Source organism: Streptomyces sp. NPDC097640 (assembly GCF_040302705.1).
Classification (GTDB): domain Bacteria; phylum Actinomycetota; class Actinomycetes; order Streptomycetales; family Streptomycetaceae; genus Streptomyces.
The window spans coordinates 109,632-167,302 of the sequence record NZ_JBEOSB010000010.1 but is presented as its reverse complement, the minus strand read 5'-3'; the positions used below and the strand labels follow the sequence as shown (position 1 = coordinate 167,302).

49 protein-coding genes and 1 pseudogene (1 of these 50 only partly in view) are annotated in these 57,671 nt (G+C 68.5%); 29 read left to right on the top strand and 21 right to left on the bottom strand.

Annotated features, from left to right (window positions below):
- The 3 genes from ABTY62_RS18005 to ABTY62_RS17995 form a co-directional block, all read right to left on the bottom strand.
- Positions 1–1,133, bottom strand: partial view of a succinic semialdehyde dehydrogenase gene (locus ABTY62_RS18005; RefSeq protein WP_352130391.1) — the 5' portion only. The gene continues 580 nt to the left of window position 1, outside the view; only the first 1,133 of its 1,713 coding nucleotides appear in the window; its start codon is at positions 1,131–1,133; its stop codon lies beyond the left edge, outside the window.
- Positions 1,134–1,258: 125 nt separating this feature from the next.
- Positions 1,259–3,124, bottom strand: a complete 1,866-nt coding sequence (locus tag ABTY62_RS18000; protein ID WP_352130390.1) for a serine/threonine-protein kinase — start codon at positions 3,122–3,124, stop codon at positions 1,259–1,261.
- An 87-nt stretch (positions 3,125–3,211) separates the two neighbouring features.
- Complete coding sequence (locus ABTY62_RS17995; RefSeq protein WP_352130389.1) at positions 3,212–4,852, bottom strand: serine/threonine-protein kinase; 1,641 nt, start codon at positions 4,850–4,852, stop codon at positions 3,212–3,214.
- 63 nt (positions 4,853–4,915) lie between these two features.
- Between ABTY62_RS17995 and kilB the strand changes: the two genes are divergently transcribed.
- The 3 genes from kilB (at position 4,916) to ABTY62_RS17980 (ending at position 7,246) form a co-directional block, all read left to right on the top strand.
- Complete coding sequence (gene kilB / locus ABTY62_RS17990) at positions 4,916–5,383, top strand: plasmid transfer protein KilB (RefSeq protein ID WP_352130388.1); 468 nt, start codon at positions 4,916–4,918, stop codon at positions 5,381–5,383.
- A gap of 100 nt (positions 5,384–5,483) precedes the next feature.
- Positions 5,484–6,008: a hypothetical protein gene (locus ABTY62_RS17985; protein WP_352130387.1), complete on the top strand. Its 525-nt coding sequence runs from the start codon at positions 5,484–5,486 to the stop codon at positions 6,006–6,008.
- Between the two features lie 62 nt (positions 6,009–6,070).
- A complete protein-coding gene (locus ABTY62_RS17980) occupies positions 6,071–7,246 on the top strand; it encodes a winged helix DNA-binding domain-containing protein (RefSeq protein ID WP_352130386.1) in 1,176 nt (391 codons plus the stop codon).
- A 16-nt stretch (positions 7,247–7,262) separates the two neighbouring features.
- Here the strand turns inward: ABTY62_RS17980 and ABTY62_RS17975 are convergent, their stop codons facing one another.
- Positions 7,263–8,168 (bottom strand): LysR family transcriptional regulator, encoded by a 906-nt coding sequence (locus ABTY62_RS17975; RefSeq protein WP_352130385.1) that lies wholly within the window; start codon positions 8,166–8,168, stop codon positions 7,263–7,265.
- Between the two features lie 104 nt (positions 8,169–8,272).
- Here ABTY62_RS17975 and ABTY62_RS17970 point away from each other — a divergent pair, with 104 nt between their 5' ends.
- The 6 genes from ABTY62_RS17970 to ABTY62_RS17945 all read left to right on the top strand — a co-directional run bounded on the left by ABTY62_RS17970 (position 8,273) and on the right by ABTY62_RS17945 (position 17,095).
- On the top strand, positions 8,273–9,118 hold the full coding sequence (locus ABTY62_RS17970; protein ID WP_352130384.1) for an oxidoreductase: 846 nt from the start codon (positions 8,273–8,275) through the stop codon (positions 9,116–9,118).
- 220 nt (positions 9,119–9,338) lie between these two features.
- Positions 9,339–11,600, top strand: coding sequence for an MMPL family transporter (locus tag ABTY62_RS17965; RefSeq protein ID WP_352130383.1), 2,262 nt, complete (start codon positions 9,339–9,341; stop codon positions 11,598–11,600).
- 5 nt (positions 11,601–11,605) lie between these two features.
- Complete coding sequence (locus ABTY62_RS17960; protein ID WP_352130382.1) at positions 11,606–12,826, top strand: sensor histidine kinase; 1,221 nt, start codon at positions 11,606–11,608, stop codon at positions 12,824–12,826.
- On the top strand, positions 12,823–13,461 hold the full coding sequence (locus tag ABTY62_RS17955) for a response regulator (RefSeq protein WP_352130381.1): 639 nt from the start codon (positions 12,823–12,825) through the stop codon (positions 13,459–13,461). The genes ABTY62_RS17960 and ABTY62_RS17955 overlap by 4 nt, the downstream gene beginning before the upstream one ends.
- A 173-nt stretch (positions 13,462–13,634) precedes the next feature.
- On the top strand, positions 13,635–15,995 hold the full coding sequence (locus ABTY62_RS17950) for a WD40 repeat domain-containing protein (protein ID WP_352130380.1): 2,361 nt from the start codon (positions 13,635–13,637) through the stop codon (positions 15,993–15,995).
- A 113-nt stretch (positions 15,996–16,108) separates the two neighbouring features.
- Positions 16,109–17,095 (top strand): esterase/lipase family protein, encoded by a 987-nt coding sequence (locus tag ABTY62_RS17945; protein ID WP_352130379.1) that lies wholly within the window; start codon positions 16,109–16,111, stop codon positions 17,093–17,095.
- A 92-nt stretch (positions 17,096–17,187) separates the two neighbouring features.
- Here the strand turns inward: ABTY62_RS17945 and ABTY62_RS17940 are convergent, their stop codons facing one another.
- Positions 17,188–18,552 (bottom strand): M64 family metallopeptidase, encoded by a 1,365-nt coding sequence (locus ABTY62_RS17940; protein WP_352130378.1) that lies wholly within the window; start codon positions 18,550–18,552, stop codon positions 17,188–17,190.
- Positions 18,553–19,091: 539 nt separating this feature from the next.
- Here ABTY62_RS17940 and ABTY62_RS17935 point away from each other — a divergent pair.
- The 11 genes from ABTY62_RS17935 to ABTY62_RS17885 all read left to right on the top strand — a co-directional run bounded on the left by ABTY62_RS17935 (position 19,092) and on the right by ABTY62_RS17885 (position 32,460).
- Positions 19,092–20,498: a helix-turn-helix domain-containing protein gene (locus tag ABTY62_RS17935; RefSeq protein ID WP_352130377.1), complete on the top strand. Its 1,407-nt coding sequence runs from the start codon at positions 19,092–19,094 to the stop codon at positions 20,496–20,498.
- A 301-nt stretch (positions 20,499–20,799) separates the two neighbouring features.
- A complete protein-coding gene (locus tag ABTY62_RS17930; protein WP_352130376.1) occupies positions 20,800–21,486 on the top strand; it encodes a response regulator in 687 nt (228 codons plus the stop codon).
- Positions 21,483–22,694, top strand: coding sequence for a sensor histidine kinase (locus tag ABTY62_RS17925; RefSeq protein ID WP_352130375.1), 1,212 nt, complete (start codon positions 21,483–21,485; stop codon positions 22,692–22,694). Before ABTY62_RS17930 ends, ABTY62_RS17925 begins: the two co-directional genes overlap by 4 nt.
- Positions 22,695–23,057: 363 nt before the next feature.
- Positions 23,058–24,959 carry a type IV secretory system conjugative DNA transfer family protein gene (locus tag ABTY62_RS17920; protein ID WP_352130374.1) on the top strand — a complete coding sequence of 634 codons (1,902 nt, stop codon included), beginning with the start codon at positions 23,058–23,060 and terminating at the stop codon, positions 24,957–24,959.
- Between the two features lie 603 nt (positions 24,960–25,562).
- Positions 25,563–26,510 carry a phosphotransferase family protein gene (locus tag ABTY62_RS17915; protein ID WP_352130373.1) on the top strand — a complete coding sequence of 316 codons (948 nt, stop codon included), beginning with the start codon at positions 25,563–25,565 and terminating at the stop codon, positions 26,508–26,510.
- Positions 26,511–26,570: 60 nt separating this feature from the next.
- Positions 26,571–27,650: a hypothetical protein gene (locus ABTY62_RS17910; protein ID WP_352130372.1), complete on the top strand. Its 1,080-nt coding sequence runs from the start codon at positions 26,571–26,573 to the stop codon at positions 27,648–27,650.
- Complete coding sequence (locus ABTY62_RS17905; protein ID WP_352130371.1) at positions 27,647–28,921, top strand: glycosyltransferase; 1,275 nt, start codon at positions 27,647–27,649, stop codon at positions 28,919–28,921. Before ABTY62_RS17910 ends, ABTY62_RS17905 begins: the two co-directional genes overlap by 4 nt.
- Positions 28,918–29,793, top strand: a complete 876-nt coding sequence (locus tag ABTY62_RS17900; protein WP_352130370.1) for a cupin-like domain-containing protein — start codon at positions 28,918–28,920, stop codon at positions 29,791–29,793. Before ABTY62_RS17905 ends, ABTY62_RS17900 begins: the two co-directional genes overlap by 4 nt.
- Complete coding sequence (locus ABTY62_RS17895; protein ID WP_352130369.1) at positions 29,790–31,043, top strand: 8-amino-7-oxononanoate synthase family protein; 1,254 nt, start codon at positions 29,790–29,792, stop codon at positions 31,041–31,043. The genes ABTY62_RS17900 and ABTY62_RS17895 overlap by 4 nt, the downstream gene beginning before the upstream one ends.
- On the top strand, positions 31,040–31,954 hold the full coding sequence (locus ABTY62_RS17890) for an HpcH/HpaI aldolase/citrate lyase family protein (protein WP_352130368.1): 915 nt from the start codon (positions 31,040–31,042) through the stop codon (positions 31,952–31,954). Before ABTY62_RS17895 ends, ABTY62_RS17890 begins: the two co-directional genes overlap by 4 nt.
- Positions 31,951–32,460, top strand: coding sequence for a MaoC family dehydratase (locus ABTY62_RS17885; protein ID WP_352130367.1), 510 nt, complete (start codon positions 31,951–31,953; stop codon positions 32,458–32,460). Before ABTY62_RS17890 ends, ABTY62_RS17885 begins: the two co-directional genes overlap by 4 nt.
- A 32-nt stretch (positions 32,461–32,492) precedes the next feature.
- On the opposite strand, the gene ABTY62_RS17880 is transcribed toward ABTY62_RS17885, so the two are convergent.
- The 8 genes and pseudogenes from ABTY62_RS17880 to ABTY62_RS17845 form a co-directional block, all read right to left on the bottom strand.
- Entirely contained in the window at positions 32,493–33,473 is a 981-nt protein-coding gene (locus ABTY62_RS17880; protein WP_352130366.1) for an ornithine cyclodeaminase family protein, read from the bottom strand.
- A complete protein-coding gene (locus ABTY62_RS17875) occupies positions 33,470–34,231 on the bottom strand; it encodes an SDR family NAD(P)-dependent oxidoreductase (protein ID WP_352130365.1) in 762 nt (253 codons plus the stop codon). Before ABTY62_RS17875 ends, ABTY62_RS17880 begins: the two co-directional genes overlap by 4 nt.
- A 19-nt stretch (positions 34,232–34,250) precedes the next feature.
- A complete protein-coding gene (argS, locus tag ABTY62_RS17870) occupies positions 34,251–36,296 on the bottom strand; it encodes an arginine--tRNA ligase domain-containing protein (protein WP_352130364.1) in 2,046 nt (681 codons plus the stop codon).
- A 77-nt stretch (positions 36,297–36,373) separates the two neighbouring features.
- The gene (gene dmpG / locus ABTY62_RS17865) at positions 36,374–37,453 is read right to left on the bottom strand and encodes a 4-hydroxy-2-oxovalerate aldolase (protein ID WP_352130363.1); all 1,080 of its coding nucleotides are present in this window, start codon (positions 37,451–37,453) and stop codon (positions 36,374–36,376) included.
- Positions 37,450–38,346 (bottom strand): acetaldehyde dehydrogenase (acetylating), encoded by an 897-nt coding sequence (locus tag ABTY62_RS17860; RefSeq protein ID WP_502997476.1) that lies wholly within the window; start codon positions 38,344–38,346, stop codon positions 37,450–37,452. Before ABTY62_RS17860 ends, dmpG begins: the two co-directional genes overlap by 4 nt.
- Positions 38,333–40,348, bottom strand: coding sequence for a carbamoyltransferase family protein (locus ABTY62_RS17855; protein ID WP_352130362.1), 2,016 nt, complete (start codon positions 40,346–40,348; stop codon positions 38,333–38,335). Before ABTY62_RS17855 ends, ABTY62_RS17860 begins: the two co-directional genes overlap by 14 nt.
- A gap of 251 nt (positions 40,349–40,599) precedes the next feature.
- A pseudogene (locus ABTY62_RS17850) lies at positions 40,600–40,771 on the bottom strand (IS630 family transposase); the annotation flags it as partial.
- A gap of 101 nt (positions 40,772–40,872) precedes the next feature.
- Positions 40,873–41,613 (bottom strand): phytanoyl-CoA dioxygenase family protein, encoded by a 741-nt coding sequence (locus ABTY62_RS17845; protein ID WP_352130361.1) that lies wholly within the window; start codon positions 41,611–41,613, stop codon positions 40,873–40,875.
- A 261-nt stretch (positions 41,614–41,874) separates the two neighbouring features.
- Between ABTY62_RS17845 and ABTY62_RS17840 the strand changes: the two genes are divergently transcribed.
- Positions 41,875–42,231 (top strand): hypothetical protein, encoded by a 357-nt coding sequence (locus ABTY62_RS17840; protein WP_352130360.1) that lies wholly within the window; start codon positions 41,875–41,877, stop codon positions 42,229–42,231.
- Here the strand turns inward: ABTY62_RS17840 and ABTY62_RS17835 are convergent.
- The 4 genes from ABTY62_RS17835 to ABTY62_RS17820 all read right to left on the bottom strand — a co-directional run bounded on the left by ABTY62_RS17835 (position 42,198) and on the right by ABTY62_RS17820 (position 45,776).
- Positions 42,198–42,428 carry an acyl carrier protein gene (locus tag ABTY62_RS17835; protein WP_352130359.1) on the bottom strand — a complete coding sequence of 77 codons (231 nt, stop codon included), beginning with the start codon at positions 42,426–42,428 and terminating at the stop codon, positions 42,198–42,200. The genes ABTY62_RS17840 and ABTY62_RS17835 overlap by 34 nt on opposite strands.
- Positions 42,429–42,482: 54 nt before the next feature.
- A complete protein-coding gene (locus tag ABTY62_RS17830; RefSeq protein ID WP_352130358.1) occupies positions 42,483–43,520 on the bottom strand; it encodes a beta-ketoacyl-ACP synthase III in 1,038 nt (345 codons plus the stop codon).
- Positions 43,521–43,978: 458 nt separating this feature from the next.
- Complete coding sequence (locus ABTY62_RS17825) at positions 43,979–44,398, bottom strand: hypothetical protein (RefSeq protein ID WP_352130357.1); 420 nt, start codon at positions 44,396–44,398, stop codon at positions 43,979–43,981.
- Positions 44,399–44,714: 316 nt separating this feature from the next.
- Complete coding sequence (locus tag ABTY62_RS17820) at positions 44,715–45,776, bottom strand: peptidoglycan DD-metalloendopeptidase family protein (RefSeq protein WP_352130356.1); 1,062 nt, start codon at positions 45,774–45,776, stop codon at positions 44,715–44,717.
- 455 nt (positions 45,777–46,231) lie between these two features.
- Here ABTY62_RS17820 and ABTY62_RS17815 point away from each other — a divergent pair, with 455 nt between their 5' ends.
- The 6 genes from ABTY62_RS17815 (at position 46,232) to ABTY62_RS17790 (ending at position 53,233) form a co-directional block, all read left to right on the top strand.
- Entirely contained in the window at positions 46,232–47,095 is an 864-nt protein-coding gene (locus ABTY62_RS17815; protein ID WP_352130355.1) for a P-loop NTPase family protein, read from the top strand.
- Positions 47,092–47,442, top strand: coding sequence for a hypothetical protein (locus ABTY62_RS17810; RefSeq protein ID WP_311724380.1), 351 nt, complete (start codon positions 47,092–47,094; stop codon positions 47,440–47,442). The genes ABTY62_RS17815 and ABTY62_RS17810 overlap by 4 nt, the downstream gene beginning before the upstream one ends.
- Positions 47,443–47,449: 7 nt before the next feature.
- A complete protein-coding gene (locus ABTY62_RS17805; protein ID WP_352130354.1) occupies positions 47,450–48,214 on the top strand; it encodes a hypothetical protein in 765 nt (254 codons plus the stop codon).
- Positions 48,204–50,147: a TrbL/VirB6 family protein gene (locus tag ABTY62_RS17800; protein ID WP_352130353.1), complete on the top strand. Its 1,944-nt coding sequence runs from the start codon at positions 48,204–48,206 to the stop codon at positions 50,145–50,147. Before ABTY62_RS17805 ends, ABTY62_RS17800 begins: the two co-directional genes overlap by 11 nt.
- A 3-nt stretch (positions 50,148–50,150) precedes the next feature.
- On the top strand, positions 50,151–51,677 hold the full coding sequence (locus tag ABTY62_RS17795) for an SCO6880 family protein (protein ID WP_352130352.1): 1,527 nt from the start codon (positions 50,151–50,153) through the stop codon (positions 51,675–51,677).
- A 161-nt stretch (positions 51,678–51,838) separates the two neighbouring features.
- A complete protein-coding gene (locus ABTY62_RS17790) occupies positions 51,839–53,233 on the top strand; it encodes a putative type IV secretion/conjugal transfer ATPase (protein WP_502997475.1) in 1,395 nt (464 codons plus the stop codon).
- 137 nt (positions 53,234–53,370) lie between these two features.
- On the opposite strand, the gene ABTY62_RS17785 is transcribed toward ABTY62_RS17790, so the two are convergent.
- Both ABTY62_RS17785 and ABTY62_RS17780 read right to left on the bottom strand, forming a co-directional pair.
- A complete protein-coding gene (locus tag ABTY62_RS17785) occupies positions 53,371–53,493 on the bottom strand; it encodes a hypothetical protein (protein WP_352130350.1) in 123 nt (40 codons plus the stop codon).
- Positions 53,494–53,588: 95 nt separating this feature from the next.
- Entirely contained in the window at positions 53,589–53,948 is a 360-nt protein-coding gene (locus tag ABTY62_RS17780; RefSeq protein ID WP_311724385.1) for an STAS domain-containing protein, read from the bottom strand.
- 303 nt (positions 53,949–54,251) lie between these two features.
- Here ABTY62_RS17780 and ABTY62_RS17775 point away from each other — a divergent pair, with 303 nt between their 5' ends.
- Together ABTY62_RS17775 and ABTY62_RS17770 are read left to right on the top strand one after the other, a co-directional pair.
- Complete coding sequence (locus ABTY62_RS17775) at positions 54,252–54,830, top strand: sigma-70 family RNA polymerase sigma factor (RefSeq protein WP_352130349.1); 579 nt, start codon at positions 54,252–54,254, stop codon at positions 54,828–54,830.
- A complete protein-coding gene (locus tag ABTY62_RS17770) occupies positions 54,827–56,128 on the top strand; it encodes a zf-HC2 domain-containing protein (protein WP_352130348.1) in 1,302 nt (433 codons plus the stop codon). The genes ABTY62_RS17775 and ABTY62_RS17770 overlap by 4 nt, the downstream gene beginning before the upstream one ends.
- A gap of 30 nt (positions 56,129–56,158) precedes the next feature.
- Here the strand turns inward: ABTY62_RS17770 and purU are convergent, their stop codons facing one another.
- Positions 56,159–57,031 (bottom strand): formyltetrahydrofolate deformylase, encoded by an 873-nt coding sequence (gene purU, locus ABTY62_RS17765; RefSeq protein ID WP_352130347.1) that lies wholly within the window; start codon positions 57,029–57,031, stop codon positions 56,159–56,161.
- A gap of 29 nt (positions 57,032–57,060) precedes the next feature.
- Positions 57,061–57,507: an SCO4402 family protein gene (locus ABTY62_RS17760; RefSeq protein ID WP_352130346.1), complete on the bottom strand. Its 447-nt coding sequence runs from the start codon at positions 57,505–57,507 to the stop codon at positions 57,061–57,063.
- Between the last annotated feature and the right edge of the window lie 164 nt (positions 57,508–57,671).

The following is a 57,671-nucleotide window of genomic DNA, read 5'->3' as shown; positions in this document are numbered from 1 at the left end:
GCCCCGTACGCGAGGGCCGTGCCCAGGCGCATCGCCTTCGTCCGGGCGACGAACCGCTCCAGGAAGGCGTCGGCGATCGACGTGTGGACGTAGAGCCGCTCGATCGACTCGCACAGCTGCCCGGCGGACGAGAAGCAGGCGCGCACCGAGCCCTCGGCGGCCTTGTCGAGGTCGGCGTCTCTCAGCACCAGCATGGCGTTCTTGCCGCCCAGCTCCAGCGAGCAGCCGATCAGCCGCGCCGCCGCGCGCTGGGCGACCTCGCGGCCGGTGCGGGTGGAGCCGGTGAACGACGCGTAGTCGGCGTGCTGGACGACGGCGGGGCCGACGACCGGGCCCTCGCCGAGGACGATCTGCCACACGTCCTTGGGCAGCCCGGCCTCGATCAGCAGCTCGCGCGCCCACAGGGCGGTCAGCGCCGTCTCCGTGTCCGGCTTCATCACCAGGGCGTTGCCCGCGGCGAAGGCGGGGAGCGAGTCGCCGACGGAGAGGGAGAGGGGGTAGTTCCAGGGGGATATCAGACCTATGACGCCCTTGGGCTGACGCAGCTCGGTGACCTTGGTGAGCACCGGCACGGCCCCGGTGTGGCGGCGCGCGCCCAGGTAGCCGGGGGCCTTGCGCCCGTAGTGGCGGGCGGTGAGGCAGACCTCCTGCACCTCCTCGTGGGCGTGCAGCCGGGTCTTGCCGGTCTCCACCTGGATCAGGTCGAGCACCTCGGACTGGTGGCGCATGAGCAGGTCGTGGAAGCGCAGCAGTACGGCGGCGCGCCGCCGCACGGGGGTACGGGCCCACGCGAGCTGCGCCTTGCGCGCCCGCTCGAATGCCTCGGCGACGTCCTCGGGGGTGGACTCGGGCAGCTCGGCCAGGACCTCCCCGGTGAAGGGGGTGTGGCTGGTGGTCCTGCCACTGCCCACCACGCCCCGCGAGAGCCGGGCGACCAGCTCGGGCGTGACGACCTGCGCGGCGGTGCGGGCGCCCGCGGGAGCGACCGGGTTGCCGTCGGCGGGGGCGGGCGCGGGTGCGGTTCCCTGTCCGGCGTCGGGTCCGGCGTCGGGCGTGGCGTCGGGTCCGGCGTCAGGTACGGCGTCCTGCGGGGCGTCCTGCGTGGGCTGTGCGCTGTCCTGCGAGTCCGTCATGGGGGCGAGGGTAGGCCCGCCGGGCCGGTTTGGGTACCCGACGGTAACCTGCTTTCACCGGCCAGGCACACAATCACACCGGCGACCGCCGGTGTGACGGGGTGGACCGGTCCGTGCCCCGGCCGTCAGAGGCCCTCGATCTTGAGGCTGTCCACGACGTTCTCGTACAGCTCGTCGCCGGTCGGGCGGGCGTCGCCGTCGGCGGGCATGGTCACGGTCAACTGCCAGCCGGTATGCGTCTTGTCCACGTAGATGTGGTCGCGCTTCACATAGCGGATGGGGTTGTCGTCCCTGCTGCTGCCGGAGGGGACGTAGGTGGTGGTGAGGTCCACCGCGCCCTCCTCGCCCTGCTGCGTCGCCTGCTTCGTCGAGCTCTCGATGTCCTCCATGGACGACGAGGGGTTCTTGTAGGCGCTGACGACCTGCCCGGCCATGTCGCGGGCGTCCTTGATCTCCCGCTCCTCGGTGGTCTTCTGCCGGGTCAGGAGAACGGTGTAGACGCCGCTGGGGTCCGTGAAGGTGACGGCCGTGAAGTCCTCGTTGCTGTCGTTCTGCACGCGCCGGTACTCGCTGGGCACGGCCAGGGACGCGCCCACGACATCGCGCTCCTCCCGGACCATCCACCCCTTGGGAAGATCGCTCTCGGTCGCGAACGGCTTCGCCAGGGTCAGCACCAGCACGGCGGCCACCACCAGCACCACGCCGCCCAGGCCGAGCTGCGCCTTGCGGTTCTTGTGCAGGATGGGCGGTACGAAGCGGCTGCCCCCGCTCTGCGCCTGCGCCTCCCCGGCCGCTCCCTCGGACCCGGTCCCGGGCCCGGTCCCGGCCGGGGCCTGGGGCTGGGGCTGGGGCTGGGGCTGGGCGTACAGGCTGGTCGCGAGCACAGTAGGCACCGGCTGCGGCGGCCGGACCACCTCCTCCAGCGCCCTCCGCGCCTCGGCCGCCGTCGGCCGCGCCGACGCCTCCTTGCGCAGCAGCTGCATGATGAGCGTGCCGAGCGCGCCCGAGCCGCGCGCGGGCGTCTGGGGCTCGGCGGAGAGGATGGCCTGGAGCGTCGCGGGGGCGTGCGAGCGGCGGAACGGGGACATGCCCTCCACCGCCGCGTACAGCACGACGCCCAGCGACCACAGGTCCGACTCGGGGCCGGGCCGCTGGCCCAGCACCCGCTCGGGCGCGATGAATTCGGGGGAGCCGACGAACGCGCCGGTCTCCGTCAGCCCCTGCTCGCCCTCGACCTGCGCGATGCCGAAGTCGGTCAGCACCACCCGGTCGTTCCGGCCGAGCAGGACGTTGTCCGGCTTGACGTCGCGGTGCAGTACCCCGGCGTCGTGCGCGGCCGTCAGCGCGCCCAGCACCGCGACGCCGATCCGGGCCGCCTCGCGCGGGTCCAGCGTGCCCTCGGCCAGCCGGTCGCCGAGCGAGTCGCCGCGCACCAGCTCCATCACCAGCCAGGGCCGGCCGTCCTCGACGGCCACGTCGTACACCGAGACCACCGAGGGGTGGTCGATCCGGGCCGCGGCGCGCGCCTCGCGCTGCATCCGCTGGTAGATCTTCTGCCGCTCGCCCTCCGGCAGGGTCTCGGGCACCCGTGGCTCCTTGACCGCGACATCGCGGTCGACGACCTGGTCGTGCGCCCGCCAGACCGTCCCCATGCCGCCGTGTCCCAGGCGGGAGACGAGGCGGTAGCGGCCGCCGATGACGCGGCCGATGTTGGGGTCCTGGGTGGCCGGCGCGGGCGCCGACGTACGGGGGTCGGACTGCCCGGCGGCCGCCCGGCCGTCGAGCTGCGTCGGCTCGTACGGGCTGTCGGGCTGCCGGTCCTGGGAAGCCGCCGAGGACTCCGCCTCGAACTCCGCCTTGGGCTCCGCCGAGGACTCCGCCTTGGACTCCCCGCCGGGCTCCCCCTGGGACGGCACCGGCGCGGCCAGGGCTTGCGGCGGTTGCAGCTCGTAGCTGGTGGGCTCGTTCGCCCGTCCCCCGTCGTTCGTCATGGCACCATCATTACCTGCTCGGGCGCGCGGCCCGCCAGCGGCCCCGGGCGGCTGTGGCCGCTCGTGACAAAGCCGTTGCGGTGCCGTTCAATTCTGTTTGGCGGAAACGGAGAATGTGTCGACAGCCGTGTCGAAATACTGCTTTCCCTCGGTTTTGCTGACGACCGGCGCGGACACCCACACGTCGTACATCTTTCCCGCTTCGTTCCAGGTCAGGTCGTACGTCTGGCGCGAGCCGCCGTCGTCGGCCGAGCCGTTCCAGACGAACGCCCACAGCGCGGCGGGCAGCCCCTGGCGCTCGGTCTGGATGACCTGGCCGCTGCGGTAGCCCGGGTAGTCCTGCGGCCCCCTGGCGTCCGCCTCCTGGCTCAGCTGCAACGGGCCCTTGGGGTCCAGCTCCTGGACGTGGATCCCGATGCGGAACTCCTTCCCCGGCGAGTTGTAGTAGACGCGCGGGGCCTTGACTTCGCGGGAGAAGCCCTTGGGCACGGCGATCGTGAAGCCGGCCGGGTCGTTGACCAGCTCGTAGCCGTCCGGGACGGCGGTCTTGGAGGCGGTGGGCGACGCCTTGCCCGACGGCGGCGTCTTCGACGGCTCCTTGGCGGGAGCGCTCGTGGCGTTGGCCTTGCCGTCGCTGTCGCCGTCGCCGTCGCCCCGGTCGAGGGCCAGCGCCGCGACCCCGGCGCCGAGACCGGCCAGCGCGACCACCGCGACGGCCGCGATCAGCGCCGTACGGCGGCGAGGGGCGCGGCGGGAGGGGACGGGGGCGCCGGGGGTGGGGGCCCCGTACCCGGGACCGTGGCCGGCCCCGTGGCCGGTCGTCACCGGCACGGCGGGCTGCGTCGGCGTGTACTCCAGAGGGATCTCGGGGGTGTCCCCCGGCTCCAGACACATCCGCAGCATCCGGGCCGCCCCGTCCCCGTTCAGCCGCAGCGCGGGATCGCGCTGCAACAGCCCCTCGATGGCGGGGGTCAGGGCACCGGCGGCCGCGGGCGGCCGTATCTCGTCGAACACGACCGCGTGCAGCACCCCGCCCAACGAGTCGCGGCGGAACGGCGATTCGCCGCTGACCAGCGTGCACAGCAGCACACCGAGCGACCACAGGTCCGACTCCGGGCCGGTGCGCTGCCCCGACATCCGCTCGGGCGCGGTGTATTCGGGCGAGCCCACGAACGTCCCGGTCTCCGTGATCGTCGTGCTTCCCGTCACCTGCGCGATCCCGAAGTCCGTCAGCACCACGCGCCCGGTGCCCGCCTCCACCAGCACATTGGCGGGCTTGATGTCCCGGTGCAGCACCCCGCGCTCATGCGCGACCCGCAGCGCGTCCAGCAGCGCGAGCCCCATCCGCGCCGCCTCACCCGGCCCGACGGGCCCCTCGGCGGCCAGCCGGTCCGCGAGCGAGCTGCCGTCGACCAACTCCATGACGATCCACGGGCGTCCGTCCTCCTCCACCACGTCATGGAGGACGATCACATTCGGATGCTTGATCTGCGCCACGGTGCGGGCCTCGCGCAGCGTGCGCTCGTGCTGCTGCTGGAGGTCGAGGGCCGACATCCCGTCCAGCCCCTCGTCGACGTGCAGTTCCTTGACCGCCACATCCCGGCCCAGCAATGTATCCACGGCCCGCCACACCGTACCCATGCCGCCGCGCCCCAGCCGTGACACCAACTGGTAGCGCCCGGCCAGCAGGCGGCCACCGCTTCCCCCGAAGCTATCCATGGGCCTCATCTTGCCGCACGACCCCGACGGACTCCGCCTTGGTCCCCGGCCGCGTTGTGGTCAACTTCCCCCATGGAGGCAGTCCTGGCGAGTTTCATAGCCGTGCTCGGCACGGTGTTGGGTTCCGGTGTCACCTACGTCTTCCAGCGGCGAAACACCGACCGCAGCGAGCACTTCGCCCGCGCGGAGAGGCTGCGGCAGGAGCGGATCGACGCGTACTGCGCGTACGCGGGGGCGCTGCTCAACTACCGCCGGATGCTGGTCCAACGGTGGTTCGTCCAGCACGAGAACCGGCCCGACGAGGACACCCCGGAGCTGCGGGAGCACGTCTACGAGTTGCGCTACGCCGCGCAGGAGGCGATGTTCCGCGTGCAGATGCTGTCGGACGACCCCGCGCTCGTGGAACTCTCCGAGCGGATCCTCGAGCACGTGACCGAGCTGCACCGGGCCGAGGACCGCGACCGGCTGAACCACATCCGCGAGCGGTCCCGGCAGGGCATCCGCGACTTCATCGCCGCCGCCACGCCGCACACTCGCTGAGCCTCGAGATCGACGGCCGGTCCACCAGGGTCGCGGGAGAGGTGAACCGCGTGCGCCGGCGCGCAGTGAAGATGAGCGCAACTGCTTTAAGGGGGCATCCGTGGATCTTGGTTCGGTGATCATCGCGGTGGCAGGTGTAGCCGGAACGCTAGGAGGGTCGCTCCTCACCCAGCGCGCCTCCGAACGGGCGAAACGTCGCGAGATAGACCTGCTTCGCGGTCACGAGGAGCTTCGCGAGAACCTGCTCAGCCGACGCACCTGCTACGTGGAGCTCAACCGGGACGCACGTCAGTTCACCACGGCGCTCAACCGTCATCTGCATGTCATGCGGGAACGCGGTGTCGAGGAGGCGGACAGGGAGGCACTCGAAGAAGCCAAAAGTGCCCACCGCGATCGATACTCCGAAGCGCAGATGATCGCCCCGGACGAGGTGCTCGCATGTGCGCGTACGGTCAATCAAGCCCTGAACAGGGTCTATGGCCAGGTCAAACGTCTGGAGCGAGGAGAGCCCCAGGAAGGGGAAACCATGGCTACCGCGGTCCGGGGCCAGAGGGAGATCTGGGACCTGATCCGGGCCATGAGGACCGCCATGCGCCGCGACCTCGGGGTGTCACCCACAGAGTGACCGCGCCCCGCGAGGTCATACCTGCCAGAAGGTGACAGGTACGGCCCCTACGGTCGGCCACCATGAGCGACTCCCTCCCCCGTATCACCCCCGCCCAGCGCCGCGCCCGCCTCGGGCCGCGGCATCTGCTGGCGCCGTCCGCCCGGGCGGCAGTCGTCGAGGCCGTGGCGGACGCGGTTGTCGGGCTGCATGCGACCGATCCGGCCACCGTGTATCTGTCCGCGTGCGCGCGGCTGCGGGAGCCGGGGGCCGGGGAGGTGGAGCGGGCGCTGTACGAGGACGTTTCGCTGGTCAAGCTGTTGAGCATGCGCCGCACGATCTTCGCGGTGACGACGGAGCTCGCGCCGGTCGTCGGCTCGTCGACCGCGCGGGTGATCGCGGCCCGGGAGCGGGCCACGCTGCTGAAGCATCTGCGGGAGCGCGCCGAGGAGCACTGGGACGAGGCGCGGCTGGCCGAGGTGGAGAAGGCCGTGCTGGCGGCCGTGGCCGGGCGGGGCGAGGCGACGACCGCCGAGGTGGCGGAGGACGTGCCCGCGCTGCGCGAGCGGATCGTGATGGCTCCCGGCAAGCCGTACGCGGCCCGGCCGACGGTCGGCAGCCGGGTGCTGCGCCTGCTCGCCTCCGACGGCCATCTGCGCCGCTGCCGCCCGCGCGGCTCCTGGACCAGCAGCCTCTACCCCTGGGCCCTCGTCCCGCCGCTCCCCGACCTCCCCGTCCGCGAGGCGAAGGCCGAACTGGCCCGCCGCTGGCTGGCCGCGTACGGCCCCGCGACCGAGGCCGACCTGAAGTGGTGGACGGGGTGGACGGTGACCGACACCCGGCGGGCGCTGGCCGACATCGGCGCGGAGGGTGTGGCGCTGGCGGAGGGGCCGGGGTACGTGGTGGCCGGGGACGGTGAGCCGGTGGCGGACGGCGAGCCCTGGGCCGCGCTGCTGCCCGGCCTCGACCCGACCGCCATGGGCTGGCAGGCCCGCGACTGGTACCTCGACCCGGACCATGTGAAGCCGCTCTTCGACGGCAGCGGCAACATCGGCCCCACGGTGTGGTGGAACGGCCGCGTCGTCGGCGGCTGGGCCCAGCGCGCAAGCGGCGAGGTGGTCTGGCGCCCGCTGACCGACGTGGGCCGGGAGGCGGCGGCCGCCGTGGAGGCGGAGGCTGCGCGGCTGAGCGGGTGGCTGGGGGAGGTCCGGGTCACGCCCCGGTTCCGTACGCCGCTGGAGCGGGAGTTGGCGGCATAGCCGCGTGCGCCCCGCCTCAGTCCGCTGTCCCGGTCGCCAGCTCGCACGCGCGCACGTACTCCCGCACCAGCGGGCGGCGGTCGTCGGCGCGCCAGGCCAGGGCGAAGCGGCTGGGCGAGATGCCCCTCACCACGCGGGTGACGACTCCGCCGAGGGTGATCAGCGGGGTGTTCCCGGCCGCCAGCAGGACCACGCCGAGACCCGCGACGAGCGCCTCGTACGTCTCCTCGGTGCTGGCCACCTCCGCGCCGATGCGTGCCGGCTTCCCGCCGCGGGCGTCGGTGGCGAGCCAGTAGTCCCGGAGCGGCCCCGCGCTGTCGGGCAGCGCGAGGAACGGCTCGTCCAGCAGGTCGGTGAAGTCGATGACCTCCCTGTCGGCGAGCGGGTGAGTATCGGCCATGGCGACCAGGCGGGGTTCCTCGGCGACCACCACCCACCGGTAGCGGTCCGGGTCGGGCAGCGGCAGCCAGACGAACGCGGCGTCGCACGTGCCGTCGGCGAGCCCGGCGGTCGAGTCCTGCCAGGGAACCTGGCGAAGTACGAGACGGGCATCGGGGCACGCGGCGGTGAAGCGGGAGCGGATCGCCGGCAGCACGCCCCCGCGCCCCGGGCTGGTGCTCATCCCCACGACGAGACGGCCCGCCTGGTCGGCCACGACGCGGGCGACTGTCTCCTGGGCCGCCTCCCACTCGGCGAGAATGCGCTGCGCATGCGGCAGCAGCGCCGCGCCGACCGCGCTCAGGCGCACTTCGCGCCGGTCGCGCTCGAACAACGCGGCCCCCACCTGCTTCTCCAGCATCCTGATCTGCTTGCTCAGCGCGGGCTGCGAGACGTACAGCCGTTCGGCCGCGCGCGCGAAGTGCAACTCCTCAGCCACTGCGGCGAAGTACCTCAGATCCCGTCCGTGAACGTCCATAACCATCGGCTATCACGGCAGGTCTTGGACGTGCAAACGGTGCGCCTCGCAAGGTGGTTGCACACACGGACCGCGGAGAACAGCGGGTCACCCGGCACAGGGAGAAGAACATGAACAGGGTATGGCTGGTCACCGGGGCGAGCAGCGGGTTCGGCCGGGCGATCACCGAAGCGGCGGTGGCCGCGGGCGACATCGTGGTCGCCGCCGCCCGCCGTACGACGCTGCTCGACGACCTGGTCGCCGCGCACCCGGACCAGGTCGAGGCGCTACCGCTGGACGTCACCGACATCGCGGGCGTCCAGGCCGCGGTCGACGGCGTGGCAGCCCGGCACGGCCGGATCGACATCCTGGTCAACAACGCCGGGCGGGGCATGGTGGGGGCGGTCGAGGAGACCACCGACGCGGAGCTGCGGGACCTGATGGACCTGCACTTCTTCGGCCCGGCCGCGCTCACCCGGGCCGCGCTGCCGCACATGCGCCGCCGGGGCTCGGGCGCCATCGTGCAGCTGACCAGCATGGGCGGCCGGTTCGCCTTCGCCGGAGTCGGCGCCTACTGCGCCACCAAGTTCGCCCTGGAAGGGCTCTCGGAGGCCCTGGCCGCCGAGGTCGCCCCGCACGGCATCCGGGTGCTGATCGTCGAGCCCGGCGCGTTCCGTACCGGCTTCGCCGACGCCGCGGCGCTGCGGCCCTCCCCGGCCCTGGACGCCTACCAGGACACCGTGGGCCCCGTCCTCTCCGGGCTGCCGGGCGGAAGCGGCCAGGAACCCGGCGACCCGGCCAGGGCCGCGGCCGCCATCCTGGCCGCCCTGGACGCCGACGAACCGCCGCTGCGGCTGCCGCTCGGCAACGACGCCGCCGACGCGATCACCGACCACCTCGACCGTGCCCGCACCGAACTCCGCTCCTGGGAAACGCTCGTCCGCTCCACCGACTTCGACGACCGACACCTTTCCTGACGGAGAGTCCTGATGACATCCCTGCTCAAGTCCTCGCCTGACTCTGGGGCCGCGGCCTCGGCGCCGGAGGCGGCCCGCGGGGCGGGCGCCGGGGTACGGAGGCGTGAGGCGCGAGGCGTGCGGGGGATAACCCCCTCCCCCTGGTCCACCGAACGGTGGACGGCAGGTTCAACCTGACGCCTCTGTCCGGCAACCGCCCTGGTCAACAAGGCTTTAGGGTATGAATTCACTCACTGTGCGCATGGCACGCCACAGCGCGCGGCACCCCTGGCGGGCGGTCGTCGGATGGCTTGTGTTCGTGGCGCTGTGCCTGGTCGTCGGCGGAGCCGTCGGCACCAACAGCGCCAAGACGGCGGACTACCGCGTCGGCGAGGCGGGCCGGGCCGAGGCCATGGCGGCCGAGGGGCATCTGGAGCGCCTCTCCACCGAGCAGGTGCTGATCTCCGCCCGTTCCGGCGCCCTCGACGATCAGGCCGACAAGCAGGCCGCCGAAGCGGCCGCGCGTGACCTCACGGCCCGGATGAAGCCCCTGCCCGAGGTCGCGGAGGTCGCCGCGCCGCTGTGGTCGGGCGACGGCCGGATCCTCATGGTCGAGGTGTCCCTGAAGGGCGAGGAACGGGACGCGAAGGACAAGGTCGACGCGCTGGTCGCGCAGACCGAGGCCGTCCAGAAGGCCCATCCCCGGCTGCTGCTGGAGGAGACCGGAAGTCCGTCCATCAGCAAGGGAGTCGACCAGCAGCGCAGCGACGACCTGGCGCTGTCCGAGGCGATCACGCTTCCGGTCACGCTGATCACGCTGCTGGTGGTCTTCGGTTCGGTCGTCATGGCCGCGGTGCCGCTGCTGCTCGCCCTGTCGTCGATCGCGGCGGCGATCGGCCTGGCGATGGTGGCCTCGCACTTCTCCCCCGACGCCGGGGTCGGCACGAACGTGATCCTGATGATCGGCCTCGCGGTCGGCGTCGACTACACGCTCTTCTACCTCAAGCGGGAGCGCGAGGAGCGGGCCCGCGGCGGCGGGCGGCTGAGCACCGAGGCGCTGGTGGAGCTGGCGGCGGCCACCTCGGGCCGTGCGGTGGTGGTGTCGGGTCTTGCGGTCGTCGCCTCCACCGCGACGCTGTATCTGGCCTCCGACGTGATCTTCTCCTCGCTCGCCACCGGCACCATCGTGGTCGTCCTGGTCGCCGTCGCCAGCTCCGTGACGGCGCTGCCCGCGCTGCTGGTCGTGCTCGGGAAGCGGGCGGAACGCAGGGCACGGCGCCGGGCGGAGCGCGGCAAGCCGGCCCGGCGGGCGCGCGGCGAGGCCGGCGGCCGGACGGGCGACCGGGCCGGCGGACGGATCTGGGCGGCGCTGCTGCGGCCCGCCGCCCGGCATCCCCTCGCCACGCTCTGCGTCTCCGTCCTCGCCCTGCTCGCCCTCGTCCTCCCGCTCGCGGGGCTGAACATCACGGAGATGAGCCGGGACACCCACTCCCGCGAGATCCCCGCGATGCAGGTGTACGACCGCCTCAACGAGGCGTTCCCCGAGCAGCGGGTCACCCACGACATCGTCGTACGCGCCGACGCCTCGCGCACCCGCCAGGTCACCGGCGCGCTGCGCAAGCTCGCCGAACTGGCCCACCGCGACCCGCTGTTCGCCGACGGCTCGCGGATCAGGACCTCGGCCGACCACCGGGTGAGCGTCCTGCGGCTGAAGGTGCCGTATCTCGGCAACTCCGACCAGGCCAAGACCTCCCTCGCCCACCTGCGCCACGACTACCTGCCCGCCACCGTCGGCCGGGTCGAGGGCGCCGAGTACGGGGTCAGCGGCGACGTCGCCCGCTACGCCGACTATCCCGCCCACCAGAACAGCAAACTGCCCCTGGTGATCGGGGCCCTGCTCCTGGTGACGTTCGCGATGACCGTGTACGCCTTCCGCTCCGTGATGCTCGGCCTGATCGGCGTCGTACTGAACCTGCTGTCCGCCGCGGCCGCGCTCGGGCTGCTCGTCCTCGTCTTCCAGAACACCTGGGCCGAGGGGCTGCTGGACTTCCACTCCACCGGCTCGATCGGGTCCCGCGTCCCGCTCTTCCTCTTCGTGATCCTCTTCGGACTCTCCATGGACTACCAGGTGTTCGTGGTCAGCCGGATCAGGGAGGCAGTGCTCGCCGGCGTCCCCACGCGGCAGGCGGTGCTCGACGGCATCCGCAGCTCGGCGAGCGTGGTCACCAGCGCGGCGGTCGTGATGACGACGGTCTTCGTGAGCTTCGTCTTCCTGCACATCATCGAGATGAAGCAGATCGGCTTCGTCCTGGCGGCGGCCGTGCTGCTCGACGCCTTCGTCGTCCGGATCATGATCCTGCCCGCGGCCCTGCTGCTGCTCGGCGAGGCGACCTGGTGGCCGTCACGGCCGTCCCAGCCGTCACGGCCGTCACAGCCGGGGCGGGAGGCCGCGGCCGAACCGGGCCGCGCGCCCCACGGACATCCGGCGGTCGACGTACGTTGATCGGTATGACCGCTCTCGCCGGACCCTCCGCCGACGCCTTCTGGGCACAGTCGCTGCGCCGCTGGAACGCGGTGTGCTGGGTACTGTTCGCCGCGATGGCCGTCGGGCTCGCCGCGATGGACCGGCCCGGTGAGAGCAGGTACTGGGCGCTCGCGCTGCTCGGCAGCGTCGTGCTGTGCTACGCGCTCCTCGACCGCTTCCCCGGCAACCCCGTCGTACGGCCGCACGTCTATCTCTCGGTGCTGGTGCTCGCGCTCGGCGGGCTGGCGTATCTGCGCAGCAGCTACGCGGCGCTTTTCATGGTGACGCTGCCGCACTACTGGATGTTCGGGCGAACCCCCAGGGCCTCCATGGGGTTCCTGGGGCTGGCGACCGCCGCGACGCTGGCGGGGAGCTGGTCCCGGCAGGGCGGGTCGCTGGAGTTCTTCAGCGAGACGGTGGTGTCCACCCTCATCGTGGTGGCCGTGGGGGTCCTGATCGGGCTGTGGGCGCACTCGGTGGTCGCCCAGAGCACCGAACGGGCCCGGCTGATCGTCGAACTGGAGCGGACCCAGGCGGAGCTGTCCGAGGCGCACCAGCGCCAGGGGGCGGCGGACGAACGGGAGCGGATGGCACGGGACATCCACGACACCCTCGCGCAGGGATTCGCGTCGATCGTCGTGCTCGCGGAGGCGGCCCGGGCCCAGCTCGCCTCCGATCCGGCGCGCAGCGCCCAGCAGCTGCGCTCGATCGAGTCGACGGCCCGCGAGAACCTCGCCGAGGCAAGGGAGCTGGTGGGCTCGGCACAGCAGCGGGACGGCGCGGCGGCCGGCTCCGTGGCACGGACGCTGCGCCGTATCCTCGACCGCTTCGCGGAGGACACCGGGCTCACGGTGGGCGCCGACCTGGCGGACGTGGCGTGCGACCAGCAGACCCGGATCGCGCTGCTGCGCTGCACCCAGGAGTCCCTGGCCAACGTCCGCAAGCACGCGCGGGCGTCCACGGTCGGGGTGATCCTGGCCCGCCGGCCGTACGGTGTGGAGCTGGAGGTCACCGACGACGGCACGGGTTTCGTCCCGGAGGAGTCGGCGGGCTTCGGGCTCGACGGGATGCGCAAGCGCCTGGCGGAACTGGGCGGCCGGCTGACGATCACCAGCTCGGTCGGCGACGGCACGCGCATCCTGGCGATGATTCCGCTGGAGACAAGTGGCGAAGCACGCGACAAGCGGCACGAGGGGACGGGATGACCTGCGAACGAGTCCGGGTGGTCGTGGTGGACGACCACACCGTGATGCGGGCGGGCGTGGTCGCCCTGCTCGCCGGCGAGGACGGCATCGAGATCGTCGGCGAGGCGGGGGACGGCAGGGCGGCCCTCGAACTCGTCGAGCGGCACGCCCCCGATGTCGCGCTCGTCGACCTGCGGATGCCGGTCCTCGACGGGGTGGGGGCGACCGCCGAAATCGTCGCCCGATACCCGCGCACCCGGGTCCTGATCCTCACGACCTACGACACCGACCAGGACATCGAACGCGGGGTGGAGGCCGGTGCCATCGGCTATCTCCTCAAGGACACCACCCGCGAACAGCTCGCCGACGCGATCCGCTCGGCGGCGCGCGGCGAGACCGTCCTCGCGCCCCGGGTGGCCGAGAAGCTGATCGCGCGCATGCGCCGGCCGCCCCAGGACCCGCTCACCGCGCGCGAGACCGACGTTCTCAACGCCGTGGCCGACGGCCTGACCAACGCGGAGATCGGCAGGCGCCTCGTCATCACGGAGGCCACGGTCAAGACTCATCTCCTGCGGCTGTTCGCCAAGCTGGATGTGAACGACCGCACGCGCGCGGTGGTGGTGGCCCTGGAGCGGGGGCTGCTGCGCCGGCCCTAGGCCGCGGGTCTTTCCCCACCCCGCCCCTTCCCTCAACTGGGGCTCCGCCCCAGACCCCGGGGGTCCAGGGGCGAAGCCCCCCCACGCGGCGGCTTGGCAGGGCCGGGAAGGCGCAGCTGTCGGACCCCTCTGTGACCATGGACCCGCCCAAGTCCCCTGCTGTGGAAGGTCCGATGTCCACCGATCTGTACGGCATCCGCGTCCTCGACGTCGCGCCCGAGGCGTCGCGCGTGCGGTTCCGCGTCTTCGTCGTCTACTACGACACCCAAAGCCGGACCCATGCGCCGCTGCCCGACGATCCGAGCTTCTTCTTCTCGCTGCTGTGGGAGGCGACGAACCGCCTGCCGCTCACCTCGTTTCACCCGCTGCGGATGGTCGGCGTCGACGAGGTCCTGGACTCCGAGTGGGTCGCCGACCACACCCACCGGTACGTCCGGCGGGTCGAGCGGATCGCCACCCGCAACCACCCCGTTGCCGAGGCGGATTGGCAGCGCCTCCACGACTTCTACTACGAGCGTGACGGCCGCTGGAAGGACGAGGACCTGCTCGCCCAGGCCGACTACGACGTCGAGGTCACCGACGCCCGCTGGCTGGGGTCGCTGAGCGTTGGCCATGGCTGGGCGAGCACCTTCTACGCGATCACTGCCGACCAGGTGCTGGAGGAGGACGCCCCCACGGTGCTGGACCTGCGCCGTCCCGCGGTGGCGCTCGACCCGTTCCCGGGCGCGGACGGCGACGAGGGCACCCCCAGCGACCTGGCCTTCTCCGACGACGGGCGGTATCTCGCGGTCACCAGCGAGGCCTGCGAGCTGGTGGTGTTCCGCACCGATGACTGGAGCGAGCACGTCCGCGTCCCCGACAGCCCCCTGTGGGGCCAGGACATCCAGTGGGTGCCCGGCACCCATCGGCTCACCAAGCGCGTCCGATGGGGCGGAGGGGCGGACGACGCCTCCGCCGCGACCCGCGCCTACGACGTCGACAGCGGCGCCGAGGTGGACGTCCCCCCGCAGCCCCGCGAAGACCGCTCGCGCACCGGCCGCTACCGGGCCGACACCGGGTTCGGCCGCTATCGCGCCGATGGCGGCTACGGCGGGTTCACCGGTTACGGCGCCTGGGTCGACGTGCTGTGCGCTTCCGGCGCATCGCCCCGCCGGCTGCACCTTCCGAGGGGGAAGGCACGGGCCGGAAGCGTCTCCTTCACCGGCGACGAGACCCGGATGTTCGTCGGCCAGGGGAGCGATGTGCACATCCTGGACCCGGGGAGCGGAAGCGTCCTCCGCACCCTCGCCGGAATCCGGTCCGACGCCGTCGTCCGGCCGGACGGGGCCTACCTCGTCGCCGGCGGCGGGAAGGGCCCGTCCGCCGACGAGTTCGAAGGGGACGAGCGGATCGACCTGTGGCGGGTGTCCGACGGCGCGCTGCTCATGCGCTGCCGGACCGGCGGCGACAGCCTCCCCGCCATGGCCTGGTCACCGGACGGCAGCATGCTCGCGGTCTCGGTGATCACCGGATCCCAGGGGTACGGAGGCGAGTTCCGGATCTACCGCGCCGGCGCGCCCGTCGAGCCCCCGGAGGAGCCGCGGCTGACGCTCGAAGAGCTGCGCAAGCTCGCCGAGGACGCCCGGGACAAGGACGCCCTCTTCCTGTACGACCGGCTGATCGAGCGCGAAGAGGACCCCGCGGCCGTCGGCAGGGCGTACCGGAAGAAGGCCGATCTGCTGCGGGAGCGGGGACGCGACCTGCGCGGCGCCGCCGAGGCGTACCGGCGGGCGATCGAGACCGGCGGGGCGACCAACGCCATGCGCGCCGCCTACAACCTCGCCTCCGTCCTGGTCACCCTGAACGACTTCGACGGCGCCGTGGAGGCCGCCCGGTCGGCCCACCGCATCGCCGCCGCGCGCGATCTCGACCAGAAGAAGAACCGGACGACCCTGGCCGAGATGGTGTTGCACCTCGGCGACACGCTGCGCACGCGCGGCGGCGACGGCGACAACGAGGAAGCCCGCGCCGCCTACCTCCAGGCCCTCGACCTCGGCGTCAAAAAGACCGCCTGGGCGACCCTCGGCCTCGGCTGGACCGCTCTCAACCTGGGGGAAGAGGAAACCGCCGAGACCCATCTGCTGCGCGCGGTGGAGCTGGCCGGAAGCGAGCTCACCACGAGGGGCTACGCCGCCATGCTGCTCGGCCATATCGCCAAGGGGCGCCGCGATCTGCCCGCCGCGCTGAAGTGGTACCAGAAGGCACTGAAGGCCGACTCCCTCCACCGGCCGCGGGCCACCGGGCAGCTCGGCGAGCTGCACTACTGGCTGGGCAAGCGAGACGGCGCCCGCACCTGGTACGAGCGGATGCTGAAGGCGGCGCGCGAGCCCGAGCTGATCGCGGAGGGCGCCTTCAGGCTCGGCGAGATGGCCGTCGAGGACGGCGACCGCGAGCGCGCGATCGAGTTCCTGGAACGGGGCGCCGCGACCGGAAGCGGGACGTTCGCCGAGCGGGCCCGGGAGCTGCTGAGCGGGCTGACGGCGGACAGCCCGTGACCGGTGAGGGTGTTACGGAGGGATGAGGGGGTGTTAAGGAGGGATATTGACGCCCTTGTGGGGTCTGCGAACGATAGGGGGCTCCTTGCGCTCTCTCTCGTGTGGAGGTCAGTGTGCGATTGACGCGATTAACGACCTGGGGCGGCGGCCTCGCGGCGGCCCTGCTGACGCTGGCCCTGTTCCCCGTGTCCGCACAGGCGGACACCGATCCCGGTCCGCCCCTGGAAACCCCGGTGGCCGAACTCGCCAAAGCCCTGCACTGCCAGGCCGGGCAGGCAGACGACGGCAAACCGACCGTGCTGTTCATTCCCGGCACCGGTTCCAAGGGCGAGGAGGCCTTCGCCTGGAACTACATGGCCGAGCTGAAGAAGAGCGGCTATCCCACCTGTTGGGTGGACTACCCCAGCCGCGGCCTCAACGACATGCAGGAGACCGTCGAGTACGTGGTGTACGCGGCGCGCGCGGTCCACGAGCGCACCGGCCGCAAGGTCGATCTGGTCGGCCACAGCCAAGGCGGCCTCCAGGCGGCCTGGGCGCTGCGCTTCTGGCCGGACCTCGCGGCCAAGGTCGATGATGTGGTGACGCTCGGCGCCCCGTTCCAGGGCACCAGCATCGCCAGTGCCTGCCGCGTCGTTTCCCAGATCACGGGCTGCCCGGCCGCGTCCCTCCAGTTCGCCCGCGACTCGAACTGGACGAAGGCGCTCACCGCGAACGGCACCCCCATGCCCGCGGGCCCCTCGTACACCGCGGTCCACTCCCTGGCCGACGAGTCCGTGGCGATCGACGGGCAGCCCTCGGTCCTGCCGGGCGCCCGGAACATCGGTGTCCAGGACATCTGCCCCGGGCGGCAGTGGCCCAGCCATATGGCCCTGCTCGTCGACCTCGTGTCCTACAAGCTCGCCGCCGACGCGATCGGGCACCCCGGCCCCGCCGACCCCGGCAGGATCGACCGCGCGGACTGCGCCACCCTGGTCATGCCCCTCAACACCGAGGAAGCCCTGCAAACCCTGCCGAGCCTGCTGGGCCTGCCGCTGGACCTCCTGCTCCACGGCCGGCCGTGGGTCCGTGAGGAGCCGCCGCTGCGGCCCTACGCACGCTGAGCAGAGGCGCGGAAACCACAGAAACCCGGAAAAGAAGCCGCCCCGCGGCGGGGGTCCACGGGGCGGCAGCTCGGGGGGTGGCGGCGGTGCGGCTAGGCGGTGACCTTCCAGGTGCGGGAGTCGGTCAGCAGCTTGCGCAGAGCGGGGTCCTTGACCGCCGTGGTGTTGTCCGTGGCCGTGGCGGTGACCGTGTGCGAGCGGCCGTCGGCGGCGATGCCGAGGGAGGCCGGGGTGACCGACTTCTTGCCGCGCGCGGCGGTGACCTCGGTGCCGTCCACAGACCACTTCACGGTCGCGGAGGCCGGGAGGGTGATCTTGATGGCCGCGTCGCGCTTGAGGGCGGTGTCCGTGCCCGTCGTGCTGCCGAGTGCGCTGGCGTACCGGTAGAAGCCCGCGATCATCGCCTCGCGGCCCGGGAGGTTGAACTCACGGCCGAGGGTGCGCATGATCGAGTTGTCGGTGGGCCGGTTGATGCCCTTAGGGTAGTAGCGCCCGCCCTCGTACGCGCCGACCGTGCCGCCGTCGGGCGAGGTCTGGCCGATCCAGCGGTACCACTTCTTCTTCTGCGCGGTCAGCTGGGCGGCGCTCAGCTTGGAGGCGTTGGACTCGCCGGGCTCGGCGCCGGTGTAGGTGCCGTACTCGTCGTAGAAGTACTCGTCGGCCAGCTTGCCGAGGGAGTGCCCGGTCTCGTGCACCGCGACCTGGTCGGAGTCGGGGTGGTCGGAGGAGGCGGTGGCGATGCCGTCGTAGCCGATCTGGGAGGTGAGGGTGTAGCCCGCACCGCCGTACTTGGTGGAGTTGGAGAGCACGACCACGAGGTCGGCGTCGGGGGCCTTGGCGGCGTACGACTCGACCTTGTCGGTGTCGACGCACAGCAGCCGCTCGATGTCGTCGCACCAGAAGTACGACTTGAGCGCGGTGTCCTTGACGACGTCCTTGCCGGGGTCCCCGGAGACGCCGGACTGGTTGGAGACCGCGTCCACCGACCAGACGTTGAACAGTTCCTTGTACGAGGCGTACGGCTCGACCGCGGCCATCTGCGCCCACTTGGACCGCACATCGGCGTGGAAGTCGTCCTGCTGGGCGGCGGTGTAGCCGTCCCCGATGACGACGACGTCGAGCTTGTCGGCGACCGGGCCGGTCTGGATGACCGCGTTGACGTCGCCGTCGGCGGCGGCCTCGGGGGCGGACAGCGGCCGGTCCGCGCGGGCGAGACGCTCCGGGGTGGCGGCCGGTACCTCGGTGTGGCGGGGATGGCCGCCGGGACGGGTGAAGTACTCCACCTCGTGGGTGCGCTCGGCGCCCTGGGCCGCGGCGGCGCGGCTGGGCGGCGGAGGCGGTTCCGGGGCGGCCGACGCCGTGGCCGACGCGGTCGCGGCCAGGGTCGCCGTCAGGACGAGGCCCCCGGCGACGGCCGCAGTGCGTATCGAGAAACGTCTGGGCAGACGTCTGCGCACGGTGGTGTACCCCCCGAACTCGGCTTTATAAGCAGCCAGTTAAGCCCGATTAAGTCGCCGCTCAACCTAGGGGCTCGAACCGCGATCCGGCAATGGGAATTAGGGAAGTCGCTAGTTGTCGTCAGCAGTTGTCAGTAGTCACCGGAGTCTCACGAAGTGCCGGTGGCAATGGATCCGGTCGCGTCTCGAGCCCTGTCCCACCAGGTGGATCGCGGTCCGCCTCGGCGGTTTGCGGCCTGCGGTGGATCATACCGGCGCGGGCGCCCCGGCCGGACTCGAGGTAGGCCGGCGGGTGACGGGCGTCGGCGCCGCCGCCCCGGCCGCGCTCCCCGCCCGAATCGTGATCCGCTCGCCCCCGGGAGCCGTATGGTCGAGCCGTACGTCGAAGTGGTGATCGGCGAGCGGGAGTCCCGGCTGAGTGGCGGGTCACCGCCTCCGAACCGGCCGACCCCCCGATCCATCACCTTCGACATGTTTCAATCCTGGCGTAAATGGACTTAACTCGGCGATTAAGCAGCCGCTGAGGAGAAGAGGGCAGGGTGGGCGGGAGAAACGCCGGGGACGTACGCGCGACGGACGGGGCCGCGGAGATCGGGCGCCGGGTGCTCCGGCTGCGTACCGAACGGGGGTTCACCCAGCGGCAGCTGGCCGAGCCCGCTTACACCGCCGCGTATGTCTCCACGCTGGAGTCCGGCAAGGTGCGCCCCTCCGAGGCCGCGCTGCGCCACCTCGCCGAACGCCTCGGCGTCAGCTACGAGGAGCTGACCACCGGCCGCGACCCGCACGACGCGATCCGGCTGCGGGCCGGGCTCACCGACGCCCGCAGGGCGCTGGCCACCGGCGACGCGAAGGACGCGGTCGGGGACTTCCACCAGCTGATGGTCGAGGCGGAGCGGCTCGGTTTCCAGGACGAGCGGGCCTCGGCCATGGTCGGGCTCGGCGACTGCGCGCTGGAGACCGGCGAACTGGCCTCGGCGCGCGCCCAGTACGAGGCAGCGGAGCAGCTGCTGGCCGAGGAGCCGCTGCCCCGGCGGATCCCGGCGATCCGCGGGCGCGCCGTGGCCCATTTCCTCTCCGGCGAACTGCGCTACTCCTGCTACCTCCTGGAGAGCGCCATCGACGAGCTCAACGCCTCGGGCCTGCACGACCCGAACGCCCTGCTGCTGCTCTACACCGCGGCCATACCCCCGTACATGGACATGGGGGCGCATGCCCGCGCCGCGCGCGCCGCCGAGCTGGCGCTCGCGCTGGCGCCCAGCGTGGACGACCCGGGGCTGCTCGCCCGGATGCACCGCGGTGTGGCCCGTACGCTCATCGCCGAGGGCCGCACCGCCGAGGCCGACGCCTCGCTGGCCAGGGCGCAGGAGCTGTACGAGCAGCTGCGCATCCACACCGATCTCGCCCACTGCCACTGGATGCGCGGCTATGTCCACGCGCAGGACGGCAATCTGGAGCGGGCGGAGCGCGAACTGTCCATCGCGCGGGACATGCTGGCGTCCAAGCGGGCCACGCTGTACACGGTGCAGGTGGAGGTGGAGCTGGCGGATGTGCTGCGGCGGCGCGGGCGGGCGGCGGAGGCGGAGGCGTTGCTCGTGCCGCTGCTCAGGCGCGGCGGTGGTGAGGTTGCGGGTGATGGTGAGGTGCCTGGGCTGACCGCCGAGCACGGCGTGGTGCACGCGGGCGGGGCGCACCGGCTGCTCGGCCTGATCGCGGAGGAGCGCGGCGACGCGGCGGCGGCGGAGGAGCACTACCGCGCGGCCCTGTCCCTGCTGGAGCGGACGGGTGCGGCCGGTGATCTGGCCGATCTGTGCCGGCTGTTGGGCGATCTGCTGCGGCGCGGCGGCCGCGCCGAGGCGGCGATGGACGCGTACCGAATGGGGCTGGGCCACCGCGCCGCGCCCGGCACCACCACCCTGGGGCCCGCCCCGGCGGAGCCCCCGGTGTGACGCGCTTCGGCCGCGCCCCCGCCCCTCCCCCTGTCTCGCGACCCGCCGCCTCATGGGCCCGCCGGCGCCAGGCCGTCGCGTGTGGGGGCCGCGGCGGCCTGGCGGCCGCGGGGTGATGCGGCGTGGGACCACTGTGCACGGCGGCGGGCGGCCGGGGAATCCGCCCCTGGTCTTCCGGTCACCCCCGCCGACCGGCGGGGGTGCTCCCCCCAACGGGCGGAGGTAGCCACTCCACTTTGTACCGCGCATGCGGCAGGCTGTCCGGGTAATGAGCATGACAGCCAACGGGAGGGAGGGGCCGGTGATCCGTGTGGCTGTGGTGGACGACGAGGCGCTCGTACGGTCCGGGCTGCGGCTGATCCTGGGCACGGCCCCGGACATCGAGGTCGTCGCGGAGTGCTCCGGCGCCAAGGCCGTGGAGGCGGTGCGCGACAGCGCGGCCGATGTGGTCCTCCTGGACATCCGGATGCCCGACGTGGACGGGCTGACCGTGCTCGGACGGCTGCTGGAGGCGGACCGCGCCCCCGCCGTCGCCATGCTGACCACCTTCGACGCGCAGGAGTACGTCACGGCCGCGCTGCGGGCGGGCGCGGCGGGCTTTCTCCTCAAGGACACCGACCCGGAGCAGCTGGTACGGGCCGTACGGACGCTCGCGGAGGGCGGCAGCCTCCTGGACCCGGGCGTCACCCGCGCCGTGATCGGCGGCTATCTGGCCGCCGAGGCGGAGGCCACGGCCGCAGCGGCCGTGGAGGCGCTCACCCCGCGCGAGCGGGAGGTGCTGGCGCTGATCGGGCAAGGGCTGGCCAATCCGCAGATCGCGGAGCGGATAGGGCTGGCGCCCAGCACCGTCAAGGACCATGTGGGGGCGCTGCTGGCGAAGTTGGGCGGGCTCAACCGGGTGCAGGCGGCGATCGTTGCCGACAGGGCGGGGCTGCTGGCGGGCGGTCCGCCGGCACGGGGCACAGCGGTGCCCGGAGGGCCGCGATGACCGCCCGGGTACCGCCCTGTGCCTCGCTGCTCGTCCCCATGGCCCTCGCGGTGGCCGACGCGCTGCTGGTCAACGGCGTGACGCCGGGACTTGAGCTGGACGTGTCGCTGGTCGCCGCGGCCGCGCTGCTGCTGCGCCGGCGGCTGCCGCTGACCGTGTTCCTGGCCACGCTGCCGGGGATCCTCATCGGCTACATCTGGTTCGCGCCCATGATCGCGCTGTACACCGTGGCCGCGCGCCGCCCCGACCGCCGGCTGCTCGCGGTCTCCGCGCTGCTGCTGGCCGCCGCGCACTTCGTGCCGTGGCCGGTCTCGGACTTCGAGCCGACCGCGTACCGGGAGAACACCCTGAACCTGATCGACGCGTCCGTGACCTCCGTCGCGCCCATCGGCCTGGGCCTGCTGGTGCGCACCCGCGGCGAACTGGCCGCGCGCATCGAGGACCTGACGCGCAGCCGCCGCCACGCCGACGAACTGCTGGCGCACAAGGTGCTCAGCACCGAACGGGCCCGCCTCGCCCGGGAGATGCACGACGTGGTCGCGCACCAGGTCAGCCTCATCAGCCTGCAAGCCGGGGCGGTGCAGATCAGCGCGGCGGACGCCCAGGCGCGAGAGAGCGCCAGGACGATCCGCGAGCTGTCGGTGCGCACCCTGGACGAGCTGCGCCACATGGTGGGCGTACTGCGCGCGGCGGGCGGGGACCTGGAAGAGCTCACCCCGCAGCCGTGCCTGGCCGATCTGCCGCGGCTGATCGAGCTGAGCGCGCTGGACGTGGACTACGAGGCCGACTACGGGGAGGGGGTGCTGGAGGGCCTGGGGCAGTCGGAGGCGGTCGAGCGGGCGGTGTTCCGCATCGTGCAGGAGGCGCTGACCAACGTGCGCAAGCACGCGCCGGGGGCACGGGTGCGGGTCCGGGTCAGCGAGGCGGGCGTCGGCAGTGCTGCCGGCGGTGGCGTCGGCACGGAAGGCGACGGGACGGACGCGCGGGAGCTGCGGGTGGAGGTGCGCAACGGGGCACCCGACGCGACGGCCACCGCGCCCGGCCTGCCGGGCGGCGGCCACGGCCTGATCGGCCTGCGCGAGCGCGCCCAACTCCTCGGCGGCACACTGGAGGCGAACCCCTTGCCCGACGGCGGCTTCGCCGTACGCGCCCGGCTGCCAGGAGTCCGGCCCGCGCCCCCTCCTGGCATCAGTACCGCATCTGAATGACCGGTGGAGTCAGCGGTTCCGAAGAGCCGAGATAACGACTTCCGCAGGCGTATCGCTCAGGACGACAGCGCCGACCGACTCCTCGACCTCGCGCGCCTGAAGGACGCCGGACCCGCCGGACCCGAGCTTGCCGCGGTCCTCCCCGCCCGCAGTGTCCTCCTCGTAGGGTAAACCTCGACCTTCCCCCGCAATCACGGACCCGACGCAACGAGGGGTACCTCAGCTCGCGATGTCGTCCATGGCGTCGATGCCAAGTGCGCCCAGAATCCAGCACGTTAACGGGAGTCACGCCACTAGACTCGCGGTGAATGGGTCCTCGGTGGCGAACGGGACATCTCACCAGAACAGAGAGGTACCGATGGCGTGTCCAAGAGCATGAAGAGCAAGTCCGCTGCTGGCGGGTCCCATCACGAGTGGTCGATGGATGAAGTGATCGGCGCGCTCGTGGCCTGCGTACTGGCCACGATCTGGGGTCTCGGCGCATTGGCCTGGGTATCGGGCGGCCTCGTCGCGCTGGCCAGCCATGGCTCCTGGCCCGACCAGCCGTTTTCCGCATCGTTTTCGCTGCCCGTCCGGCTGGCCACGCACTGGGACGAACGCACGCTCGCGTGGCCGGCCGAGGACAGGTCCCTGCTGGGACCTGACTGGTTCTTCTGGTCGAGCTTCTTCGTCTTGGTCGCCGCGGCAGGGATCACGGTGAAGATGGCGATCTCCTGGATTTTGCGCTCGCTGGCCCAGAACCGTCGTACACGACACATCAAAGCCCGAAAGAAACAACGAGACGAATCGGCCATCTGGGCCGATCCGGCAGACGTCGAACCCCTGATGGTTCCCGACAGGAACACCCTCTCCGGGAGAGTTTACCTGGGCGAGATGGTGGGCAATCCGGCGGTCAGGATGGCCACTTCGCGTTACACCTCGGTCGCGGTGATCGCGCCCACGGGTTCGTCGAAGACGGTGAAGTATGTCGTGCCAACCATATTGAGCTGGCCCGATTCCATATTCGTCACATCCACGAAGAATGACGTCGCGGATCTGACGCTGAACTTCCGGGGCGAGACCCTTGGTCGACCAGTCTATATTTTCGACCCCACAGGAATATGGCCAGAACATCAGCGCAAGTATCTGTGCGCCTGGTCACCGCTCATGGCGGTTCATGATCTCGCTGACGCCGACAAGGTTGCGCAATGGCTCGCCGAGGGGGCGATGGAAGGTGCCAGCCTGGATGGGGATGCGCGTTACTATAACAGCCTGACCCAGATAGCCTTGGGGCCGATGCTGTGGATCGCCCGAAAGAACAACATGTCGATGCAGGACGTGGCGGACTGGTGCAGCTATCAGAATTTCGATGATATTGAGAAACTTTTCGACGAATTTGAAAGCGCCATCGTGGACCCCGCGGAGAAAGAAGATCTCGCGATGGCCCGGCGCGGATTGGCAGCGACCCGGGGGCGTCATTCGAAAGAGCGTGGGTATGTCTTCGCCAATGCGGACGTCATACTCAAGCCGTACGTGTCTGCGCAAATGGCGCCGACGACGACCATCAGATTCGATAAGGCCGGGAAGCCGTACAGTCCTTTCGGGCGCCAGGTTCTGGACATCGAACACGTACTGGACACAGGCGGCACTATCTATGCCGTCAGTGATGAGGAAGAACAAGAATTGCTGCGCCCTGTATTCCAGTCGGTGGCGCAGACTTATCTCCGGGCGGCCCGGAAGCGGCAGCAGCGGCAAGGCGCCGGCCCTCTACTGAACCCCCCATTGCTCTTGCTTGAAGAAGCCGCCAACGTTGCGCCGTTGCCGACTCTCGACAAGATGGCTGCGACTTATCGTGGATTCGGCATCGTCATCATGTCGATCTGGCAGGACGAGGCGCAGGTAGGCACGCTTTACGGCACGCGGGCCGCCACAGTTCTAGGAAATCACACAACTCGGCTATATCTGCCCGGATCCTCGGACGACAGGACACTTGACCGGCTTTCCCGACTGATCGGCGATCAGTCCGTTTCGGAACATAGGATCGGATACTCGCACCAAGGTGGGGATCGACGGATAACGGTCAACGAAGGTATCGAGGACATACGGCTGGCACCGATCGATTACTTGCGCACCTTGCCGAAGGACGTCGCGGTCGTCTTGTCCGGAAATCTTCCGCCGATCAAGGTCGCTGCGACGCCGTGGTTCAAGGACCCGGAGATGCGCGCACGCATCGGCCCGGAAATGTGCGAGAAGTATGACCGCGCTTTCGGTGAGCCGCGCAAGTGAGGTTCCCCTCGTGGTGTGGAATCCGTGATTGCAGGGGAAGTTGAGGTCATGGGGTCCAAGCTGTCGTATGAACTCGTGGTGCACCCGGGCACACTGCGCACCTGGGCGTCGCGGTGGCGGCGCAACGGCTCGGCGTCCTCCGACCGGCCCGCGCCGACCGCGCCCGGGAGCCGGCTCAGGGAGCCCGAGCGGGCCCAACCGGAGTGGCTGCGGCGGGAGATGAGCGCGAAGAACGAGCGCATCCGCGAGCTGGGGATGGAGCGTGATGTCTTAAAACGCTGCATGCCTTGTGGGTGAAGCAGCTGGGGCGGACCCGGCCCGGCTGGTCGGGTGATCGGCGACCTCAAGACCAGAACTGCGCGTGCCGGACACCGTGGCCTGCCGCGCCCCGCGCGTGAGCGAGTCCTGGTTCGACAAGTGGCGCACTCGACCCGTCACCGCCCGTCGGGTGTGGAAGGTGCTCCTGCGCGCGGGGCTGGTCGTTTGCGAGGACTGCCGCGGGCGGAAATGCCGGAGTCGGCCAACGTCGTGGGCGGCCGACCAGGCATACGGTCTGTATCAGCACGCGCCTAATCGGTCATATCCTTGGGACGGTGTAGCGCAATGCACGCAAGCAACCGCACGACGGCAACGGCGCCCACGGTCGTGAACACGGACACACCGATTCATGGTGGCTACACCGAGCCCCAGATGCAGGAGCTGTTCGAGCAAGCATGTGCCGTACTTGGACTAGATGCCACGGATCCCGTCTATATGCGCGGCCACACGAGCGCCGTGCTGCGGCTCGCGAACGAGCCTGTTGTTTTGAAGATCGCCCGTATGGGCACAGACCCAAGCGAGGTTCAGCGAACCGTAAACCTTGTACGTTGGCTCATGGACCTGCGATTTCCCACAGTCGCCCTCTATCGCCCTGACATTCAGCCCCTGATTCTCGACGGTCACCCGATCACCCTATGGACCTACCTGCCACAGCCTGAGCACTCAGTGTCAGCCGAGGCAATGGCCAAGCCCCTGAGGGCCCTTCACAGCCTCAGCCGACCACCGGTCACTCTGGATGGCATCGACATGTGCGCAGGCATCCGAGACTCCCTCGAACGGACCACCATCCTTCCAGAGGACACCATTCGCTTCCTGCACGAGTGCGTTGATCGCCTCGAAGGTGCTCTCGCAGACGTCAGCTACGAGTTCGCTCACGGTGTTCTCCAAGGAGACCCTCAGCATGCCAACGCTCTGCACAGCGGGGAGGGCGCCGTCCTCTGCGACTGGGACAATGCTGCCGTGGGCCAGCCAGAATGGGACCTCACGACAGTCGAGATTCAATGTCGGCGATTCGGCTACGGAGCCCAGCACTACCAACGGTTCGCCGACGCGTATGGATGGGACGTTACCCGGCTGCCTGGCCACTCTGTGCTCCGTGACCTGCGGGAGCTCCGGATGATCACGACCTTTGCCAGGAAGGCTCGCCATCAACCCGAGAAGATAGCGGAGGCCCAGAGCCGAATTTATGGGTTCCGCATGGGTGACATCAGCCATCGATGGAACACTCCTTAGCAGGGGTCACACTTACCGGACGCACGCCACGTTTAAATTCGGCCTTACACAAGGGGGAATATGTCTGCTGAGCCGAATAGCCGATTCGAGATCGCAGAACTTGAACGAGCCCGAGCGGATGACGAGCGTGAGCGCGCCGTTCACGAGCTAACACAGATACTTTCCACCAGCGCATTGGAACGCATACTCCGGGACTTCGGCGATCACGAAACTATTCTGACCGGCCTGCCGCCGCTCCGTGCGGCGCTGAGATTCCAAGACGCGGCGTTGGAACACACGAGGTCACGGCAACTCACGGCCGAGCGCATACGCGAGTTGGCTGCAACCGCTTCTCCCCACCCGACGCAGCACGCACCGGCAGCGCCCGAGCCTCTGTTCGACCGAGCCATCTTCATTTTTGGATTGCGCCGCGGCGCGAACCACGCGATCTCCGAATGGCTGCGTGGCCACTTCGTCGACTCGGAAGTCCGGTATCTGAACAGCGCCGAGTTGTCCCTGTTCGAGACAGATGGCAATCACCTGACTGTTGACCGCGACAAATATACTCGCATGGCCATCGGCCCCCATGAGCGGACTCTCATAGTCGGTTACGAAAACCTCGATCCGGCAATTTTTCCCCTGCATCACAACGCACACGTCGCACACCGTTGCGACGTCGTCGTGGTGCTTCGGGACTTCCCGAACACGGCAGCCTCCATCGCTCGGCAGGCAGAGTCCGACCCCGCTTTTGCCTATCGCTACCGCATCCGTGATCTCTTGGACCTATGGAAACGCTACGCCGGGTACCTCGAGACCGGCGCGTTCGGCTACACCTACATCGCTTTCAACTCATGGTTCAGTGACGCTACCGAGCGGCAAAGAATCTCCCACGCTCTTGGGCTGCCACCCACTGACCGCGGCCTCAACAGGGTGAGCGCGTACGGCCAAGGAAGCTCGTTCGATGGCCTGCATCACGACGGCAGTGCACAGGACATGGCGGTCCTCAACCGGTGGGAGACGATGCTCGAAGACCGTCTTTTCCAGTTCCTGCTGCTCGCCGACGAGGAAACCCTGGAGGTCAATGACAGGGTGTTCGGAGGATTCCCATACGACCGAGTCGGCCTGCTGGCCCGCTGGCGGGCCGGAGGCTCAGTTCGGTGAAGGTACTCCATGTCATCAAGGAACTGACCAACGGCGGCGCCAGTATGGGGCTGCTGCGCATGTGCGTCGGTAGCCCCCCGGACGTGAATCCGACGATTGCCTCACTGGTGCCGCCCCGACCGGAACACAGATCGACTTTTGAAAGAGAGGGGATTGAGGTCGTCGCCGGCGTGGAGGCTGCGCGCAGCGCTACGGCAGATGCAGACATCTTGCAGGTGGAATGGTGGAACAATCCCTACGTTAACGACTTCCTGGTCAACACCGACCTCCCTGCCAGCAGAATTCTCCTTCACTCCCGGGGCCATTTCGACGCACCTCAGATGTGCCCGAGCGAGAGGCTGCTCTCCCGCATCGACGGCTGCACCGTAACCGTTCCGAGTGCCGCAGGGAACCCGCACTTTGACAGGAACCGGCTCCTTGCCGGGCTCCCTCCCGCCCGCTGTGTCTTCTCCGAGGCCGGCCTCAGCAGGAGCACGCCGCCGGGCGGTGCTCCTCGGGCAGGCAAAGGCGACGGCAGCCGCATCACCGTCGGCTACCTCGGCACCGTTGAACCGATCAAGATGCATGCCGCGATGCTGGAGATCGCTGCGCGGGTCATTCACGTGGCACCCGAAGTCGACTTCGAGTTCGCCGGCGAAGGTTCGCTGGATGCTTACCGTGCGGAAGCGGACAGGCTCGGCCTGGGCCAGCGGGTGCGCTTCCTGGGCTTTCAGTCTGATCCCGCTGCGTTTTTGAACCGCCTGGACATCTTCTGCTACCCGCTCAACCCGTATACCTACGCAACCAGTGAGAAAGCCCTCCAAGAGGCAATGCTGACCGGATTGCCTTGCGTGGCCTTTCCCGTAGGTGGTGTGCGCGACCTGCTCACGCCTGACAGCGCCCTACTCGTCCAAACGCCACAGCAGTGTGTCGACGCCTGCCTGAAACTGGTGCGCTCGCGTGACTTGCGCCGGGTCTACGGTGAGCGGGCGAGGCTCCGGATCGACAGCCTCACCGAGCGTCGAGAGTGGCGTGCTGAGCTTACCCGCGCACGCACCGAGGTGATGTCTCGGCCCCTGCGGCCCCGGCTCGGGCTCCGAGTCCGCCCAGAGGACCTCTTCGACTTCTGCACCGACCGACGCGCCTGTCCCACAGAGGGCCTGAGCCCGGAACAACGCGCGGATCTTGCCCGCGTTGCCGCCTTCGTCGATGACGACTACGCGAAATGGCTGGACTCGAGGGCTGAAAGTTCCCACAGCACTTCGAATAGTACAGAGAGGATCACATCGTGACCGAAACCGCCACCGCGTTCCACGGAATCGAAAGCCTTCCAGTCCCCCGCCTCAGCCTGGAAGAATTCACGGCCTGGGGACGGCAAGCCATCATCAGGGCCGATGTCCCCATGGTTGTCGACCTGCTGCCCGAAGTAGATCCCGGCGTGCGCAGGGACGCGATGCTTGAGAAGCTCGGCGACTCCAACGTCGCGCTGTTCACAAAGAAACGCAGCCCGGGAAACGATCAGCGCGCCGTGGTCACGAAGATCCGCCTCCGGGATTTCTTCGACCAGGAAATGTACAACACGCACACTGACGGGTCGTACCGCATCGTATCGAACATCAAAAATCGGCCCGATGCCATCGACCATATCCTCGGCTTCGATGCGCTCCAAATGTTCGACTATCAAGCCCCTCTGAACTCGGCAAACATCTGGGTCAGTTACAACGGCCTCCTTGGCCGCAACCACTTCGACGAGTTCGAGAACTTCAACATCCAACTCGAAGGCCGCAAGCGATTCATCATGCTGCCGCCCGGGTACAAGAACTACTACATCCGGTCAGTGCTGCAAGGTTACGGGCACCACTCGAAGGCGCGCAGAGTCGACAACCTCGACCCTCGGCGCTTTCCCCGGCTCGTGGCCATGCTCGCACAGCGCCGCGACATCGTGCTGGAGCCGGGACAGATGCTGTACCTGCCTCTGGGCTGGTGGCACCAAGTGGACGGGCTCGACCGTGTGAACATCAACATAAACGTCTGGCTGCGCGACCAGAAGATATTTCGGCGCCCCTACGTGTTGGGGGATGCGCTCTACAAGGCCGCGTTCCGGAGGCTGAACGGCTTCTACGACTACCAGGCGGAGAAATCCCACGCGGGGAGCGAGAAGTGATCGATCAGAAATCGATCCAGCCATCCAACCGATTCCGTAACAATGACAAATCGGTTGGCATCGGAAATGCCTTCTGGGACATGTCGGAACGCAACGGTCTGGCCGGCATCGTCGCCGAACTCAGCGACGGTGTCCTCCGCACGGCTGCCGGCCACGAGTTCGTCAACTTCAGCTGCTGCTCCTACTTGGACCTTGACTCCCACCCACAGGTGATCGAGGGCGCTGTCGCCGCATTGCGCAAGTACGGCGTACTCGACCACTGCATCCCCCGCAGCCGTGTACAAATACCGGCCCTGCTGGAGCTGGAGAATTCACTTGGCGAGCTTTTCTCAGCCGATGTCGTGTCGGCTATCTCAGCCAGCGCTGCGAGTGCCGGCCTGCTCCCGCTGATCGCCTCCGGCCACGTCGGGAACGGCACACGCCCTTTGATGATCTTCGACAAGAACTGCCATGTTTCGATGGCGCAGGCCAAGCCGGTATGCGCCGACGAAACAGAGGTCGTCACCTGTCGGCATCACGACCTGGACTTCATCGAGGACCGGTGCAAGGAGTACTCCCGAGTCTGGTACATCTGTGACGGCAGCGACAGCTTGGGAGGATACGCGCCGGTCAAGGAACTCGCCGCCCTCCAGGAGCAATACGGCCTACAGGTATTCTATGACGACTCCCACTCGGTCTCGGCGTATGGGCCGCGCGGCGTGGGATACGTCCGGTCGAACAGCCCGGGACTCGATGACCGGACCATCGTGGTGACCACTCTGAATAAGGCGTTCGGGACGAGTGGCGCGGCCGTTCTGCTCAACGGGCACCCGAAGGAAACGCTGCGGGTCATAGAACGTTTCGCTGGTGCGCTCAGCTATTCACAGCCACTCAACACTGCCGCGGTCGGCGCCGGACTGGCGTCTGCTGAGATTCACCGAACCTCTGAACTCATCGCGCTCCAGGGGCGGCTGCGGGAGAACATCGCCGTGTTCGACTCCCTCGTCGGAACCGAGCAGTCCGGTTCCACCTTCCCGATCAGACTGGTTCCGGTGGACGACGAGGTGGTAATCGACGCAGGTCGCCGAGTGTTCGAGGCCGGTTTCTACGTCTCGCCAGTGTTTTTCCCCATCGTCGCCCGCGGAACCGCGGGACTGCGAGTCATGATGCGGGCCGGTCAGACCGAGGAACAGATCCGTGACCTGTGCGCGGTACTTGTAGGGGTGGGGGCCGAGGCAGTGCCCCCGACGCACGCGAGGTTGGGCGGATGACCACTACGGCGCGCGCCATTCCGCGCAGCATTCTCTACACCCCCGCGCTGTCCCCGGACAGAGTGCTGGCGGCACAGTCGTACGACGCCGACGTTCATCTGATCGATCTGGAAGACTCAGTGCCCGCCTCGGCCAAGCGAAAGGCACGAGAGATCTGTCGGGAGATGCTCGACAGGTTGCCAGACGTTACGAACGTTGCCGTCCGCATCAACCCCCTCGGTTCAATCGAGTCCGTTCAAGACATCGCGATGCTCACCGCAGGTCCTGCCAAGGCCGGGTTCGTCTTCATGACCATGGTTCGATACCCAGCCGAGCCTGCCCTGCTGCGGGAGACGCTTGCCTCGGTTGGATGGCATCCCCAAATCTTCGTGACCATCGAGACGATTGAGGCAGTCGACGAGGTCGATGGGATCGCTGCCGCGAGCGACGGGCTGATTCTCGGCTCAGCGGACTTGGCGGCCACGTTGGGCATTGACATCAACTGGGCCGGGCTGCTGGCCGCACGGCAAGCCATGGCACTCGCTTGTGCCCGCCACGGAACGGCCTGCATCGATACCGGAAATTTCCAGCTTACGGACGCTTCGGTTCTGCACCAGGAGATCGAGCAGGTTCGTTCCCTCGGCTTCCACGGCAAAGGCACCGTCCATCCGAAGGAACTCAAGGCCATCAACCGAGGTTTCCGGCCGGGTGACGTCGAAATGAAGGAAGCCCGACGGGTGATGGACGCGGTGAGCGCGGCAGGTGACGGCGTCACCCTGGTCGACGGTCGCATGGTTGGTCCGCCATTCGTACGCAAAGCCCGCGAGGCGCTGGCCCGAGATGAGGCATGGGCGGCGCGGTTCGGGCAGGACCGTCTACCGGCCCCTGACCAACCCTCCAGCCACACGCACCATATGGAGGAGCCCGCATGACTCTGCGGCGTGTCGGCGAGAACGAGTACGTCGAGGAACACGGCGGCGACTATGAGGATTTCGAGCCGGGCATGGCCATAAAGCACTGGCCGGGCCGGACAATCTCCGAGGCCGACAACACGTGGCTCACGCTCCTTCTCATGAACCAGCATCCGCTGCACTTCGACGAGAACTACGCGGCGGGTACGGAGCACAAACGAGTCCTGGTGAACAGCTCGATCACTCTGGCCCTGGTTGGTGGGATGACCGTCCAGGCGCTATCGGCTCGCGCAGTAGCCAACCTGGGCTGGGATCGCGTGCGCTTGGCCGAGCCCGTGTTCGTCGGTGACACGCTCTACGCGACCAGCCGAATTCTGCATAAGCGGTGGTCCAAGTCCCGCCCCGGCCAGGGCATCGTGACGGTGGAGACCACCGGCACCAAGTCGACCGGGGAGACGGTCATCGTGTTCGAGAGATCGTTCCTGGCCTGGTCGCGGGAGGCTCGGCCAAGCGGGACCCACAGCTGACGGCCCGGCCCCGTAACGGCAGCACGGGCCGGTTACGGGGCCTCGCAGAGAGCGTTGTACACGGCTGCCGCAGCAGCTGTGTCCTCGATGGCCAGGCCCACGCTGCGGAAAAGCGTGGTCTGGCCAGTGCTCGGTGCCGCCTCGCCATCATGCAGCGCGCCAAGATCGTGGAGGTGAGAGGCGTCGATGAGGGCGTTGTCGAGCGCCGCCCGGACCTCTCCCGCCTCTTCCAGAGCATCGGCCTGCTGTTCAACCACTACAAACGCTGCCTGCAACACCTCCGGCGCAACCTCGACCGCGTCCTCGTGAGTGCCGCCGATGACGTTGAGATGTGCCCCGGCCGCCACCCAGTCGGCCTCGATCAGTGGTGTCCTGCTGCCGGTGGAGGTGGCCGTGCAGATGATTTCCGCATCGCGCACGGCGGTGCGAGCGTCATCGCACACAACCACAGCTGCACGTGGGCTCAAGCGAGCGCGAATCCACTCGCCGAGCGCCTCGGCCCTCTCCCTGGTCCGGGAATAGAGCCGAACGGAACGGATCGGGCGCACCGCGATCATGGTGCGCAGCAGTGCGCGGGCCTGTACACCTGCTCCGATGACAGCCAGATCACCCGCATCGGATGGCGCGCACAGCTGCGTCGCCAGACCAGCGACTGCTCCCGTACGGACGGCAGTGAGTGCGGCGCCGTCCAGGAGCGCCGCTACACGGCCTGTCTCCAGGTCGACCAGGACAACGATCCCGTGGATCAGAGGCAGTCCACGGCTCGGGTTGTCCGGAGTGAGGGTGGTGATCTTCAGCCCTGCGACCCCCCGCTGCTCCCAAACTGCCGGACTGACCAACAGCTGATTGGGCGGCTCATGGCCGGTCTGCAGCAGCGTACGCGGGGCAGTCTGCGCCTGCCGGACACGAAGGGCGTGAAAGGCATGCCCCAACGCGTCGATGACGGGTGGGATCAGTTCGTCGCGTTCCAGCTCCGGCCCGTCAATGATGCGTGGTGCCCATCCAGCACTCACAACACGACCTCTCCACCGTCCACGGCCACGTTACCGCCTGTCATCCACGCCGACTCGGAGGATGCGAGGAACACGGCGGCGCCGGCGAGGTCCTCCGGCCGGCCAGGTCGCCCCAACGGGATGTCCTTGCCCCGCTCCTGCCAGAGATCTGGGTCTTCGCGCCACTGTGCGGCGTTGGACTTGGTGGCGGTCAGCCCCGGTGAGATGGTGTTGACGCGGATGCCGAACGGAGCCAGCTCGTAGGCCGCTCCGCGCGTAAGCATCGACAAGCCGGCCTTGCTGCACTGGTAGTGGGCCATGGCGCTGACGGCGCTGGTGGCACTGAGCGAGCTGATGTTGATGATGCTGCCCGGAGTGCCGGCGCTACGCAGCCGCGCGGCGAACGCTTGGGTAGCGAAGAAAGGGAACTGCAGGTTGACCGCCATGACGCGTTCATATTCTTCTGCCGTCAGGTCCAGGAAGGCTGTCCGAGTAGCCGTGGCGGCGTTGTTCACCAGGATGTCGGCGAGCCCCAGGATCTTCGACGCCGCGTCCAGCAGGCGCGGGACGGCATCCGGATCGGCGGCGTCCAACAACATGTAGTCCGCCCGCACGCCATGCCCACGAAGCTCGGAGAGCGTGGACCGGGCCGCGGCTTCGTCACTCAACGCGGTGAAGAACACGTCACAGCCCTCACGGGCATAGGCCGTCGCTATGGCGCGGCCAATCCCGTTGGCACCACCGGTGACTATCGCCCGCTGTCCACTCAGTCTCCCCATCGGGTGGTTTCGTCTCCTATCAAATCTTGGGCGGGCATTCGACGTGGCAGAGGTCCAGGCCGTTTACCATCACCGTCTGCACGGACTTCGTGATGAGGAGCCGGAACTCGTTTGCCTGGTCGCGCTGCAGGACGGGCGCACTGGCGTAGTAGGAATTGTAGATGCCGGCGATGTCGAGCAGGTGTCGGAGTAGGACAGCCGGGTTGTCCTCGTCGGCGGCCTTGGCTACCTTCTCGGGGAATTCGAGGAGGCGGAGGATGAGCAACGACTCTTGGTCGTTGAGGTCGAAGGAGGTGATGTCAGCGGCCTGGGGCAGCGGCCGGTTGTACTTCCGCAGAATGGCCGAGGCCCGAGCAGCGGAGTAGACGGCGTAGGCGCCGCCCGACTTCTCGAAGTCAGAGATGACGGAATTCAGATCGTCCTTGGCGATGCTGACCGAGGCCTTCATGTCCTTCTTGAGGTCATTGAAGACCACCGAGCCGACCGCGAGCTGGTGGGCGGCCTCATCGATCTCTTCCTCGGTCATCCCGCCGCTCTCGGCGGTCTTCGCACGGAAGTACTCAACGGACCGAGCGAGCAGTTCGTTGACGCTGGAGACGCTGTCCCGGCTGGAGAGCTTCTTCCCGCTCGCAGCATCGACGTAGAAGCCGAAGTACGTGTGCTTGAGGTTCAGCTCGCCGGGCTCGGCCAGGCCGAGCGCCTCTGCGGCCTGGAAAAGTCGGGAGAAGTGAACGCGCTGCTCCTGCCCCACCACATAGTTGATGTCGGTCGGCTCGAAAATTTCGCGCCGCAGCTTGATCGCGCCCAAATCGCGGGTGGCGTAGATACTCCGGCCATCAGAACGGCGGGCAACCAGCCGCTCGCCTCCGGGCAGCGGCACCACGATCGCGCCGAGGTCCTTCTCCAACAGCGATGCGGACTTGGCCTTGACTTCGGGCGTGATCTCGCCGTCCTCGAGGGCGCGCTCGAGTTCGGTCACCTCTTCGTCCACCATCTCCTCGGTGAGCTGGTAGGCCCGGCCGCTCTGGATCGCTTCGTCCACCGCCACATTTCCGGCGTCAAGGTAGAAGCTTTCCCCGATGGTGAAGTCGATGTTGATGTCGAGCGCCTCGTAGAAGGACCGGAAGTCGGCCAGGCTCCACTTCACCATGCGCAGCCAGAGCTCGACCTCCTCAGGCTCACCCTCCTCCAGCAGGTGGAAGCGGGCATCGGATGCGGCAACGAACTCGTCGTAGGTTTTCCGCAGTGCGTGGGCTCCGGTCACCCCAGGGAAGTAGGTGGCGATAACCTCGCGATCGGATTCGGCGGCGTCGTCCAGGTCCACTCCGGCGGACACGGTCCGTTCAAGGCTGCGCCGGATAGCGTAGATCGCCAGGAGTCGGTTATTTTCGCCCATCCCCTCCGGGAAATGGGCCTCGAATCGGCGGTATCCCTCCAACATGAAGCCGAATCCGCCGAAGTCGTTGATGTGGTTGACTCGGTAGACCAGCGCGCCACAGGCTTCGTGGAGGTTGCCGAGCACGTGCCCGATCATCGTCGACCGCAAATGGCCGGCATGCAGCACCTTGGCCACGTTGGGTGACGAGTAGTCCACAATCTGTGTGCGTTCGGACCTCGTGTCGTTCTGGCCGAACCCATCGCCCAGGGTGATGATCGACGCAACGCTTGACAAGTACCAGTCGTCAGTCAGTCGTACGTTGACGTAGATGCCCTTCTGACTCACCTCAGCTACGGCATCACTCAGCCCGGAAGACTTCAGGGCATCGACGATCCACGGCACATGCGAGGCGATGTATTCCTTGGCCCCGCCCTCTTTGAGTAGACCAGTCAGCCGCACCGCCAAGTCGGCGCCGAATCGTGACCGGTCGAGGATGTCGACCTCCCACGGTCCCACGTCGCGACCAGAGCGTTCGCTCAGTGCCCGCTCGATCCGCGCTTTGATATTGGCCAGAGGATAGTCCCCGGCAGCCGGAGGCACCGAGGCCCGTCGACGTTCCTTGACGGCATCGCGAAGTGCTTCCACTTCCTGGCGACGGACTTCGTTCTGCTTGGCCAACTCGTTCATGGAATCGATTCACGCACCATAGGAATAGTCGTTTTTAGGGCGAGAGGTCCTTTTCCGTCCGCTCTGCCAGGGGATGGTCATCGCCCGGCAGTCTCACGCCCCACTCCGTCATGATCGCGGATCTTGGTGCCCTTCCGCAGCTCCATAACGACATCAACGATAAGGTCTTCCTGCCCCGCGACCGCCTGCCGCCTGCCCAGCTCGAAGAAGACGTCGCGCGGATCAACCCCCGCACGGCGGGAGGCCTCCTGTACCCGGGTCTTGAAGCCAGAGAATACCCCAGCGAGGCCACTTACTATGCTCTCAGAGCTGATCGTCGGCGGCGTCGGCATCAGCTCCCGCTCCGCCAGGTCCGCCGCGTCCAGCAGCGCGTAGAGGTCGATGCCAGTCGAAAACCCCACGCGCTCCAGCACCGGCACCAGGACCTCCAGCTGCGTATTGCCGGCTCCGGCGCCGAAGCCCCGGGCGCAGCCGTCAATGATGCCGACCCCGGATTCCGCCGCGGCGACGGAGTTGGCCACAGCCATGCCCAGATTGTTGTGCCCATGAAAGATCAACGGGACATCAACCGCCTTGGTGATGGCGGTGATACGCTCGGTGACGTCCGAGGGTAGGTAGTGGCCGGACGAGTCGAAAATGCCCACGGCTTGCGCGCCGTAGGCCACCAGGTCAGCGCACTGCTCAGCCAGCCGCTCGGGTGTGGCCATGTGGCTCATCAGCAGCACGCCCTGCGCCTCCACCCCGGCGTCGCGCAGAAAGTCCAGGTGGCGCTCGGCGACATCGCTCTCGGTGCAGTGGGCCGCGATACGAACCACGTCAGCGCCGTGAGCGACTGCTTTCCGTAGGTCTGCAGTGGTGCCCCAACCGGGCAGCATGAAGACGCCCATGCGGCTGTTCGGCAAAGCCTCGCGCACGGTTGACAGCATCTGGTCGTCGCTGAGCTTGGCCCGACCGACTTGGAGAGAGGACGCGCCCAGGCCGTTCCCATGCCCTACCTCGACCACAGGGACCCCGGCGGCGTCGGCCGCTGACGCGTAGCCGCGCAACTGATCACGGTCAAGTTGATGACGCACCGCATGGTGGCCGTCGCGCAAGGTGGGGTCGTACATCAGTATCCGCCGCCGGTTGCCCGCGGGGGCCTCGATGGCCTGACTCACGACAGCTCCTTCGTAGCCCCGACAAGATCCTGGCTTGTGGCGTACTGCTCGGCGATCAGGACGGCAGCAGAGTTGATGATGTCCAGGTTCCCCGCGTATCTGGGTATCCGGTCCCCGGCAGCCGCCACCTCGGCCGCAATGAACACCTGCTCATCAGTCACCGTGCAGGCCGTGATCTCGTAGCCGGGCGCATATGTGCGAATCTCCTCGGCCGCTGTCGCGACGAGGGCGCTCACAGGCTCAGAGGCAGCGCCGGGCAGCACAACGGACATGGCGACCCTGAATGTCGTCGGCGGCCGCGCGGGGCTCAGGTTGACGATCGACTTGACATCGCGCACACCCGTGAACGTACGCACGGCGTCCTGAGTGGTCTCGATGTACTCGTCCAAGTTCAGACGGGTGGCCCGACCCACGCTGAGGCTGGCCGCCGTGGTGACCACCTCGATGTAGTCCGGCGTGTACCGCTGCGCGAGCGCATGCAGAATGGGTACAGACGCCTGCCCCCCACAACTGATCAGGTTGACATTGCCGTGCTTCAGCGCATCGGCCCCGTTCACAGTCGGCACCACCATGTGCCCGACTCTGCTGGGGGTGAGGTCGACCAACAGTGTCCCGAACGGTCGAAGCCGGGCCCAGTGCTCGGCGTGGGCCATCGCATTGGTGGCGTCGAAGACGATGTCAAAGGGATCTCCATGGGCGAGCAGCGAGTCGATTCCCTCCGCTGCGATCGCGCAGCCGAGATTGGCCGCCTGGCGCAGCCCCCGGGCCTCGCTGTTGCGCCCGACCACCAGCCCGCAGCGTAGCGACGGGGACCGTTGGATCTTGGTCACCAGATCGATGCCGATGAGTCCGGCGCCGAGCACGGCCACACTCAAGGGTTCACGCCGAGGCATCTGCATAAGCCTTTCCGCCAGCCAGTAGTAGTCTCTCAGAGAGAAGGTCACGGACTATCTGCAGTGCCTGGGAACGCTGGCCCGACGCTGTGCAATGCAGTTTGAGCAGATCGCGTAGCGAGGTCACACCGTCGGCCCCCGCCAGCAGCAGGAAAGCGAACAATGGGAGCTCCCGGGCCAGCCCGCTGCGCGGCCGACTGGTCAATTGGTACTCCGGGCCGTGAACGCCCACACGCGCTGACAGTTCCACGTCTGGCGCGCGAATAATCAGACAGTCCTCGATGGCCTCGTACGTCGCGGTAGCCGGCTCTACGACACGATCTTCAATGACGAGCGCGTCCATCTGCGTGGCAAGCAGCACATCGATGGCCTGCGTCGGCGTCTCGACGATCGGTTCACCGCGCACGTTCATGCTCGTGTTGACCAGCACCGGCAGCCCGGTGCGTTCGCCGAACGCGGTGAGCAGGGCATGCCATCGCGGATTGCGGATGCGGTCGACGGTCTGTACGCGTGCCGATCCATCGACATGCGTCACGGCGCCGAGCCGATCACGCCACTCCGGACGCACCTGCACAACCCTCAGCATGTAAGGGCTCTCGTTGTCCGGTCCCATGTCGAAGAACCTGTCGGCGACTTCGACGGGCACGACTGGCGCGTAGGGCCGGAACTCCTCTCGGTATTTGATGGAGCGGTTGAGGTGCTCCCACATGGAGCGATCGAAGGGAGCGGCCACGATGGAGCGATGGCCCAGCGCACGAGGCCCGAACTCTGAGCCCCCCTCGAACCACCCGATCACCTGCCCCTGCGCAAGGCGCTCGACGATCTGCCGCTGGTCATACCGGCAACTGCGCAGGAAACCGCCCCGCCCGGTCAAAGCCGCGTCGACTTCCTCAGGCCGGTAGGACCTGCCGAGGTAGTCATGGCTGACAGACGTCCCCTTGGTGTCACCGGTCAGTAGATAGTGGGCGGCGGCCGCGACACCGATGGAGATCCCGGCGTCGTGGCTGGCCGGCATCACGTAGAACCGTTGCACACCGGACTCGCGAACGATGCGCTGGTTCGCGACGCTGTTGAGCGCCACACCGCCGGCGTAGGCAAGGTCGGCCTCACTTGTCAGAGCCAGAACCCGGGAAGCACGCTCCACGAGTGCGACCTCCAGATCAGCCTGCACTCTCGCGGCAAGGTCGCGATATTCCATGGGCGTGCCGCGTCGGTTTGCTCGCTTCAGCTGCTGCTTCCACGCGCTCGTAAAGCGGGATATTCCCGAATCATCCTTCGTGAGCAGGCTTTCTCCGAACCTGGAGGCCTCGCCGTAGGGGGCGAGGCCCATCAGTTTTCCTCCCTCCTGCCAGTCACCGAAGACGTACTGGGAAACAGAAGCGTAGGTCTCCCCCAGAGACGATGAACCGCACATGGGATGGAAGGACGCTGCTACACCGCGATCGATCAGGCGATAGCCGGAGCGGTCGAACACATAGGCCGACTCGACATGATAGGGCGGCCGTGGAACGGGCATAGGTCTGTTCACGTATTCGGCGAACTCCGGACCACGCAGGAGAAGGTCATCGGCGCCGATCACGCTCCCTCCGGAACCATCCACCACCCACACGGCTGAGCGGTCGAAGGGGCTGGAGAAGAACGCGGCAAATGCGTGAGCCAAGTGGTGGGAGACGAACACTGAGCGTTCACCAACTGGATCGAAGAGGTCGAAACTCTCATCAGCGAACGGGAAGTTCAACCCCACCTGAGTGGGCACGAGATTCTGCGTGTTGAACGCGAACAAGTCGACGTCATCAGGGGTCAGGCCAGCCGCATCGAGACAATAGTCTGCGGCGGCACGCGTATTGAGGAACGGACGGCCGTCGCGTTTGACTCGGGTGAGCCGTTCGAGTTGGACGGCAGCGACGATCTCGCCGCCGCGAAGCAGACAGGCCGAAGCGTCGTGGCTGCACGAAATCCCCAGAACGACCGGGCCGCCTTCTTTGACATGACTGGACATCATGGGGCATTACCGCCTAGTGTCTCGTGATCCGGTTCGTGTCAGTTCGAGTTCTTTTTGGCGAGTTTCTTCACGGCGGTCTGGGCGAACAGGACATTGGAGAAAGACCTCCCCGGCGGTTGCGGTCCAGGCGAGGGGTTTCGCGCTCCCATTCCAGGCGTTGATGTAATCACGGCCCACTCGACCAGGACGTGAACGCCGGAAAGGGTGCCGCAGCGGATCGACTGCCGGTCGCGCTTGTTCCGGTTCGACTTGCACTCGCCGAACACCTCGCCGGTGGCGATATTCAAGGCGGCGAACAGGTTCGTGGTGCGATGCCGCACATAGTCGTGGGTGCGCTTCTCGGTGGCGGCAAAATCACCGGCAGCACTGACTGAGTGCGGCCGCCTGCGCCTGCGTCTCCTCATCCACCGACAGCACGAAAGCCCCCGGGCAGGGCCAGGTTCTGCAGCCCATTCGGAAGAGAGGTTCACGCACTACCCAACGAGCAAAAGAGCTTCAAGTGACACGAACTGGGTCACGATACGCTAGGACAGCTGGTGGTGCGGAGCGCGAAGAGGCTGGGCCGAGCCGTAGCGTGATTTCTGTGTTGCACTCTTCGGCTGCGAGTAGTAGTTCACGACCGCAGCGAGCCTGTCATGGTCGGAACGATTCTGCGCACTGGCGTGAACCGTCATGACGTCCAGGAATAGCGCGTCACCAGGCTCCATGACGGCAGGGCGGACCTTGCTCAGATCCAGCTCGTCCTCTCGCACCTGATAATCGTCCAAGTCCTCATGCGGTAGAAGTCGCTTGTGGGAGCCGGGCAAGATCTCGATCCCGCCGCGTTCAGGCGTTGCAGGATCTACCGCGCACCACAGTGTGACCTGACGGGCCGACATGTCAGTCCAGTACGCCAGATCCTGGTGCATGGGCTTACGGCGGCCGCTTCTCGCCGGCTTGAAGATGAGCTTCGAGGAGTGGAGATAAATGCTGGGGCCGATCAGGTCCTCCACGTGGTCGAGCGCACGCGGGGAGCTGAATATCTTCCGGAAGCCGAGGTCGTTATCGAAAGGTGCCGGCACCCTACGGAGTACTGGTGCCGCGTTCTCGTCCTGGTCCCAGGCAGTGCCGTCCTGCGCCGGAGTCGACGCCTGCGCCGCCGCAGCTCCCGCGTAGTAGTCCTTGATGTAGTTGAGATCGCTTGGACTCAAAAAGGCCGGAATGATGCAGTACCCGTCGCGGTTGAACTGATCGACCTGACTGGTAGTGAGGGCCTTGAGTGTCATGCACCTGAGAATACTGACGGTCCCCCCAGCGATCAATGGTCTTGTTGATAAAGGATGTTGAGTGGTTGCAGGCGCGTCACCGACGCAGGTCACGGCGGTGGTCCCGGCCTGTACGGCCGGCCAAGAACGCCAACGCCGGCCGAGATCGGGCCGTGGGCCACTGGAAGCCGGAAGGAACTTTCTAGGTGCAAACTACCGGGTCACGTCCCCGGCTCGTCGTCTCCATCGACGGGCATTGGTGGTCAGCCATACCGGACCCAATTGCCGGCCGATCTCGCCGAAGCCATTGGTCACGCCCGTACTTTCAGCGACGCTCTGCGCCGACTGCGTCCGCGCCGCACCGGCCACGACCCGGGCCGGATCACCGTCGACCTGGCCGTGATGCTCGCCGACGGCAGTGAGGCGATCGCCGATCTTGCGCTGCTTGGCAACCAGCCCGACATCCTTTGGCCGATCGCCTCCACTCCCACCACCTGGCTGCAGGCCGACGAAACCCGCGACGGCGACCTTGTAGTGCGAACGCGCTTCAACAATGGCCGGGAGGATCAGATTCAAGTTTGCCCACGTCGGTTCGCATTTACGCGTCAGACTCGGGTGCTCCGCTGGCCTATCAAGTGAGCGAGGTCGGCGACCGTCGCGGCTTCGATGAGCTCGTCGTCACTGATCTCGATACTCAGCCGCTTGCTGAGCACCATGGACAATTCCACCATGGCGAGAGAATCCAACCCGGCCTCATCACGGCTAGCCTCTGGCCGTATGTCTTCCTCCGTGAGGTGGAGGTCATTGATCAGGATTTCCTTGAGGATGTCGTACACGGCTTCTCCCTCGGCTACTGACGGTAACTGACGTAGGGGTGGCGGGCCGAACGACTACAACTCGTCACCAAGGGAAACGCTCTCGAGTTCGGGCCACACCACAGTGGTGGCACCCCATGTCAGGCCGCCGCCGAAGGCAGTGAGCAAGACTCGGTGTCCCGGGGCGAGGTAGCCCCCGGCAGTCGCTTCTGCCAACAAGATGGGGACCGATGCGGCAGCGGTGTTGCCCACACGTTCGATGTTCTGGGCCCGACGGTCCGGGGGGATGCCCAACTCTGATGCGACGAACGAAGTGATTCGCGCATTGGCTTGATGCGTAACCAGTCTGTCGATCTCGTCGAGTCGCCAGCCAGCTGCTTCCACGGCGGCGGTCGCCGCCGTGCTCATCCGCTCTACCGCATGCCGGAAGACCTCACGTCCCCGCATCCGGAAGTACCCCTCCTGCACGGCAGCTGACCGCTCTTGCGATCCCCCTGCCTCGACGGCGATCAGGTCGCTCCGCTCGCCATCGCTTCCTAGTACCACCTTCCCGATGGCTCCGGGCTCATCGTCGATCCCTCGGCGCAGTACGAGCGCGCCGGCGCCGTCTCCGAAGATCGGGACGGTGGTGCGATCCTCGGGGTCCAGAAGAGTTGAAAAGGTGTCTGCCGCGATGAGCAGCACTCGTTCCGCTAGGCCGGCGGCGATGAATCCTGCCGCTGTCGCCAGTCCGTACAGGAAACCAGTGCAGACCGCGGAGACATCGAAGGCGGCGATTCCGGTCATCCCCAACCGTGATGCGACCTCAGGAGCTGTGGCCGGGCATGATCGGTCGGGGGTCGTCGTGGCCAGTATCAGAGCTTGAACCTCAACGTCGCCGGCGGACTTCAAGGCTCGGGCACCCGCTTCCACCGCCAGATCGGAGGTGGCCATGTCTGGGTCCGCCACGTGGCGAGAGGCAATCCCGGTTCTGCTGTAGATCCACTCTTCTGAGGTGCCCAAACGGGTGTGGAGGTCTTCGTTAGTCACAACCTTCGGCGGCAACCAGTAGCCCAGGCCGCAGATGACCGCTGCGTGGCCTGGCAGACCGACCGGCGGCACTATGCCGGCCATTAGAGGCTCGGGCCGGAGTGGTGGTCGTTCCAAGAGAACAGTCGCAAGGCGCTTCCTCCGCTGGTCAGGTGGTGATCACGAAGATCAGTGTATGGCCGGGTTCACTTGTGCACCGTGCAATCACGAAGTTCGCCCGGACGGCGCCCGTTGCCCGCGCGCCTGCGGTAGGGGACTCGGACTGCGAGGCCACGTACCACGTCCAGCACATCTGCCCGGGATCTTCGGACGGGTCCACGGCGTGGACTTGATCTAGTGGCATCTGCGTCCTGCGGCAGTAGCGTCGCGGCGCCGGGTCGGCTGTGTGGTGCTGATCGGCCGTCCCGGCCGCCGGGGAAGGGCCATGAAGACCTTGACGTGCTCGATCGTCAACCGCCGATCTCGCACGACGCCTGGGCATAGAAGAGGAGACAGGTGCCGCAGCGGCGCCGCAACGTACGGACACGGATCGACGGGCGCGGCTACTGCTGGGCGCGCAGCTTGTCCAGCCGGGACCGTAGACTCCTGGCCGCCTTGCTCTCCTCGCCACTGGTTGCGGCGAGCATGTCCAGGACATCCGCGCCGACGCTCAGCTTCTCCTGTGGGTCCGTGATGGATGTCCAGGTGAAGAGGGCACGCCGGGCCGAGGCGCGGGTGAGCGGGTGCTGGTGTCCCACCACCGCCGCCTGGAGGCCGGTGGTGTGCAGATACCAGCGGGCCGCGGTGGCATGCTGACCCGTCAGATGGGCGAGCCAGCCCCGCAACTCGCGCATATTGATGGTGTGCGGGTGCGCCGGCCCGAACTCGGCGGTGATCTGCTGGTCCAGTTGGTCAGCCTCGACGGTGGCCCAGGCCAGATGTGCCTGGTCCCCGGTCTGAAACGCGGTGGTAACGGTCGCCACGCGCTCGCGGTACTTCGCCGGAGGCGGTTCGGGCGCTGCTTGCGCGGATTGCCGTGGCTGCGGCCTCGGCCCGGGATCGGGCACCGGCTCGGCGGCGGTCGGCCGGGAGGCCGCCCGGGGACCGGAGAGCGTGAGGGCGGCCGGGGCTGATCCCGCCGCTTGCTCACCCGGCGGTGACGGCGAGGACTGGGGTGCTTCGACGTCCCAGAAGGCGGGGCTGACGGTGCCCCATGGGGGGAACGTCTCGTCTTCGTCCATGATTACCTCACGTCGTCCGTTCGGCACTGGCGCCGGGTCCGGGCCATGGCCCATTGCGTCAGATGTTCACGCCGTGCTGGCGCAGGTAGGGGATCGGGTTGATGTCCGAGCCGTACTCCGGCCCGGTACGGATCTCGAAGTGCAGGTGCGGGCCGGTGACATTACCCGTGGCGCCCGACAGACCGATCTTCTGCCCGCCCTTGACCGTGTCGCCCTTCGAGACGCTCAGCGAGGAGAGATGGGCGTAGTGGCTGTACTTGCCGTCGCCGTGCCGGATGACGATCTGGTTTCCGTAGGCTCCCCCTTGGCCGGCCGTGACGACGGTGCCGGGGCCGACTGCCTTGACGGTCGTGCCGGTCGGTACGGGGAAGTCGATGCCGGTGTGGTAGCCACTGGACCAGTTCGCGCCGGTCGCGTGATAAACGGTCCCGAGTGCACCGCTCGTCGGCCGCGTCCAGGCGCCGGAGGAGCTGCCGGGATCGTCGGAGAGGGTCAACTGGCGCGACATCGCCATGATGTTCTTGACGTAGTCATACGTCTGGCCCTTTGCGAACGACGCCGGGGGCACGCCCGCGTAGCGCTCAACGGCGCACCATCCCGCGTTGTAGCCCGCCAGCGCCAACTCCGTCGGGGAGCCGTTGTACTGCGACGGTTCCGTAACAGTCTCCGTCGGGCAGTCGTTGTACTTGGCGGGGTTCTTGGCCCTCTTCAACAGCGAGCACATGAACCTGCCCTGGGCCGGTATCGCATCGTCGGGGTCCCAGACGTTCCCGCCCTTGCCCCAGGTCTTCCAGGTGCCCGGCATGAACTGGGCGATCCCCTGAGCCCCAGCGGGTGACGAGGCGTTGGGGTTGAAACCCGACTCCTGCTTCAACTGCGCGGCCAATACGGTTGGAGTCAGCCCGGCTTTGCAGTCGTTGGCGGCCGCCAGGATGAGCTCTTCGTACTGACGGGGCACCCCGCCGGGCCCGACTTTCAACGATCCTCCGGTCAGACCGGGGTCCAGCGGGGTCGAGCCCTCGTCGGACAGGGAGGCCAGCACGAACACGCCCACTATCAGGCCGAACGGCATAGTGAGCGAAGCCGCAAGCAGCAGCTTCAGCCCGCGTTTGATATCCAATCAGGCTCCCCCGGGTGGCACCGTGCCTGCCACCAATTCCCGCAGTTTGCACTCTCGAACGAGCGACAGCATCAGGAATAGATCATTCCGCTTTCGCGGCCGGGCCGGCGCTGTGCGCCGCATTCCATCCGACCTGGGTGATCGATTCCGCCCTCAACTACCGGGATCTAGGCCGGGGTTGAGAGAGAGATGAGAGAGTGTTTCTACCACAACGGTCACAGTAGTATCACGTGGACATGACGTGATCTCGTCTGCTAGACACTCACTATTGCGGCCGCCGCTGCACGCGCGACCGCCGTCTAAACATGCACTTTGCGACCGTGTCCGTCGCGGTTGCCGCCGTCGCCATGCGCTCACTTCGAGGCATTCGCCACGGTGGATGTGGTTGCAATCGGGGGGATATGAAAACGCAACCTGTGATGTCATTGACACCGCAAAACCGGCTGGTAGTACCTGTGTTGAGCACCGTCGGCGGCAGCGGACGGTCCACCACAGCGGGGCTGCTGGCCTCCGCCCTGTCGGCGATGGGCTCAACCGTCGTACTTGACACGGGGCCACGCCTGTCCTCACCCTGGCCCGCCTGGAGCGCCGAGGCCGGGGCTGGGCTTCTCTCGCTGCCCCCGGATCGGCCGCTCACCCGCGCCCAGGTCCACGCGGCGGCGTCCCGCACTCCGGCTCCCGGCGACGGCACATGGCAGGTGCTCACCGATCACCAGGAGTGGAGTCATCCACCCCTTCCCCTCCCCGACGATCCCGCCGCCTGGTACCAGTTGGCCGCGATCGGCGGGTGGCAGGCGGTCATCGCGGACACCGTCCATCCGGTCGCTCACGACGTGCTGACCGCGCGCTGCGCCGGCTGCACCGGACTGACCGCCGGTTGGTGCCAACTGCCCTTCTCGGTACCGGTTCTGTGCGCGGCCACCACCGGCTCCGGGGTCCAGGCCCTTCAGACCGCCGTCAAGGCTGCCTCGGCGGAAGGGCTTCCCCTTCACCGCGTGGTCGTCGCCCTGACCGCCATCGGGGAAGGCAGGTCTCCCGCTGCGGTGAAGGCCACCGCCGCGATGCTCGAACCACGGGTCCGGGCGGTCGTCCAGGTGCCCTATGACCCGCGCATCCGCGCCCACGGGATGCGCGACGCATCCCGCCTCAAAGCCCGGTCACTCGATGCGGGCCGACAACTCGCCCGTGCGGTGGTGGACTCGGCCCAGGCCGCCTGGGGTGATCCACTCCCCGCGGCTGCTACACCGCGCCCCCGGACAGCGGCCCCGCCCCGCGTCCACGACACCGCCCGCATCGCTTCGAAAAAGGTTCCTGCATGAGTCAGTTTCTGCAGTCCCTGCATGCCATTGCCAACGACCCGCACCTTCAGTTCCTCGCCGCCGATGACCCGACCGACAAGCCCATCGTTCCCGACTACAAGCCCAAGCTGCCCGGCGAGATCCGGACGCCCACCAGCACGATTCTCGCCTGGACCGCCGGCGGCGGTCTCTCCCTGGCGGTACTGGGCGGGCTCGTCGGCTGGGGTTTGGTGGCCATCGGGCACAACACCGAGCGGGCGAGTCTGGCCGCCCGGGGCAAGTCCTCGATCCTCTGGAGCCTGATCTCCGGGGTGGGCATCGGCGTTACCTCCGGTCTGGTCATGGGCTTCTACAACATGTCGAACTGAGGCGGATATGGAAGACCAAGACCGCGCGGCCCGCCGGGCCCGCGTCCGCCTGGTCGCCATCGGGGGACTGGCTCTGGCCCTGCTCGTCGGCGGTGGCGTTCTGCTGACCAACGCCGTGAGCGGCCAGGACGCATCGACCGCGCCCTCCGGCGAGCGCAGGTCCAGCACACCTCATCCGACCCCGTCGGCGTCTTCGCGGGGCAAGATGACTCCCGCGAAGGCCAAGCCCATGCACCTCCTGAAGCCTGAGAGCGGCAAGGACGGCTTCTCCGTCGGTTTCCCCCGCACCGGGCCCGGCGCCGCTTCGGCGGCCGTCTACTACCTGGAGGAGTCACCCTTTCTCGACGATGTCAGGACCCGGCAACAGCTGTCGGCCGTCACTTCCAAGGGCTCTTCCGCCTACATCGACAAGCAGGTCTCCGAGGTCCGCAAGGTGCGCGAAGCCGCGGGGCTGGCGCCTTCCGGCGGCGTGCCGGGGGGGCTGACCTTCACCACCAACGTCAACGCCATCAGGGCGACGCCGCTGGTGAATCGGCGTCTTGTCCAGGTCTGGCTGAACTACGACCGCTACGCGACCAAGCCGGACGGCACCCCGGCCAACGAGCCGATCAAGGACGAGACGACCGACCTCCTCCTCATATGGGAGGACGGCGATTGGAAGATCACCGACGAGTCGCGCTATCGCAAGTTGCGGACTTTCCCGGCGTCCTACGACCCCGACAGTCCCATCTCCTGGCAGAGCGGTTGGTGGCAGGTGGCGCATGTGGCGTGACCGGTTCCGGCAAGCTCTGACCCTGTTGCTGGCCCTGGTGTTCTGTCTCGGCCTCGGCGTGGCGAGCGCGCCCGTGGCCTCCGCGGACGATCCCAAGGGCTATGTCGACTACGGCCCTCCGAAGGACCCGCCCAAGGAGTGGAGCGACGACGGCAAGGGCAACGGCTGGTCTCCGGGCATCGGCCTCGATGACCAGGACCACTGGTGCAACACCTCGCTCGGGGCCGATGTCAAACGCTGCGACACAGAGAAGGCCATCGGTGAGATCCCCGGCACCTATGAGCCGTGCAGCGATGTCATGGACGGCTGTTCCAAGGAAGATCTGAAGAAACACGAGCTCAAGAAGCTCAAGGAGTGGCGAGAGAAGGCCGATCACAACCACAAGAACTACAAGAAGCTCAACGAGCTGATGACCAAGTGCGTGAACGGCGGTCGGACGTTCCAGGACTGCTCGAACGAGCATGGTTCGAACTACCCGATGATCAACGTGAAGACGCCATGGGAGTGGGTCGGCGACGCGGTTGCGAGTCTGGCCACCGACATGCTCACCAAGGCGGCGGAGTACATCGGCAAGTCGGTCGTATGGGTGCTCAAGCAGTTCGCCGACGCGTTCAACAGCTGGTCCACCATCAAGCTGGGCCAGACCGGTATCGGTTCCACGATGAGCATCATGACCGGCCTGTCCGTGCTGCTCGCGGCCTTTCTGCTGTTGCTGCAGTTCGGCAAGCTGGCCATCAGCCAGCAGGGTGCCCCGCTCGCCACCGCGCTCACCGGACTGGCCAAATGGGCGGTCATTCTCGCCGTTTACGTGGTCGCCATCCAGACCGCGCTCGACTGGTCCGACCAGCTGAGCACCGGGATCATCAATGAGACGTTCAAGGGCGGCGGCTCCGGCGAGAAGGACGCCACAAAGGCGATGCAGACGCAGCTCGGCGAGCTGTTCGCCGGACTGGGCGCCGCCAGCGGGGTGGCTGCCGCAGGCGGCGCGCTGATCACCGGCAGCGGCATGCTGGCCTCCTCGGTCGGCTTTGTCATCGTCGTCGGAATCCTCTGCATCCTGGCCATCGGAGCACTGTGGATCGAGATGCTGATGCGCCAGGCCGGGCTCATGATCCTGGTCGCCGTGATGCCCATCGTCCTGGCGGGTCAGATGGCGGACTCGACGCGTGACTGGTGGCCCAAGGCCCGTAACGCGGTGATCGCGCTGATCCTGATGAAGCCGGTGATCGTGATCTGCTTCTCCATCGGCTTCAACGCCATGAGCGAGGGCAAAGGCGCGCGCAACGTCCTGGTCGGTCTGATGATCTTCGTCCTGGCGTGCTTTGCCTGGCCCGTGCTCGCCAAGTTCATGACCTTCACCAGCAATGGCGACGGCAACAGTACCGGCTCCGCACTCATCGGCGCGATGGGCTCGAACATGTCGGTGAATGCCTCCAAGTCCCGGCCGCAGCCGGGAGGCGCGGGCATGATGGGCGGGGGCGCGGGCTTCACCATGGGTCTGGAGGACGACAACGCCGCCACCGCCTCCAGCGGCTCCAACTCCGGTGGCGGGGGCGGTTTCTGGTCCAAGTTCATGAACGGCAGCGGTGGCGGCGGCTTCGCCAGCAAGGTCGGCGGTGTCGTGAGCCTGGGCCTGCAAGCCGCGGCCGTCGGCAAGGACATCCTGGAGGACACCGCGGCCAACACCGCGGCCCATGCCGGCCTCGATTCGGCTTCCAACCCCGACCGCCATGTGATCGTCGGTCGCCGCGGTCAACGAGGCGGCGGGGGCGGCGGCGGGGACGACGACTCGGCACCATCGCCGACCGTGGCGGGAGGGTACTCCGCAACGCTGGAGCGCGATGCCCCCGCGGACACCTCGGCTCCGGCACTCCCGCCAGGAGGGGGCCAGATCATCGTGGCTCCGCCGGACTCCTACTCGAGGAAGGACTAGCCCATGTCGATCTCAGAGCCCGCCACCTACGGCGGCTGGCAGTCCGAGCGCATCGGATTCATGGGCAACTTGTCCGGCCCCGGCTTCGCCCTGGTGGCGGCCGCGACCGCCGTAGCGCTGCTCCCGCTCTACCAGCGGAGTTGGTCCGCGACACTCGTCTGCCTCCCCCTCGCCCTGCTGCTGCTCCTGCTCGCCCTTGGGCGAGTCATGGGGTTGTCGGCGGATCAATGGATCATTCTCGCAGTGAGGCATCAGATCGCCGTGGCCACCAAGAAGAACCTCTTCCTCTCCGGCGCCTTCGCTCCCCGCACCAAGTCCGGGGAGCAGCCGATGGACCTGCCCGGAGTCCTCGCCCGCCTGCGCATCCTCAACGCGTCCGACGGGCTGGGCGGCGAACTCGGAGTCGTCCATGACCCGGTCGGCGGCACCTACACCGCCATCGCCCGTATCTCTTTCCCCGGCCTGGCACTGGTCGACACGGACAAGCAGAACGCCCGCGTCGGCGCCTGGGCCGCCTTCCTGCGCTCGCAGTGCAAGGAAGACGGGGCGATCACGAGGATCTCCGTACACCAGCGCTCCCTCCCCGACGACGGGACCGAGCTGAGGTCATGGGTGGAGCGCCACACCGCCCCCGACGCCCCGCCCGCCGCGGTACAGGCCCTGGATGAACTCATGGTCACCGCAGGGCCGGTGGCGACCATCCGCGAGACCTTTCTGTCCATCACCTTCTCCTCCGCACGCGCACGCCTGGCGGTCAAGGGAGCCGGCGGTGGCCAGATCGGCGCCGCCGCCGTGCTGGTCCGCGAGATCCACGCCATGCAGGGGACGTTGAGCAGCGCTGGTCTCCAGGTCGAGGAGCTGCTGACGCCCCGTAAGGTCGCCCAGGCCATCCGCACGGCCTACGACCCGGAGGCGCAGCTGATGCTCGCCGCCCGCAGCGCCGCCGCACACGACCCCGAGTGGAAGGGCGTCCCGCCCGGCGTCGATCCGACGGTGGCCGGACCCGCCGCGGCGGAAACCGGCTGGGGCGTGTACCGGCACGACGGGGCATGGACCGTGTCCTACCAGGTGCGCGGCCTGCCCCAGTCCGAGGTGTACGCCACCTTCCTCCAGCCCCTGCTGCGGCCCCGGCGCAACGCCCGCCGTTCGCTGTCGCTGGTGTACGAGCCGATCGGCCCCGCCAAGGCACGCCAAGAGCTCGCGCGCGAGAAGGCCAAGCGGGACGCCGCGCGGCAGCTGCGGTCCAAGACCGGCCGGGTGGAGTCCGAGGACGAACGCCGCGAGTCGATGACCGCCCGCGCGCAGGACGTGGCGCGGGCGTCCGGCGAAGGCGTGGTCCGGCTGAGCTGTCTGCTGGCCGTCACCGTGATGGACGAGGAGGAACTGGAGATCGCCTGCGCGGAGCTCCAGGCCGATGCCTCGGCCGCCGGTCTGGAGATGCGGCGGATGTGGGGTGCCCAGGACGCGGGCTTCGCGGCCGCCGCGCTGCCGCTGGGCCAGGGGCTGCCGGATCGGCGGGTGGGCATCTGATGCGCCTTTCCCTCAACCGCCGCCGGTTCGACGACACCGCGCTCGAAGCCGCCCCGGTGACCAACCTGATCGAGACCGACACCGAGACAGCACCGTCCACTCCCCAGCCCAGCGCGCGCGAACTGAGACGCGCCCGCCTGCTGGAGGACCCCGACAGCGCCATGCGCGTGGCCCCCAAAAAGGGGTGGCGACAGCCGTATGCCGGACGGGCCGCCTCGCTCGTACGGCCGGAGGCCTTCCGCGCCGATACCGCGCGGGCCGCAGGCATCTATCCCTTTCTGCACGCCGGCGGCCTTCCCCCGCTCGGCGCCTACATAGGCTGGAACACCCTGACCACACAGGCGTTCTCCGCCCACCCGGCGGCCTGGGTGAGCCACGGGCTGTGCACCAACCCCAATGTCATGATCACCGGCATTCCCGGCAGCGGTAAGAGCGCCCATATCAAGGCTCTCTGCTTCCGGCTGATGGCCTTCGGCCACCGCACACTGATCGCAGGCGATGTCAAGGGCGAGTACCAGCAGCTCTGCCGCCATCTGGGCGTGGAGCCGGTCCGGCTGGGCCCCGGGCTGCCCGGCCGCCTCAACCCCCTGGACGCCGGACCACTGGGTCAGGACCTCCACAAGATCACCGACCGGGAGATGCTGCGAGCGCGGCTGAAAGAGATCCACCGCCGACGCCTCACCCTGCTGAAGGCCCTGCTGGAGCTCCAGCTGCGGCGCAACCTCCTACCCCAAGAGGAGGAGTGCCTGGACATCGCGGTACGGGAGGTGACGGGCGAGCTGGCACAAGCCGACGAACAACGCCGGGAAACCCCCACCCTGCCGCGCGTCTACCTGGTGCTCAAGGACCCCACCGATCGCATGGCGCGTGAACTGCGGGTGCGCGGCGATGACGTACAGACCGCGCGGGAGCAGATGGCCTCCATCCGCTCCGCCCTCGGCGGCATGATCCACGGCCATCTGGGCGGCCTGTTCGACGAGCACACCTCCATCTCCCTGGACTGGGACGCGCCGATCCAGTCCGTCGACATCTCCGCCTTGGAGCAGTACGGGGACGAGACCGTGGCGATGGTGCTGACCTGTGTTTCCTCCTGGGCCCAGGCCGCTATCGACCGTCCCGGCCGGCCCTGGATCGTGGTGCGGGACGAGCTGTGGCGGCAGATGCGCAGCGGAGGCGCCGCCATGGTCCGAAAGATCGACGCCGACCTCAGGCTGTCCCGGGCGACAGGCACCATCCAGGTGCTCGCCACCCACCGCCTCAGCGACCTCGAAGCAGTCGGCGCGGCCGGATCGGAGTCCGTCGCCATCGCCAAGGACCTGATCGCTTCCTGTGAGACCCGCGTCCAACTCGCGCAGGACACCAAGCCGCTCAACCTCACCCGCGAGGCCATCGGCCTGTCCGACGCCGAGTGCGAGCTGATCGCGTCCTGGGGCGCGGGCCAGCGCGGCCGGGCGCTGTGGAAGGTCGGCCGCGGCGGCGGCTCGCACGCCGTTCAGCTGATGCTCTCCGCCATCGAGAAGCAGCTGTTCGAGACCGACGAGAAGATGGTCGTGTGATGGACCCTGAAGGGATCGGAACAGCGGCAGGCGGTCCCGCGGCGAGAGGTTGTGCTCCCACTCCTCGTCCAGCGCGTCGAGGGACCGCTCGGTGGCGCGTGCCACGTCGTGTGGGGGCCAGTGGTCGCCGGTGTGGCTCAACGGGACCGTCCCGGCGCGTCGTCGGCCGTGGTCGTGGCGCTGCCGGCCACCTGGCCCGCCGACCCGTCCCGGCGCGGCGAGGCGGAGTGGTGGGCGGCGCTGCGCCGGGCGCTGCCCACCGGGGCGAGCGGAGCGGGGATCCGTAACCGGACCCGGCAGAGCCGCGAGCCCGCCCGGCCCATGCCGGGCGGCTGCCGGCACCGCCGCCGGGACGCTACGCGCTCAGCGGGTCCGCGGCCGTGTCGGTCGCGGCGGCCAGGTCGGGGTAGACGTCGAAGAGGCGGCGGACGCCGAGGGCCGCCAGCACGCGGTGGACATGCGAGCCGTGGGCGGCGCCCTGCGGGGGCAGGATCAGCCGCAGCCGCCCGGAGCAGGACCGCATCAGCCGGCGCGCCGCGATGAGGACGCCGACCCCGCTGGAGTCGCAGAAGCGGACCTCCTGGAGATCGAGCACCAGCCGGTGGCGGCCCTCGGCCACCGCCTCGTGCACGTGCTGCCGGACGGCGGGAGAGGTCACCAGGTCCATCTCTCCGGAGACCTGGAGGACGACCCACTCCCCCCGACGGTCCTCCATCACCTTCAACGTCACGCGCTCGAAGCCCTTCGCTCGCCCGCTATCCGGAATTGCCTGTTCCCCAGCGGCTGCCCGCCCGCCGCCCCACCAAACACCCCCCGGCACGAACCAGAGATGACGACCTTATGCCGTGCGGAAGCGTTTCGTCGCGGGATTCCTGCGCAAAGTGACGGGCCCAATACCATCCGCAGCGCCACCGCGCCGCACTTTGCCGCATGGGCGCGTGTTCTACCAGCCCCCCAACTACATTCGATATGACGTAGGCAACGCCCGGACGACTCGACCACGAGGGATGGGGGCCGTATGACGAGCGACGCACCGCCCCGCTGGGACCGCAGGATGCAGCAGCGGCTGGCGCGCGGCGAGGCCGCCGCGCTGGGCGAGTTGTACGACCGGTTCGCCTCTCTCGTCCACAATCTGGCCCATCGCGTGCTCCAGGACGAGGAGGCCGCCGACCGCGTCACCCGCGAAGTGTTCGGCTACGCCTGGGAGAACCCGGACGCGTACGACCCCAAGCAGGGCTCGCTGCGCTCCTGGATCGCCACGCTCGCCCACCGCCAGGCGGTGCACCGGCTCCGCGAGGCGGAGGCGCGGGCCGCCGTCGAGCCGGCGCGCACGCAGGAGGACATCGAGGAGCGGATCCGGGAGGCCTCCGTGGCCGCGCGTGCCGACTACATCGTCACCTCCATGCCCGCCCCGCTGCGCGCCGCCCTCGAACTGGCCTACTTCGACCGCCGCGACTACCGCCAGGCCGCGGCCGAGCTGGGCGTGACGGAGGTCGAGGCCAGGCGCCGACTGCGGCTGGGACTACAACTGCTGGCGACGGCCAACGTCCCGCCCCCGGACTCCGTTCCGCCGCCCGGCTACGGACGAGCGCTGTGAACAGGCCGGGTGACGGCACGGGAGGTCCCGGGCGCGGCGACGAGCCGCCGTCGGCGCCCGAGCCCGCGGAGGCGCCGCGCATACCCCCGCCGCGGGCGGCCGCCGAGGACAGCGGCCGCTGGCCCCACTGGCGCCCGGCGCCCCCGGTGGACGGGGTGCCCGCGCCGCGCGAGCCGCTGGCCGCGCCGCAGCTCTCGCACGCGGTGCTGAAGTCGCTGCTGGGCGCCTGGGCCCTGACCGCCTGCTCCCCCGAGGAGACCGCCGCCGTGGAGGCGCATCTCAACCACTGCACCCCGTGCGCCGAGGAGGCTCTGCGGCTGCGCGACGCGGTCGGCCTGCTGCACACCGAGCAGAGCCTGGACCTCGACCCGCTGCTGCGCTCCCGCGTGCTGGCGGGCTGCCTGGGCCGCCGCCCGGCCCGTATCCCGGTGCCCGACTGGGCCGGGGTGTACGACGCGGAGGCCGCCCGGCTGGACGCGCTGCTGCGCGACATGGGCGAGGCGGAGTGGCGGGCGCCGGTGCGGCTCAGATGGTTCGACGGGGACCGGCCGGCGGGGCGGGACACCACCGTCGCCGGGGTGATCGGGCACCTGATGGTGGTCGACGGCATGCTCGCCTCGTCCCTCGGGCTGCCCGACCCGCTGGGCGCCCACGCGCCGGGCTCCCCGGCGGCCCGTACCGAGGCGTACTGGCACGGCGGGCCCGCGCCGGAGCCCCGGGCGGCGGGCGAGCCGGGGGCGGTGCGCGAGCCGTGGCGGGAGCAGGGCCACGCCCTGGTGCGGACCGTGTCCTTCGCCGGGCGCGGCGTCCGCGATCTCCGCGTGCCGTACGGGGACTTCTCGCTGGCCATAGGAGATGCGTTCCTCGACCGCGCCTTCGAGTGCTGGGTGCACGCCGGGGACATCGCCGAGGCGATCGACTACCCGTACGAGCCGCCCGCCTCGGCCCACCTCAAACCCATGGTCGACCTGTGCGCCCGGCTGCTGCCCGACGCCCTCGCCGAGCGCCGCCGGGCCGGGCTCGCGGGGCCGCCCAGGGAACTGGTCGAGGCGGGCGCGCCCGGCCGCACCCTCCAGCTGGAGGTCGAGGGCAGCGGCGAGTGGCTCATCCCGCTGGACTCCCCCGCCGCGCTGCCCTCCCAGGAGGAGGTGGTGGCCCAGATCGCCCTCGACCGCGAGGCCTTCTACCAGCTGGCCGCCGGGCATGTGCCGCCGCAGGACGCGGCCGCGGGGCAGCTCGGCGACACGGAGGCGATCCGCGATGTGCTCTTCGCGACGGCCTCGCTGTCGCGGCTGTGAGCCGCCCGGAAAGCCGCCCGGAAAGAGGGCTCAGGCGAAGACGACGGTTCGGTGGCCGTTGAGGAGCACGCGCCGCTCGCTGTGCCACTTCACCGCCCGCGCCAGCGCCTGGCACTCCACATCGCGCCCCACCGCCACCAGCTGGTCCGGGGTGAGGCCATGGCCGACCCGCTCGACCTCCTGCTCGATGATCGGGCCCTCGTCCAGGTCGGCCGTCACATAGTGGGCCGTCGCGCCGATCAGCTTCACGCCGCGGGCGTGCGCCTGGTGGTAGGGCTTGGCGCCCTTGAAGCTCGGCAGGAAGGAGTGGTGGATGTTGATGATCCGCCCCGACAGCCGCTTGCACAGGTCGTCCGAGAGCACCTGCATATAGCGGGCCAGGACCACCAGCTCGACGTTCTCCGCCTCCACCAGCGCCAGCAGCTCCGCCTCGGCCTGCGCCTTGGTCTCCTTGGTCACCGGGATGTGCCGGAAGGGGACCCCGAACGAGCCGACCAGCTCCGCGAAGTCGGTGTGGTTGGAGACCACCGCCGCGATCTCCACGGGCAGCGCCCCGATCCGCGAGCGGAAGAGCAGGTCGTTCAGGCAGTGCCCGAACTTGCTGACCATCAGCACGACGCGCATCTTCTCGCCGGCCGGGTGGATCTGCCAGTCCATCCGGAAGGACTCGCCCACCGCCGCGAAGCTCGCCCGCAGGTCCTCCACCCGCACCGGCGAGTCCGGCCGGAAGTGCACGCGCATGAAGAAGAGCCCCGTGTCCCGGTCGCCGAACTGCTGGCTGTCCTCGATGTTGCAGCCGGTCATGAAGAGATAGCTGGACACGGCGTGCACGATGCCCTGCTTGTCCGGGCAGGACAGGGTCAGGATGTATTGATCGGGGGCGGCGGAATGCGACTGGCTCATGACTCCATAGCGTCGCACACCCGCGCCCCCTAGGCCGAGCGCGTCATGATCGCCAGCACTTCGAGGGTGTGCGGGGGCAGGTCCGGGTCCTCGCCGTCGTTGGCCGCGAGCCGCACATGTGCGTCGCGCGCCGCCCGGACGGCCTCCGGCCACCCGTGGTGCTCCAGGTAGGCCAGGGGCAGGGCGTCGGCACCGACCTGGTGCATGATCCGCAGCACCCGCAGCACGGCGACATCGACGAGCGCCGCCTCCTGCGAGTCGCGGAAGATCGTGCCGACGTACTTCTCGGCCGACCAGTTGTCCAGCCAGGTGTCCTCCACCAGCCGGTACACGGCGTCGGTGACGTCCCCATATCCGTCCCGGCCCGCCAGCCAGCACTCCTGCTGGAAGACGGGGTCGGAGAGCATGTGCAGCGCCGAGCGCACGTTGCTGCGCCAGCGCCACCACGGCATGTCATTGACAGGCATGCCACCCATGGTGGTCGAGCGACGGCCGCGACGGGAAGACTTCTCTGAACCTTGCACGGGAATCGATCGTACGTTCTTCGTAGACGGACATGCATCGACCCCCGCAATTCACCCTCTCGTCACTTTCCTGTCAATTGCGATAGCCGCCCCGTTACGTACGGAACGCCACGCTC

Bases quoted from the DNA above. Each gene is read 5' to 3' on its own strand.
- ABTY62_RS17950 (WP_352130380.1), top strand. From the start codon at position 13,635: ATGTCCACCGATCTGTACGGCATCCGCGTCCTCGACGTCGCGCCCGAG.
- purU (WP_352130347.1), bottom strand. From the start codon at position 57,031: ATGAGCCAGTCGCATTCCGCCGCCCCCGATCAATACATCCTGACCCTG.
- ABTY62_RS18000 (WP_352130390.1), bottom strand. From the start codon at position 3,124: ATGACGAACGACGGGGGACGGGCGAACGAGCCCACCAGCTACGAGCTG.
- kilB (WP_352130388.1), top strand. From the start codon at position 4,916: ATGGAGGCAGTCCTGGCGAGTTTCATAGCCGTGCTCGGCACGGTGTTG.
- ABTY62_RS17775 (WP_352130349.1), top strand. From the start codon at position 54,252: ATGACGAGCGACGCACCGCCCCGCTGGGACCGCAGGATGCAGCAGCGG.
- ABTY62_RS17855 (WP_352130362.1), bottom strand. From the start codon at position 40,348: ATGATGTCCAGTCATGTCAAAGAAGGCGGCCCGGTCGTTCTGGGGATT.
- ABTY62_RS17885 (WP_352130367.1), top strand. From the start codon at position 31,951: ATGACTCTGCGGCGTGTCGGCGAGAACGAGTACGTCGAGGAACACGGC.
- ABTY62_RS17955 (WP_352130381.1), top strand. From the start codon at position 12,823: ATGACCTGCGAACGAGTCCGGGTGGTCGTGGTGGACGACCACACCGTG.
- ABTY62_RS17980 (WP_352130386.1), top strand. From the start codon at position 6,071: ATGAGCGACTCCCTCCCCCGTATCACCCCCGCCCAGCGCCGCGCCCGC.
- ABTY62_RS17970 (WP_352130384.1), top strand. From the start codon at position 8,273: ATGAACAGGGTATGGCTGGTCACCGGGGCGAGCAGCGGGTTCGGCCGG.
- argS (WP_352130364.1), bottom strand. From the start codon at position 36,296: ATGAACGAGTTGGCCAAGCAGAACGAAGTCCGTCGCCAGGAAGTGGAA.
- ABTY62_RS17805 (WP_352130354.1), top strand. From the start codon at position 47,450: ATGGAAGACCAAGACCGCGCGGCCCGCCGGGCCCGCGTCCGCCTGGTC.
- ABTY62_RS17810 (WP_311724380.1), top strand. From the start codon at position 47,092: ATGAGTCAGTTTCTGCAGTCCCTGCATGCCATTGCCAACGACCCGCAC.
- ABTY62_RS17915 (WP_352130373.1), top strand. From the start codon at position 25,563: ATGCACGCAAGCAACCGCACGACGGCAACGGCGCCCACGGTCGTGAAC.
- ABTY62_RS17790 (WP_502997475.1), top strand. From the start codon at position 51,839: ATGCGCGTGGCCCCCAAAAAGGGGTGGCGACAGCCGTATGCCGGACGG.
- ABTY62_RS17890 (WP_352130368.1), top strand. From the start codon at position 31,040: ATGACCACTACGGCGCGCGCCATTCCGCGCAGCATTCTCTACACCCCC.
- ABTY62_RS17830 (WP_352130358.1), bottom strand. From the start codon at position 43,520: ATGGCCGGCATAGTGCCGCCGGTCGGTCTGCCAGGCCACGCAGCGGTC.
- ABTY62_RS17760 (WP_352130346.1), bottom strand. From the start codon at position 57,507: ATGGGTGGCATGCCTGTCAATGACATGCCGTGGTGGCGCTGGCGCAGC.
- ABTY62_RS17910 (WP_352130372.1), top strand. From the start codon at position 26,571: ATGTCTGCTGAGCCGAATAGCCGATTCGAGATCGCAGAACTTGAACGA.
- ABTY62_RS17965 (WP_352130383.1), top strand. From the start codon at position 9,339: ATGAATTCACTCACTGTGCGCATGGCACGCCACAGCGCGCGGCACCCC.
- ABTY62_RS17975 (WP_352130385.1), bottom strand. From the start codon at position 8,168: ATGGTTATGGACGTTCACGGACGGGATCTGAGGTACTTCGCCGCAGTG.
- ABTY62_RS17875 (WP_352130365.1), bottom strand. From the start codon at position 34,231: ATGGGGAGACTGAGTGGACAGCGGGCGATAGTCACCGGTGGTGCCAAC.
- ABTY62_RS17845 (WP_352130361.1), bottom strand. From the start codon at position 41,613: ATGACACTCAAGGCCCTCACTACCAGTCAGGTCGATCAGTTCAACCGC.
- ABTY62_RS17860 (WP_502997476.1), bottom strand. From the start codon at position 38,346: ATGCCTCGGCGTGAACCCTTGAGTGTGGCCGTGCTCGGCGCCGGACTC.
- ABTY62_RS17925 (WP_352130375.1), top strand. From the start codon at position 21,483: ATGACCGCCCGGGTACCGCCCTGTGCCTCGCTGCTCGTCCCCATGGCC.
- ABTY62_RS17795 (WP_352130352.1), top strand. From the start codon at position 50,151: ATGTCGATCTCAGAGCCCGCCACCTACGGCGGCTGGCAGTCCGAGCGC.
- ABTY62_RS17780 (WP_311724385.1), bottom strand. From the start codon at position 53,948: ATGGAGGACCGTCGGGGGGAGTGGGTCGTCCTCCAGGTCTCCGGAGAG.
- ABTY62_RS17800 (WP_352130353.1), top strand. From the start codon at position 48,204: ATGTGGCGTGACCGGTTCCGGCAAGCTCTGACCCTGTTGCTGGCCCTG.
- ABTY62_RS17995 (WP_352130389.1), bottom strand. From the start codon at position 4,852: ATGAGGCCCATGGATAGCTTCGGGGGAAGCGGTGGCCGCCTGCTGGCC.
- ABTY62_RS17960 (WP_352130382.1), top strand. From the start codon at position 11,606: ATGACCGCTCTCGCCGGACCCTCCGCCGACGCCTTCTGGGCACAGTCG.